At 71.5% G+C, this 55,333-nt stretch carries 53 protein-coding genes and 1 tRNA gene (2 of these 54 only partly in view); 26 read left to right on the top strand and 28 right to left on the bottom strand.

Features of this window, described 5'->3' with window-relative positions; genetic code table 11:
• On the bottom strand, positions 1-19 hold the beginning of the coding sequence (locus ACIRS4_RS24430) for a zinc-binding dehydrogenase (RefSeq protein WP_404199643.1). The gene continues 986 nt to the left of window position 1, outside the view; only the first 19 of its 1,005 coding nucleotides appear in the window; it begins with the start codon at positions 17-19; its stop codon lies off the left edge, out of view.
• Complete coding sequence (locus ACIRS4_RS24435; RefSeq protein WP_404199646.1) at positions 16-1,176, bottom strand: mandelate racemase/muconate lactonizing enzyme family protein; 1,161 nt, start codon at positions 1,174-1,176, stop codon at positions 16-18. The genes ACIRS4_RS24430 and ACIRS4_RS24435 overlap by 4 nt, the downstream gene beginning before the upstream one ends.
• Positions 1,177-1,421: 245 nt before the next feature.
• On the opposite strand from ACIRS4_RS24435, the gene ACIRS4_RS24440 reads away from it, so the two are divergent.
• Positions 1,422-2,303, top strand: a complete 882-nt coding sequence (locus ACIRS4_RS24440) for a hypothetical protein (protein ID WP_404199649.1) — start codon at positions 1,422-1,424, stop codon at positions 2,301-2,303.
• 286 nt (positions 2,304-2,589) lie between these two features.
• On the opposite strand, the gene ACIRS4_RS24445 is transcribed toward ACIRS4_RS24440, so the two are convergent.
• Positions 2,590-3,027 (bottom strand): MarR family winged helix-turn-helix transcriptional regulator, encoded by a 438-nt coding sequence (locus ACIRS4_RS24445; RefSeq protein WP_404199652.1) that lies wholly within the window; start codon positions 3,025-3,027, stop codon positions 2,590-2,592.
• A 99-nt stretch (positions 3,028-3,126) separates the two neighbouring features.
• Between ACIRS4_RS24445 and ACIRS4_RS24450 the strand changes: the two genes are divergently transcribed.
• Entirely contained in the window at positions 3,127-4,149 is a 1,023-nt protein-coding gene (locus ACIRS4_RS24450) for an NADP-dependent oxidoreductase (protein WP_404199655.1), read from the top strand.
• Positions 4,150-4,243: 94 nt separating this feature from the next.
• Here the strand turns inward: ACIRS4_RS24450 and ACIRS4_RS24455 are convergent, their stop codons facing one another.
• Positions 4,244-5,398 carry a serine hydrolase domain-containing protein gene (locus ACIRS4_RS24455; protein ID WP_404199658.1) on the bottom strand — a complete coding sequence of 385 codons (1,155 nt, stop codon included), beginning with the start codon at positions 5,396-5,398 and terminating at the stop codon, positions 4,244-4,246.
• Between the two features lie 218 nt (positions 5,399-5,616).
• Here ACIRS4_RS24455 and ACIRS4_RS24460 point away from each other — a divergent pair, with 218 nt between their 5' ends.
• Complete coding sequence (locus ACIRS4_RS24460) at positions 5,617-6,414, top strand: EI24 domain-containing protein (RefSeq protein ID WP_404199660.1); 798 nt, start codon at positions 5,617-5,619, stop codon at positions 6,412-6,414.
• Positions 6,415-6,577: 163 nt separating this feature from the next.
• Here the strand turns inward: ACIRS4_RS24460 and ACIRS4_RS24465 are convergent, their stop codons facing one another.
• Both ACIRS4_RS24465 and ACIRS4_RS24470 read right to left on the bottom strand, forming a co-directional pair.
• Positions 6,578-7,549 (bottom strand): aldose epimerase family protein, encoded by a 972-nt coding sequence (locus tag ACIRS4_RS24465; RefSeq protein WP_404199663.1) that lies wholly within the window; start codon positions 7,547-7,549, stop codon positions 6,578-6,580.
• Between the two features lie 15 nt (positions 7,550-7,564).
• On the bottom strand, positions 7,565-8,464 hold the full coding sequence (locus ACIRS4_RS24470) for an SGNH/GDSL hydrolase family protein (RefSeq protein ID WP_404199665.1): 900 nt from the start codon (positions 8,462-8,464) through the stop codon (positions 7,565-7,567).
• 282 nt (positions 8,465-8,746) lie between these two features.
• Here ACIRS4_RS24470 and ACIRS4_RS24475 point away from each other — a divergent pair, with 282 nt between their 5' ends.
• Positions 8,747-9,241 (top strand): DUF3145 domain-containing protein, encoded by a 495-nt coding sequence (locus ACIRS4_RS24475; RefSeq protein WP_404199667.1) that lies wholly within the window; start codon positions 8,747-8,749, stop codon positions 9,239-9,241.
• Between the two features lie 70 nt (positions 9,242-9,311).
• Here ACIRS4_RS24475 and fabF read toward each other — a convergent pair whose 3' ends face one another.
• The 5 genes from fabF to ACIRS4_RS24500 all read right to left on the bottom strand — a co-directional run bounded on the left by fabF (position 9,312) and on the right by ACIRS4_RS24500 (position 14,276).
• The gene (gene fabF / locus ACIRS4_RS24480; protein ID WP_404199670.1) at positions 9,312-10,592 is read right to left on the bottom strand and encodes a beta-ketoacyl-ACP synthase II; all 1,281 of its coding nucleotides are present in this window, start codon (positions 10,590-10,592) and stop codon (positions 9,312-9,314) included.
• An 86-nt stretch (positions 10,593-10,678) separates the two neighbouring features.
• Positions 10,679-10,927, bottom strand: coding sequence for an acyl carrier protein (locus ACIRS4_RS24485; RefSeq protein ID WP_030341284.1), 249 nt, complete (start codon positions 10,925-10,927; stop codon positions 10,679-10,681).
• 101 nt (positions 10,928-11,028) lie between these two features.
• Positions 11,029-12,030, bottom strand: coding sequence for a ketoacyl-ACP synthase III (locus ACIRS4_RS24490; protein WP_404199672.1), 1,002 nt, complete (start codon positions 12,028-12,030; stop codon positions 11,029-11,031).
• A 9-nt stretch (positions 12,031-12,039) separates the two neighbouring features.
• Positions 12,040-12,978, bottom strand: coding sequence for an ACP S-malonyltransferase (locus tag ACIRS4_RS24495; protein ID WP_404199675.1), 939 nt, complete (start codon positions 12,976-12,978; stop codon positions 12,040-12,042).
• A gap of 89 nt (positions 12,979-13,067) precedes the next feature.
• Positions 13,068-14,276, bottom strand: a complete 1,209-nt coding sequence (locus ACIRS4_RS24500) for a PucR family transcriptional regulator (protein WP_404199677.1) — start codon at positions 14,274-14,276, stop codon at positions 13,068-13,070.
• A 106-nt stretch (positions 14,277-14,382) separates the two neighbouring features.
• Between ACIRS4_RS24500 and ACIRS4_RS24505 the strand changes: the two genes are divergently transcribed.
• Positions 14,383-15,045 carry a pirin family protein gene (locus ACIRS4_RS24505; RefSeq protein WP_404200120.1) on the top strand — a complete coding sequence of 221 codons (663 nt, stop codon included), beginning with the start codon at positions 14,383-14,385 and terminating at the stop codon, positions 15,043-15,045.
• Positions 15,046-15,059: 14 nt separating this feature from the next.
• Here ACIRS4_RS24505 and ACIRS4_RS24510 read toward each other — a convergent pair whose 3' ends face one another.
• Positions 15,060-15,884 (bottom strand): serine hydrolase domain-containing protein, encoded by an 825-nt coding sequence (locus tag ACIRS4_RS24510; protein ID WP_404199680.1) that lies wholly within the window; start codon positions 15,882-15,884, stop codon positions 15,060-15,062.
• 17 nt (positions 15,885-15,901) lie between these two features.
• Positions 15,902-16,372, bottom strand: coding sequence for a GNAT family N-acetyltransferase (locus ACIRS4_RS24515; RefSeq protein ID WP_404199683.1), 471 nt, complete (start codon positions 16,370-16,372; stop codon positions 15,902-15,904).
• A 94-nt stretch (positions 16,373-16,466) separates the two neighbouring features.
• Here ACIRS4_RS24515 and ACIRS4_RS24520 point away from each other — a divergent pair, with 94 nt between their 5' ends.
• Positions 16,467-16,925, top strand: a complete 459-nt coding sequence (locus tag ACIRS4_RS24520) for a MerR family transcriptional regulator (protein ID WP_404199686.1) — start codon at positions 16,467-16,469, stop codon at positions 16,923-16,925.
• A 10-nt stretch (positions 16,926-16,935) separates the two neighbouring features.
• Here ACIRS4_RS24520 and ACIRS4_RS24525 read toward each other — a convergent pair whose 3' ends face one another.
• The 3 genes from ACIRS4_RS24525 to ACIRS4_RS24535 all read right to left on the bottom strand — a co-directional run bounded on the left by ACIRS4_RS24525 (position 16,936) and on the right by ACIRS4_RS24535 (position 19,798).
• Complete coding sequence (locus tag ACIRS4_RS24525; protein WP_404199688.1) at positions 16,936-17,805, bottom strand: DUF4429 domain-containing protein; 870 nt, start codon at positions 17,803-17,805, stop codon at positions 16,936-16,938.
• A gap of 56 nt (positions 17,806-17,861) precedes the next feature.
• Complete coding sequence (locus tag ACIRS4_RS24530) at positions 17,862-19,079, bottom strand: alpha/beta hydrolase (protein WP_404199691.1); 1,218 nt, start codon at positions 19,077-19,079, stop codon at positions 17,862-17,864.
• 92 nt (positions 19,080-19,171) lie between these two features.
• Positions 19,172-19,798 carry a TetR family transcriptional regulator gene (locus tag ACIRS4_RS24535; RefSeq protein WP_404199693.1) on the bottom strand — a complete coding sequence of 209 codons (627 nt, stop codon included), beginning with the start codon at positions 19,796-19,798 and terminating at the stop codon, positions 19,172-19,174.
• Between the two features lie 66 nt (positions 19,799-19,864).
• Here ACIRS4_RS24535 and ACIRS4_RS24540 point away from each other — a divergent pair, with 66 nt between their 5' ends.
• Positions 19,865-21,484 (top strand): MFS transporter, encoded by a 1,620-nt coding sequence (locus ACIRS4_RS24540; RefSeq protein ID WP_404199695.1) that lies wholly within the window; start codon positions 19,865-19,867, stop codon positions 21,482-21,484.
• A gap of 64 nt (positions 21,485-21,548) precedes the next feature.
• Here ACIRS4_RS24540 and ACIRS4_RS24545 read toward each other — a convergent pair whose 3' ends face one another.
• Both ACIRS4_RS24545 and aceE read right to left on the bottom strand, forming a co-directional pair.
• Positions 21,549-22,286 carry a potassium channel family protein gene (locus ACIRS4_RS24545; RefSeq protein ID WP_404199698.1) on the bottom strand — a complete coding sequence of 246 codons (738 nt, stop codon included), beginning with the start codon at positions 22,284-22,286 and terminating at the stop codon, positions 21,549-21,551.
• A 75-nt stretch (positions 22,287-22,361) separates the two neighbouring features.
• Positions 22,362-25,109 (bottom strand): pyruvate dehydrogenase (acetyl-transferring), homodimeric type, encoded by a 2,748-nt coding sequence (aceE, locus tag ACIRS4_RS24550; RefSeq protein WP_404199701.1) that lies wholly within the window; start codon positions 25,107-25,109, stop codon positions 22,362-22,364.
• A 396-nt stretch (positions 25,110-25,505) separates the two neighbouring features.
• Between aceE and ACIRS4_RS24555 the strand changes: the two genes are divergently transcribed.
• The 6 genes from ACIRS4_RS24555 to ACIRS4_RS24580 all read left to right on the top strand — a co-directional run bounded on the left by ACIRS4_RS24555 (position 25,506) and on the right by ACIRS4_RS24580 (position 29,930).
• Complete coding sequence (locus ACIRS4_RS24555; RefSeq protein WP_358794039.1) at positions 25,506-25,943, top strand: DUF3052 domain-containing protein; 438 nt, start codon at positions 25,506-25,508, stop codon at positions 25,941-25,943.
• Positions 25,944-26,057: 114 nt separating this feature from the next.
• Complete coding sequence (locus ACIRS4_RS24560) at positions 26,058-26,516, top strand: peroxiredoxin (RefSeq protein WP_130436974.1); 459 nt, start codon at positions 26,058-26,060, stop codon at positions 26,514-26,516.
• A 114-nt stretch (positions 26,517-26,630) separates the two neighbouring features.
• Positions 26,631-27,206, top strand: a complete 576-nt coding sequence (locus ACIRS4_RS24565; RefSeq protein ID WP_130436975.1) for a TerD family protein — start codon at positions 26,631-26,633, stop codon at positions 27,204-27,206.
• A gap of 122 nt (positions 27,207-27,328) precedes the next feature.
• Positions 27,329-27,904 carry a TerD family protein gene (locus ACIRS4_RS24570; RefSeq protein ID WP_130436976.1) on the top strand — a complete coding sequence of 192 codons (576 nt, stop codon included), beginning with the start codon at positions 27,329-27,331 and terminating at the stop codon, positions 27,902-27,904.
• A 48-nt stretch (positions 27,905-27,952) separates the two neighbouring features.
• Positions 27,953-29,095: a DUF475 domain-containing protein gene (locus ACIRS4_RS24575; RefSeq protein WP_404199706.1), complete on the top strand. Its 1,143-nt coding sequence runs from the start codon at positions 27,953-27,955 to the stop codon at positions 29,093-29,095.
• A 100-nt stretch (positions 29,096-29,195) separates the two neighbouring features.
• Positions 29,196-29,930: a Tellurium resistance gene (locus tag ACIRS4_RS24580; protein WP_402154668.1), complete on the top strand. Its 735-nt coding sequence runs from the start codon at positions 29,196-29,198 to the stop codon at positions 29,928-29,930.
• Positions 29,931-29,951: 21 nt separating this feature from the next.
• Here the strand turns inward: ACIRS4_RS24580 and ACIRS4_RS24585 are convergent, their stop codons facing one another.
• Positions 29,952-30,743, bottom strand: coding sequence for a TerD family protein (locus ACIRS4_RS24585; protein WP_404199709.1), 792 nt, complete (start codon positions 30,741-30,743; stop codon positions 29,952-29,954).
• A gap of 170 nt (positions 30,744-30,913) precedes the next feature.
• Between ACIRS4_RS24585 and ACIRS4_RS24590 the strand changes: the two genes are divergently transcribed.
• From ACIRS4_RS24590 to ACIRS4_RS24600, 3 genes are all read left to right on the top strand, one after another.
• Positions 30,914-32,080, top strand: a complete 1,167-nt coding sequence (locus ACIRS4_RS24590; protein WP_404199712.1) for an HpcH/HpaI aldolase/citrate lyase family protein — start codon at positions 30,914-30,916, stop codon at positions 32,078-32,080.
• A 74-nt stretch (positions 32,081-32,154) separates the two neighbouring features.
• Entirely contained in the window at positions 32,155-34,647 is a 2,493-nt protein-coding gene (locus ACIRS4_RS24595; RefSeq protein WP_404199715.1) for a phosphoribosyltransferase, read from the top strand.
• Entirely contained in the window at positions 34,647-35,456 is an 810-nt protein-coding gene (locus tag ACIRS4_RS24600) for an HAD family hydrolase (RefSeq protein WP_404199718.1), read from the top strand. Before ACIRS4_RS24595 ends, ACIRS4_RS24600 begins: the two co-directional genes overlap by 1 nt.
• 52 nt (positions 35,457-35,508) lie before the next feature.
• On the opposite strand, the gene ACIRS4_RS24605 is transcribed toward ACIRS4_RS24600, so the two are convergent.
• Positions 35,509-35,730 (bottom strand): zinc ribbon domain-containing protein, encoded by a 222-nt coding sequence (locus tag ACIRS4_RS24605; protein WP_130436983.1) that lies wholly within the window; start codon positions 35,728-35,730, stop codon positions 35,509-35,511.
• Between the two features lie 187 nt (positions 35,731-35,917).
• On the opposite strand from ACIRS4_RS24605, the gene ACIRS4_RS24610 reads away from it, so the two are divergent.
• From ACIRS4_RS24610 to ACIRS4_RS24625, 4 genes are all read left to right on the top strand, one after another.
• Positions 35,918-38,224: a peptidoglycan recognition protein gene (locus ACIRS4_RS24610; RefSeq protein WP_404199721.1), complete on the top strand. Its 2,307-nt coding sequence runs from the start codon at positions 35,918-35,920 to the stop codon at positions 38,222-38,224.
• Positions 38,225-38,621: 397 nt separating this feature from the next.
• Positions 38,622-40,787, top strand: coding sequence for a transglycosylase domain-containing protein (locus tag ACIRS4_RS24615; protein ID WP_404200123.1), 2,166 nt, complete (start codon positions 38,622-38,624; stop codon positions 40,785-40,787).
• Positions 40,788-40,835: 48 nt separating this feature from the next.
• On the top strand, positions 40,836-42,116 hold the full coding sequence (locus tag ACIRS4_RS24620) for a hypothetical protein (protein ID WP_404199724.1): 1,281 nt from the start codon (positions 40,836-40,838) through the stop codon (positions 42,114-42,116).
• A gap of 169 nt (positions 42,117-42,285) precedes the next feature.
• Positions 42,286-43,461, top strand: coding sequence for an amidase domain-containing protein (locus tag ACIRS4_RS24625; protein ID WP_404199727.1), 1,176 nt, complete (start codon positions 42,286-42,288; stop codon positions 43,459-43,461).
• Positions 43,462-43,495: 34 nt separating this feature from the next.
• Here the strand turns inward: ACIRS4_RS24625 and ACIRS4_RS24630 are convergent, their stop codons facing one another.
• Together ACIRS4_RS24630 and ACIRS4_RS24635 are read right to left on the bottom strand one after the other, a co-directional pair.
• Positions 43,496-44,047 (bottom strand): DUF4383 domain-containing protein, encoded by a 552-nt coding sequence (locus ACIRS4_RS24630; RefSeq protein ID WP_404199730.1) that lies wholly within the window; start codon positions 44,045-44,047, stop codon positions 43,496-43,498.
• A gap of 175 nt (positions 44,048-44,222) precedes the next feature.
• Positions 44,223-45,641: a hypothetical protein gene (locus ACIRS4_RS24635; protein ID WP_404199733.1), complete on the bottom strand. Its 1,419-nt coding sequence runs from the start codon at positions 45,639-45,641 to the stop codon at positions 44,223-44,225.
• Positions 45,642-45,812: 171 nt separating this feature from the next.
• On the opposite strand from ACIRS4_RS24635, the gene ACIRS4_RS24640 reads away from it, so the two are divergent.
• Positions 45,813-45,887: transfer RNA gene (locus tag ACIRS4_RS24640), tRNA-Val, on the top strand.
• Positions 45,888-45,951: 64 nt separating this feature from the next.
• Here the strand turns inward: ACIRS4_RS24640 and ACIRS4_RS24645 are convergent.
• Positions 45,952-46,329, bottom strand: a complete 378-nt coding sequence (locus ACIRS4_RS24645; protein ID WP_404199736.1) for a hypothetical protein — start codon at positions 46,327-46,329, stop codon at positions 45,952-45,954.
• A gap of 106 nt (positions 46,330-46,435) precedes the next feature.
• Here ACIRS4_RS24645 and ACIRS4_RS24650 point away from each other — a divergent pair, with 106 nt between their 5' ends.
• Together ACIRS4_RS24650 and ACIRS4_RS24655 are read left to right on the top strand one after the other, a co-directional pair.
• Positions 46,436-46,999, top strand: a complete 564-nt coding sequence (locus tag ACIRS4_RS24650; protein WP_404200126.1) for a GNAT family N-acetyltransferase — start codon at positions 46,436-46,438, stop codon at positions 46,997-46,999.
• A 4-nt stretch (positions 47,000-47,003) separates the two neighbouring features.
• A complete protein-coding gene (locus tag ACIRS4_RS24655; protein ID WP_404199739.1) occupies positions 47,004-47,231 on the top strand; it encodes a DUF2277 domain-containing protein in 228 nt (75 codons plus the stop codon).
• An 81-nt stretch (positions 47,232-47,312) separates the two neighbouring features.
• Here ACIRS4_RS24655 and ACIRS4_RS24660 read toward each other — a convergent pair whose 3' ends face one another.
• From ACIRS4_RS24660 to ACIRS4_RS24675, 4 genes are all read right to left on the bottom strand, one after another.
• Positions 47,313-47,930, bottom strand: a complete 618-nt coding sequence (locus ACIRS4_RS24660; RefSeq protein WP_130436992.1) for a DedA family protein — start codon at positions 47,928-47,930, stop codon at positions 47,313-47,315.
• 307 nt (positions 47,931-48,237) lie between these two features.
• Complete coding sequence (locus ACIRS4_RS24665; protein WP_404199742.1) at positions 48,238-48,699, bottom strand: DoxX family protein; 462 nt, start codon at positions 48,697-48,699, stop codon at positions 48,238-48,240.
• Between the two features lie 325 nt (positions 48,700-49,024).
• Complete coding sequence (locus tag ACIRS4_RS24670) at positions 49,025-50,674, bottom strand: alkaline phosphatase D family protein (RefSeq protein ID WP_404199745.1); 1,650 nt, start codon at positions 50,672-50,674, stop codon at positions 49,025-49,027.
• An 88-nt stretch (positions 50,675-50,762) separates the two neighbouring features.
• The gene (locus tag ACIRS4_RS24675; protein ID WP_404199748.1) at positions 50,763-51,416 is read right to left on the bottom strand and encodes an HNH endonuclease family protein; all 654 of its coding nucleotides are present in this window, start codon (positions 51,414-51,416) and stop codon (positions 50,763-50,765) included.
• 454 nt (positions 51,417-51,870) lie between these two features.
• Here ACIRS4_RS24675 and ACIRS4_RS24680 point away from each other — a divergent pair, with 454 nt between their 5' ends.
• Both ACIRS4_RS24680 and ACIRS4_RS24685 read left to right on the top strand, forming a co-directional pair.
• Positions 51,871-52,452 (top strand): TMEM165/GDT1 family protein, encoded by a 582-nt coding sequence (locus tag ACIRS4_RS24680; RefSeq protein ID WP_404199751.1) that lies wholly within the window; start codon positions 51,871-51,873, stop codon positions 52,450-52,452.
• 415 nt (positions 52,453-52,867) lie between these two features.
• A complete protein-coding gene (locus ACIRS4_RS24685) occupies positions 52,868-53,536 on the top strand; it encodes an HAD-IA family hydrolase (RefSeq protein WP_404199754.1) in 669 nt (222 codons plus the stop codon).
• Positions 53,537-53,638: 102 nt separating this feature from the next.
• Here ACIRS4_RS24685 and ACIRS4_RS24690 read toward each other — a convergent pair whose 3' ends face one another.
• A complete protein-coding gene (locus ACIRS4_RS24690; RefSeq protein ID WP_404199757.1) occupies positions 53,639-54,745 on the bottom strand; it encodes a peptidoglycan-binding protein in 1,107 nt (368 codons plus the stop codon).
• 192 nt (positions 54,746-54,937) lie between these two features.
• On the opposite strand from ACIRS4_RS24690, the gene ACIRS4_RS24695 reads away from it, so the two are divergent.
• A protein-coding gene (locus tag ACIRS4_RS24695; RefSeq protein ID WP_404199760.1) for a DHA2 family efflux MFS transporter permease subunit crosses the window boundary here: on the top strand, positions 54,938-55,333 show its 5' end (the start). It continues 1,644 nt past the right edge of the window; the window shows 396 of its 2,040 coding nt (coding positions 1-396); it begins with the start codon at positions 54,938-54,940; its stop codon lies beyond the right edge, outside the window.

Below are 55,333 nucleotides of genomic sequence, written 5' to 3' on the forward strand. Positions count from 1 at the left end.
CGACGACGGCGGTGCTCACTTCCGGGGGCCCTTCGGCCGGCGCTGCTCCCAGCCCTCGGCCCACAGGTCGAAGCGGGCCTGCTGCTGCGGGAACTCGGCGGCGGCGTCCACGTCCAGCTCGACGCCTAGGCCCGGCGCGTCGGAGAGGTGGAAGCAGCCGTCGATCACCTCGGGGGCGCCCTTGACCACCTTCTTGATCTCCGCGTCCGCGAAGTCGTTGAAGTGTTCGAGGACCTTGAAGTTGGGGGTGGTGAAGCCGACCTGGAGGGAAGCGGCGGTCAGCACCGGCCCGCCCACGTTGTGCGGGGCGACGAGCACGTAGTGCGTCTCGGCGGTCGCCGCGAGCTTGCGGGTCTCCCAGATGCCGCCGATGTGGCCGACGTCCGGCTGGATGATGTCGACGGCCTGGGACTCGAACAGCTCGCGGAACTCGATCCGGTCGTGGATGCGCTCACCGGTCGCCACGGGGACGTCCACCTTGGCGGCGATCTTCTCCAGGGCCTTCAGGTTCTCCGGCGGGCAGGGCTCCTCCAGCCAGGCCGGCTTGAAGGGGGCGAGCTCCTTGGCCAGGCGGACGGCGGTGGCGGGGGAGAAGCGGCCGTGCATCTCCAGCATCAGCTCGGCGTCCGGGCCGATGGCGTCCCGCACGGCCTCGATCAGGGAGACGGCGTAGAGGGTGTTCTCGTGGTCCAGCTCGAAGTGGCCGGTGCCGAAGGGGTCGATCTTGAGCGCCTTGTAACCGCGCTCCATGACCTGCTGGGCCGCCTTGTGGTACGCCTCCGGGGTGCGCTCGGTGGTGTACCAGCCGTTGGCGTACGCCTTGACCTTGTCGGTGACCTTGCCGCCGAGCAGCTGCCACACGGGTACGCCGAGGGCCTTGCCCTTGATGTCCCAGCAGGCCATCTCGACGACGGCGATCCCGGACATCACGATCTCACCCGCACGGCCGTAGTCGCCGTACTTCATCCGGCGCACCAGGTCCTCGACAGCGAAGGGGTCGGAGCCGAGAATGTGGTTGGCCTCGGCCTCCTTCAGGTAGCCGATCAGCGCGTCGGTGTGGCCCAGCATACGGGTCTCACCGACGCCGGTGACGCCCTCGTCGGTGTGCACCTGGACGTAGGTCAGGTTGCGCCAGGGCGTCCCGACCACGTGTGTGCTGATTCCGGTGATGCGCACGGAAGTCGCCCCTCAGCTGTTCGAGATTTCGTCGCACGTTCGAAATGTTGGCGTGACAGTAAGGACGGCGTGAGGGGAGTGTCAATGGGTCAAACAGATAACGGTTTCGATAGTTTCGGGTGATCTTTCGCCCGTCGGGGATCGTTTTCGGCGCAGATCCGCTCCTGACGGGCGTTGGTTTCCCACACAACTTTCACAGTGAGACCTAGGAACAGCACGTCCCGGGAACCTAGTCTTCCCGCGTCATGGACTACTGCCACCCGTGCCGACGGCACCTCAACGGCGCCCTCGCCTGCCCGGGGTGCGGCGCACCCGCTGGATCGCAGGGCGCGTACGCGCCGGAGGCGTACGGGCGGGAGACGTACCCCCCGAACGCGTACGAGCCGGACCCGTACGGGCCGCAGCCGTACGAGCGGCGGTCCTATGAGCAGCAGTCGTACGAGGGGCAGTCGCCTGCTCAGGAGCCCGGCGACGCCGACCGCGCGGAGGCTGCCGGGGCGGTGGCCGACGACGCCGCGCCGGCCGAAGGCGCCGCCGTGCAGGGGCGTGCCGCTCGCCGGCGGGAGCAGGGGCGCGGCGGCCGGGGCCCGGACGCGGGGCACGGACCGGCCGGCGACAACGATGCGAGTCGTCGCGATCGCAAAGCCGCCGTCCATCGAAGACGTCGCCGCCGGACCCTGCTGATCGCCGCCGGCTTCGTCCTGGCGGCCGGCGGGCTGAGTCTCGCCGAGCTCGGCGCCGACGGACCCGGATCCCCCGAGCCGAACCCCGCGGCCGCCGGCGGGGAGTCCTCGCCGCTCGAGGACGACCCGTCCACCGCCGGCGCCACAGCCGGCGCCGTGGAGGCCCGTGAGGCCTCCGCCCCCGCCGCCTCGACCCGCCCGTCGGCCTCCTCGTCCGCCTCCTCCTCGGCCTCGGCGTCACCCTCGCCCAGCGCGTCGGACGCGGCGTCCCCCACCCGCGAGGCCTCCACGGCGCCCTCGGCCTCCAGTGCGCCCTCCGCGCCCGCGCAGGACCCCCGGACGGTTCCCACCCGCACCCCCGGCGCCACGCCGACGACCTCCCGCCCGGCTCCGCAGCCGTCACCTTCGGAAACGTGCAACCGTTTCCTCTGGTGGTGCACCTGAGGCTGCGCGTCCAGGGGGTGTTTCGAAAGTCCCTCCCCCACGGCCTTGAGGGCGTGGGAGGTGCCCCCAGGCTCGCGACGTCCGGCGCGCGCTCGCCGCGTTGTCGGGGTCGCCCTCGTACACCCGGTACGAGGGCGACACCCTCCGCCTTTGCGATCGCACGCGCCGCCACGCTCGAACCGAGCTCGCGCGGGAGGTGCCCCCATCGCCGCCGCGAGCCCCGCCCTCCGGGCGGACGACGCCGCTTTCGAAACCCGCCCTGGCCGACTGTGCGCCTGGCCGGGCGTCAGTGGTTCAGCATGCGGCGCAGCAGGCGCCGTAGGGACTCTCGTTCGTCGTCCGCCAGGCTCGCCAGGGGTTCGCTGGCGAAGCGGAGCGACTCGCGCAGCTCCTGGGCCACCCGGTGGCCCTCCGTCGTCGCCGCCGCCAGTTTCACGCGGCGGTCGGACGGGTCGGGGCGGCGCTCCACCAGGCCCCGGGTCTCCAGCCGGTCGACGATGCCGGTCACGTTGGACGGCTCGCACTTCAGCCGGTTCGCCAGCTTCCGCATGGGCAGCGGCTCCAGGCAGAGCAGGCCGAGCAGCCTCGCCTGCGCGCCGGTGAGCGAGTGCACGGCCGCGGCGTCCTCGTAGTCCGCGTGGTAGCGGGCCACCACCTCGCCGATGAGCTCGACGACCTCCAGGGTGGGATCGTCGGAACGGCGGGTCTGCTGGGGTGTGGACATGAGATCCAGGGTACCCGCTTATTTGACATCCTGAAATATTCAGGAGCATGGTTGTTTCAGGTAGTGAAATGAACGAGCTCAGCACGTAAGGAAGGCTCCATGTCCGAGACCCCCACGCTTCCCTCCACCGGCCGCGAGTGGCGTCTGCTCAGCCGCCCCGTCGGCTGGCCGAAGCCCGAGGACTTCGAGCTGGCCGAGGCGGAGATCCGGCGGCCCGGCCCCGGTGAGGTGCTCGTCCGCAACGAGTACCTCTCCGTCGACCCCTACATGCGCGGCCGCATGAGCGCCGCCAAGTCCTACGTCGCTCCCTTCGAGCTGGGCAAGGCCATGCAGGGCGGCGCCGTGGGCGAGGTCATCGCCTCCGAGGCCGAGGGCGTCGCCGTCGGCGACCACGTCCTGCACTTCGGCGGCTGGCGCGAGTACGCCACCTTCGACGCCAAGCAGGCCGTCAAGGTCGACCCCGACACCGCGCCCCTGTCCACCTACCTCGGCGTCCTCGGCATGACCGGCCTCACCGCCTACGCGGGCCTGCTGCGCACCGCCTCCTTCAAGGAGGGCGACTCGGTGTTCGTGTCCGGCGCGGCCGGCGCCGTCGGCAGCCAGGTCGGGCAGATCGCCAAGCTCAAGGGCGCCTCCCGGGTCATCGGCTCGGCCGGCTCCGACGAGAAGGTCAAGCTGCTGGTGGAGGAGTACGGCTTCGACGCCGCCTTCAACTACAAGAACGGCCCCGTGGCGGAGCAGCTGCAGGAGGCCGCCCCCGACGGCGTCGACGTCTACTTCGACAACGTCGGCGGCGACCACCTGGAGGCCGCGATCGGCGCGCTCAACGAGCACGGCCGCATCGCGATCTGCGGCATGATCTCCGTCTACAACAACACCGAGCCCGCGCCCGGCCCGAAGAACCTCACCCGCCTCATCCAGACCCGGGGCCACATCCAGGGCTTCCTGGTCGCCGACCACTACGACCTGCAGCCGCAGTTCGTCCAGGAGGTCGGCGCCTGGGTCCGCTCCGGCGAGCTGAAGTACCGCGAGACGGTCGTCGAGGGCATCGAGAACAACCTCGAGGCGTTCCTCGGCGTGCTGCGCGGCGACAACACCGGCAAGATGATCGTGAAGCTCTGAGCGGCACCCGCACCCGTACGGCGAAGGCCGCGCCCCCGGACATGGGGCGCGGCCTTCGCCGTACCGGCGCCGGGGCACGGACGGCGCCCGCGCCTCAGCCGGCCGCCAGCGCAGCCCCGTGCACCGCCGCCACCAGCCGGGCGTTCTCCGGCGCCGCCCCGCCGGGGAAGGCGAACCGGCGCCGGGTGTAGCCGTAGGCCAGCCCGCTGCGCGGGTCGGCGAACGCCTGCGAGCCGGCGGCCCCGCTGTGCCCGAAGGCCCCTACGCCGAGGAACGGGTACCAGGTGTCCGCGGTCGCCTGGAACCCCAGCCCGAACGACTTGTGCGCCCGTGACACCAGGTCGTAGCCGACCGAGTGGAACTGCGCGAACTCCGCCGCCGTGTCCTCCTTCAGCAGCGGCGCCTTCCCGTCGACCTCGCTGATCGCCGCCGCGTACATCCCGGCGAGCCCCCGCGCCGACGCCACCCCGCCCACCGAGGCCGGACCCTTGGCACGGACCAGGGGGTCGTTCGGCAGCAGTTCGAGATCGGTCGGCTCGGCGGCGTGGCGGTTGAAGGCGATGGCCGACAGCGAGTGCGGCCCGCCGGCCAGCCGGTCGAGCAGGGCCCGCTGCTCCGGCGTCGGCGCCATCGGCTGCGTGCTGCGGAACCGCGGCTCGTGCCGCGCCGGCAGCCCCATGAAGAAGTCCAGCCCGTAGGGGGCGCGCACCCGCTCCTCGTACACGTCCTGCAGCGTCCGGCCCGTCGCGCGCCGCACGACCTCGCCGACGAGCGCGCCGATGACCAGCCCGTGGTAGCCGAAGGCGGTCCCCGGACGCCAGAACGGCCGCTGGTCGGCGAGCCGTTCGGCGAGCTGCCGGTCGTCGGCCAGCTCCTGCCGCGTGAACCCGGTGTCCGTGCCGACCACGCCCGCGCGGTGGGCGAGCAGCTCACGCAGGGTCAGCGCGCCCTTGCCCTCGCTGCCGAACTCCGGCCAGTAGTAGGTGACCTTGCGGTCCAGCTCCAGGGTGCCGTCCTGCACGAGAAGCGCGGCCACCAGATGCGCGGCGCCCTTCGTGGACGAGAACACGCCGTAGAGGGAGTCCACGCCCGCCCCGTCCCCGGTCCAGAGGTCGACGACCCGGCGGCCGTGCACGTACGCGCACATCTGGCCCTCGTAACCCGGCCGCTCCTGCGCGACGAACGCGGCGAACTCCTCCCGCGCCGCCTCGAAACCGTCCGCGACGGTGCCGTGGATCTCCTGCGTCATCCGTTCTCCTCAACCAGACCGCTGCTTGCGTGTTCCATCGTGATCAAAGCCTGCCCGACCTGGGGGTACTCGCGTGCTTCGTGGATCGGTACGGCGAGGTCTACCCGATCGACTCAACTGTGTGACACGGGGCTCGGTGTCTGCGATGCCCCGGATGGCCTACACACCCCCTCCATGACGCCCGCGGCTGATGTGAGCACGACCGATAGAGTGCGGCCATGCGAGAACTCGGGGCCGGTTTCAAGTACCTCATGGAAGGCCAGCGATGGGTGGCCCGGCACGGCAGGCAATACGGGTTCGCACTGGTGCCTGGACTGATCACGCTCGTCCTCTACCTGGGCGCGCTGGTGGCGCTCGCGGTGTGGGGCGACGACTTCACGGCCTGGGCGACGCCCTTCGCCGACGACTGGTCGAGCCCCTGGCAGGGCCTGTTCCGCGGCTTCCTCACCGTCGTGCTGTTCGCCCTCGGACTGCTGCTGTCCGTCCTGACCTTCACGGCGGTCACGCTGCTCATCGGGGAGCCCTTCTACGAGAGCCTCTCCGAGCGCGTCGACCGTGACGTCTCGCCTGACGGCACCGCCCCTTCCTCCGGCCTGCCGCTCTGGCGCGAGCTGTGGATCTCCGCCCGCGACAGCCTGCGCATTCTGGTCCGGGCGCTGCTGTGGGCGGTGCTGCTGTTCGCCCTCGGCTTCATCCCCTTCCTCGGGCAGACGGTCGTCCCGGTGATCGGCTTCTTCGTCACCGGCTTCTTCCTCACCGAGCAGCTCACCGCCGTCGCCCTCCAGCGCAGGAACGTCGACCTGCGCGCCCGCCTCGCCCTGCTCCGCTCGCGCAAGCGCCTGGTGTGGGGCTTCGGCACGCCGCTGGGCCTGGTCTTCCTGGTGCCGCTCGTGGCGGTCTTCCTGATGCCGGGCGCGGTCGCGGGCGCGACCCTCATGGCACGGGAGATGCTGGGCGAGGAGAGCGCGGGCGACGCGGACCGCGAGGAGACGGACACCGCGCCCCAGCCCCTGTGATCCCCACCCTTTGTGAAGGGTTCGTACGAAACCCGGGTGGGTAGGTCGAGGCGGGATCGCGGGATCACCGCGACGGCTAACGTCGGACGCGGCACTCCTCGCCCGAGAACAGCCCCGGTCCGGGACCTGACCCCTGGACCGGGGTTCGCGCGTTGTGCGGGCCCTATCGCGCCGAGAAGCCGTACACCGTCTCCGAGCGGTACACCTCGCCCGGGCGCAGGACGGTGCTCGGGAAGTCCGGGCGGTGGGGTGAGTCGGGGAAGTGCTGGGTCTCCAGGGCGACGCCCGCGCCGGGGGCGAAGGGTTCGCCGAGGTGGTCCGCGGTGTACACCTGGATGCCCGGCTCGGTCGTCGACACCGTCATCACCCGCCCGGACGCGGGGTCGTGCAGCTCGGCCACCTCCACCGGCGTGTCGGTGACGCCCTTGTCGAGCACGAAGTTGTGGTCGTAGCCGTCGCCCACCTTGCGGGCCGTACGGAAGTCGAAACGGGTGCCCTCGACCTTCGCCGGCGCGCCCTCGGGGATCAGGTCCGCGTCGACCGGGGTGAACCGGGAGGCGGCCAGGCGCAGTTCGTGCCCGCCCGCGGGCCCGGATCCGGCGAGGTTGAAGTAGCTGTGGTTGGTCAGGTTGACCACCGTCGGCGCGTCGGTGACCGCCTCGTAGGAGATCCGCAGCGCGCCCGACGCGTCGAGGGCGTACGTCGCCGAGACCTCGAGGCGGCCCGGGAAGCCCTCCTCGCCGTGCGGGCTGACCCGGCTCAGCCGCACCCCGTGCCCGACCGGCTCCGCCTGCCACACCCGCTTGTCGAAGCCGCGTTCGCCGCCGTGCAGGGAGTTCGGCGCGTTGTTCGGCGCGAGGGCGTACGTCCGCCCGTCCAGCGGGAAGCCGGCGTGCGCGATCCGGTTCGCGTACCGGCCGACCAGGGCGCCCAGATAGGGCTCCGGATGCGCGAGGTACCCGTCCAGATCGGCGAACCCCAGCACCACGTCCGCCGTCCGCCCCTCCCGGTCCGGGACCTCCGCCGACTGCACGATCCCGCCGTACGTCAGGACCCGCACTCGCACGCCCGAGCGCTCCAGGGTCCAGCGATGCACCGGTGTGCCGTCGGAAAGTGTTCCGAAGTGTTCGCTCATGAGCGAGACCTTAAGTCACGGCGCCGCGCCCGTGACCTTCCGGTAGGCGATCTCGGCGAGGCGCGCCTGGCCGTTCACGCTCGGGTGGAACCAGTCCCAGTGGCTCAGCTGGTCGGTGCCGAAGCGGTAGTCGTACACCGCGCCGCCGTCGAAACGGCACCGCAGGTCCTTCGCGCAGACCTCCTCGAGCACCGTGTTGTAGTCCTCCACCCGCTTGTGCACCGTGTCCCGCCGCAGCGTCGCCGCCGCGTCCAGCGCGTCCGCGTCGCCCAGCATCGACGGGCAGATCCCCAGCTTCCACACCTGCTTGCCCAGCGCGCTGGTCCGCCCCTGCGACCACAGTCGCTTCAGGTCCGGCACGCTCGCCACGTACACCTGCGTCTTCGGCGCGGCACGGCGCAGGGTGCGCATCGCGTCCTCGAACGACGCGCGGAAGTCGGCCACCGGCGTCATCGCCGCCGCCGTCGCCCGGCAGGCGTCGTTCGCCCCCACCATCACCGTCACCAACTGCGGCCTGTCAGCCGCTGCCCGCGCCATCTGGCCGGGCAGGTCCGCCATCCGCGCCCCGGTGACCGCGTGGTTCCAGCTGTGCGTCGCCGCGTCGCGCGGGCCCAGCAGACGCACCGCCAGACTGTTCACCTCCGTGTTGCCGCCCGTCGCCCACGACACCTCCGGGCAGTCCGTCAGGATCGCGCAGGCGTCGAAGCCCCGGGTGATGGAGTCGCCCACCGCGGCGATCGACGCCGGGCTGCGGTCCCACACGAAGGACGGCGACGGCGTCGGCGTGGGCTTGCGCTCCCGCGCGCCCGGCGCCTCGGGGCCGCCCCCGCCCATGGCGTCGCAGCCGGCCAGGCCCAGCACGGCCGCCGTCGTCACCGCGAGCACCGCCCGCGCGCGCCGGATTCCCTTCCGCATCCCCTGGCGACCCCCTCGCTCCTCGTCCGGCTCCCGTGCGACCCGCCGCACCCGGTCCCTCTCCCATGACAACGTCCGGGAGTTCCCGAGGGCGACCGGAAGCGACCGATCGCACCCGCACAGGCGTCCTGCCGGGTGAATGGCACACGTTTCACGACATCGGGACCGACGGTACGTCACACTCCTTGCGCCGCCGCACGGTAGCCTCGCCCTCAACGCGGCTGCCCTGCCGCCGCCGCCACGCCAGCCTGCAAGACTGTCCCGCTCTGCCCGGAGGTCCCGGTGACGACACGTGGAGTTCTGTACGTGCACTCCGCGCCGCGCGCGATGTGCCCGCACGTCGAGTGGGCCGTCGCCGGGGTGCTCGGCACGCGCGTCAACCTCGACTGGATCCGGCAGCCCGCCGCGCCCGGCACCTGGCGCTCGGAGTTCTCCTGGCAGGGCCAGGCAGGCACCGCCTCCAAACTGGCCTCCGCGCTGCGCGGCTGGCACCTGCTGCGCTTCGAGGTCACCGCCGAGCCCTGCGCCGGCGCCGAGGGCGAGCGCTACAGCTGCACCCCCGACCTGGGCATCTTCCACGCCGTCACCGGCATCCACGGCGACATCCTGATCCCGGAGGACCGCCTGCGCGCGGCCCTGCTGCGCAGCCGGCGCGAGGAGACCGACCTGGAGGCCGAGGTGTCCAAGCTGCTCGGCAAGCCGTGGGACGACGAACTGGAGCCGTTCAGATACGCGGGCGAGGGAGCCCCGGTCCGCTGGCTGCACCAGGTCGTATAGGGGCCGACGAGACGACGAGTGGCCCGAACCCCACCCCGGGGTCCGGGCCACTCACCGTCAAAAAGACTTCTCAGACCGTCCGGAACGCCAGCACCACGTTGTGCCCGCCGAACCCGAACGAGTCGTTGAGCGCCGCGATACGGCCCTCGACGGGCAGCTTGCGCGCCTCGCCCCGTACGACGTCCGCGTTGGCCTCCGCCTCCGGGTCGAGGTTCTCGACGTTGATGGTCGGCGGAGCGATCCGGTGGTACAGCGCGAGGACCGTCGCGACCGACTCCACGCCGCCCGCGCCGCCCAGCAGGTGACCGGTCATCGACTTGGTCGCCGAGACGGCCATGTGGTCGGCGTCGTCGCCGAAGACCTTGCGCAGCGCCTTCAGTTCGGCGATGTCACCGGCCGGGGTCGACGTCGCGTGCGCGTTGACGTGCACGATCTCCGCCGGGTTCAGGTCGGTGCGCTCCAGCAGGTTCTGCAGGGCGTGCGAGATGCCGCGGCCCTCCGGCTCGGGCTGCACGATGTCGTGGGCGTCGGCGGAGATGCCCTGGCCGACGGCCTCGGCGTACACCCGCGCACCGCGCTTGGCGGCGTGCTCGGCCGACTCCAGGACGATCACACCGGCGCCCTCGCCCAGGACGAAGCCGTCGCGGGCGACGTCGTAGGGACGCGACGCGCCCTGCGGGTCGTCGTTGTTCTTGGACATCGCCATCATGTTGCCGAACGCGGCGATGGGCAGCGGGTGGATCGCCGCCTCCGTGCCGCCCGCGACGACGACGTCGGCGCGACCGGTGCGGATCATCTCGATGGCGTAGCCGATGGCCTCGGCGCCCGACGCGCAGGCGGAGACCGGGGTGTGCACGCCCGCACGGGCGCCCACGAGCAGACCGACGTTGGCGGACGGGCTGTTCGGCATCAGCATGGGCACGGTGTGCGGCGAGACCCGGCGTACGCCCTTGTCCCGCAGCACGTCGTACTGGTCCAGCAGGGTCGTCACGCCGCCGATGCCGGAGGCGATGACCGCGCCCAGCCGGTCGGGGTCGACCGAGGCGCCGTCGGTGGACTCACCGGCCTTGCCTTCGAAGCCGGCGTCCTTCCACGCCTCCTGAGCCGCGATCAGCGCGAACTGCGCCGAGCGGTCCAGCTTGCGGGCCTGGGGCCGCGGGATGACCTCGGTGGGCTCCACGGCGACCGGGGCCGCGATGCGGACGGCCTGGTCGGCCGCCCACTCCTGCTCCAGGGGCTTGACGCCGGACTTGCCGGCGATCAGGCCCTCCCAGGTAGAGGCTGCGTCGCCACCCAGCGGTGTGGTTGCGCCGATACCGGTGACGACCACGGTGCGATTGGTCGGGCTCACGGATTCCTTCTCCAACGTTTGCGAGGATTCAGCGGCGCCACCGCCGGGTGGCGGGGCGGGCCGGAGCGTCCGGCCCAAGCAGTGGCTCAGGCCTGGTGCTTGAGGATGTAGTCGGTCGCGTCGCCGACGGTCTTGAGGTTCTTGACGTCCTCGTCCGGGATCTTGACGTCGAAGCGCTCTTCAGCGGCGACGACGACCTCGACCATGGACAGGGAGTCGACGTCAAGGTCGTCGGTGAAGGACTTGTCCAGCTGGACGTCCTCAACCGGGATCCCGGCGATCTCGTTCACGATCTCCGCGAGACCGGCGACGATCTCTTCCTGAGTGGCGGCCATGTCGGCGCTCCTTCGTTGGTGTTCTTCAGGGTGTGGCGCCCGCCGCGGCAGCGGCAGGTGGTGCGTTCCCGTACCGGACCGCATGATCCGGCACGGAGTGCCTAGGGGAGGGTAACGACCGTCGCGGCGTAGACGAGACCCGCCCCGAATCCGATGACGAGCGCGGTGTCGCCGCTCTTCGCCTCGCCGGTCGCCAGGAGCCGCTCCATCGCGAGCGGGATCGAGGCGGCCGAGGTGTTGCCGGTGGTGCGCACGTCACGGGCGACCGTGACGGACTCCGGGAGCTTCAGGGTCTTCACCATCGAGTCGATGATCCGCTCGTTGGCCTGGTGCGGGATGAAGACGTCCAGCTCGTCGGAGCCGATGCCGGCCGCTTCCAGCGCCTGCTGGGCGACCTTCGCCATCTCGAAGACGGCCCAGCGGAACACCGCCTGGCCCTCCTGCGTGATGGCGGGGAACTTGGCGACCTCGCCGGTGCGGTAGTCCGTCCACGGCACGGTCTGCTTGATGGTCTCCGACTTGTCGCCCTCGGAGCCCCAGACCGTCGGGCCGATCGCCGGCTCCTGCGAGGGGCCGACCACGACCGCGCCCGCGCCGTCGCCGAACAGGAAGGCGGTGGCCCGGTCCTCCAGGTCGGTCAGGTCGGACAGCCGCTCCACGCCGATGACGAGGACGTACTCCGCGGAGCCCTCGACGATCATGCCCTTGGCGAGGGTCAGGCCGTAGCCGAAGCCCGCGCAGCCCGCCGAGATGTCGAACGCGGCGGCCTTGGCGGTGCCCAGCTTGTCGGCGATCTCCGTGGCGACGGCCGGGGTCTGCTTGAAGTGCGAGACCGTCGAGACGACCACGGCGCCGATCTGCTCGGCGGTGATCCCCGCGTCGGCGACCGCCTTGCCGGCGGCCTCCACCGACATGGCGGCGACGGTCTCCTCGTCGCTCGCCCAGTGCCGGGTCTGGATGCCGGAGCGCGAGCGGATCCACTCGTCGGAGGAGTCGATCGTCTCCAGGATGACCTCGTTGGGCACCACCCGGGTGGGCCGGTAACCGCCCACGCCGAGGATGCGCGCGTACGGGGCGCCCTTGCTGGGCTTGATCTTCGCCATCAGGGCTCCTCACGCACCCGCCGCGTCGGCGGCGGGCGTCACGGTCTCGGAGATGATCTCGCGGGCCGCGTCCAGGTCGTCGGGGGACTTCAGCGCCAGCGTCCGCACGCCGGGCAGCGCGCGCTTGGCCAGACCGACCAGGGTCCCGCCGGGGGACACCTCGACGATCGCGGTGACGCCCAGCTCCTTGAAGGTCTCCATGCACAGGTCCCAGCGGACCGGGTTGGCGACCTGGCCGACGAGCCGGTCGAGGATCTCCGCGCCGGACGCCACGGTCCGCCCGTCCTTGTTGGAGACGTAGGCGACCGTCGGGTCGGCGGGGGTGACCTCCTTGGCGGCGGTCGCGAGCGTCTCGACCGCGGGGGCCATGTGGTGCGTGTGGAAGGCGCCGGCGACCTGGAGCGCGACGACCTTGCGGACGCCCTCGGGCTTGTCCTCGCTCAGCGCGGCGAGCTGCTCCCGCGTGCCCGCGGCCACGATCTGGCCCGCGCCGTTGATGTTCGCCGGGGTCAGGCCCAGCTTCTGCAGATGCGCGACGGAGACCTCCGGGTCGCCGCCGAGCAGCGCCGACATGCCGGTCTCGGTGATCGCGGCGGCCTCGGCCATGGCCAGACCGCGCTTGCGTACGAGGGTCAGCGCCGCGGTGTCGTCGAGGACTCCGGCGAACGCGGCGGCGGTGAACTCGCCGACGCTGTGGCCCGCTACGGCGCCCGGGGTCACGGCACCGAGTGCCGTGGCGGAGAGGATTCCGGCGGCGACGAGCAGCGGCTGCGCCACCGCGGTGTCGCGGATGGCGTCCGCGTCGGCCTGTGTGCCGTAATGGGCGAGGTCCAGTCCGATGGCGTCGGACCACGCGGCGACGCGGTCGGCGGCGCCGGGCAGTTCGAGCCAGGGGGTCAGGAAGCCGGGCGTCTGGGCGCCCTGGCCGGGAGCGACGAGTACGAGCACTCTCACACTCTCTCTTGAGGGCGGCCACGGCCGCCCGTGGGGACAAGGACGAAGAACGGCAGGGGGTTTTGTGGGCCCCCGACAAAAGCCTAGGTCTGGGGATCTCCATCGACCAGACGCCCCAGGATCAGTGCGATGCGCAAGGTGAACGCCGAGCGTACATCCGAAGGCGACCAGCCGGTGACGTCAGTCACACGTCGAAGCCGGTAGCGCACGGTGTTGGGATGGACGAACAGCATCCGGGCCGCACCCTCCAGACTGGACGCCTGTTCGAGATAGACGGAGAGCGTCTCCAGCAGCGCGGACCCCGCCTCCTCCAGCGGTCTGTAGATCTCCTCCACCAACTGCTCACGGGCCCCGGGGTCGCCCGCTATCGCCCGCTCCGGCAGCAGATCGTCCGCCAGGACCGGACGCGGGGCGTCCTGCCAGGCGGAACACGCCTTCAGTCCCGCCGCGGCGGCCTGCGCGGACCGGGTCGCGGCCAGCAGGTCGGGCACCACGGGCCCGGCCACGACCGGGCCCGCCGCGTACGGGCCGATGAGCGACCTGGCCACGGCCAGCGGATTGTCGCTGCCGCCCGCGATGACGACGAGCCGTGAGCCGAGCACCCCGGTGAGCACCTGGAGCTTGGCGTGCCGGGCGGCCCGCCGGATCGCCTCCACGGTCAGCTCCGAGTCGCCGTCCGGGGCGGTGCCCAGCACGACGCACACGTTCTCCGGCGCGTTCCACCCGAGCGCGGCGGCCCGGCTGACGGCCCCCTCGTCGGCCTCCCCGCTGAGCACGGCGTTGACGACGAGGGACTCCAGCCGGGCGTCCCACGCGCCGCGCGCCTCGGCCGCCTGGGCGTACACCTGGGCGGTGGCGAAGGCGATCTCACGGGCGTACACGAGGAGCGCCTCGCGCAGCACGCCCTCGTCGCCCGGAGCGGCGACCTCGTCGATCGCGGACTCCATGACCTCGATGGTGGTGCGCACCATCTCCACGGTCTGCCGGAGCGTGATCGCCCGGGTCAGTTCCCTCGGGGCGGTCCCGAACACGTCCGTGGAGATCGCCTGCGGGGCGTCCGGGCGCCGGAACCACTCCGTGAAGGCGGCGATGCCCGCCTGGGCGACGAGCCCGATCCAGGAACGGTTCTCCGGGGGCATCGCCCGGTACCACGGCAGGGTCTCGTCCATCCGCGCGATCGCCTGGGCGGCGAGACTTCCGGAGGACTTCTCCAGCCGCTTCAGGGTCGCGGAGTGCGGGTGCGCTGCCGCTCGGCGGTGGCGGGCTTCGGGTTCGGAGTGGGGTTCGGGCACGGGACAAGACTGCCTTATCGGGACGGCGGGCCGCGCCGGTGGGTGCGGGCCCCGCCCCGGGCGCCGCCCGCCCCGGGAGAACCGGCTGGGCTACGGTGGTGCCGTGATGGATGTACGGCGCGCCGACGAGCGCTACCGCGGCGGTGATCCCGACGCCGGGATCGACACCCGGCACGCCTTCTCCTTCGGCTCCCACTACGACCCCGGCAACCTTCGCTTCGGCGCGCTGATCGCCTGCAACGAGGAGCGGCTCGCGCCCGGCACCGGCTTCGGCGAGCACCCCCACAGCCACACGGAGATCGTGACCTGGGTGGTCGAGGGCGAGCTGACCCACCGCGACTCCGAGGGCAACGAGGTGACCGTCCGCCCCGGTGACGTGCAGCGGCTCAGCGCGGCGGCCGGGGTGCGCCACACCGAGCGCAACGACGCCGACGTCCCCCTGACCTTCGTTCAGATGTGGCTGACCCCGCTGGAGCCCGGCGGCGACCCGTCCTACGAGATCGTCCGGAGCGTCGCCGACTCCACCCCGTACGCCCTCCCGCGGGCCGGCGCCACGCTGCACGTACGGCGGCTGACGGAGGGGGAGCGGACGGCGGCGCCGACGGGGTCGCACGGGTACGTGCACGTCGTACGCGGCGAAGTGAGCGTGAACGGCGAGCGGTTGGGCCCCGGCGACGCGGCCCGCGTCGCGGACGCCGGCGACGCGCGGGTGCTGGCGCTGACCGCGGCCGAGCTCCTGGTCTGGGAGATGCGCGCCGGCACCCCCTGAGGGAGGGCCGGGGCTCAGCCGTCGCGCAGCTCCGTCAGCAGCGCGTCCGTGAACGCCGGCCAGGCCTCGACCGCCCAGGGCCCGAAGGCGCGGTCCGTGAGCGCCACGGCGGCCAGCCGCGCGTCGGGGTCGATCCACACAAACGTACCGGACTGCCCGAAGTGGCCGAACGTGCGCGGTGAGGAGGAACCGCCGGTCCAGTGCGGGGACTTGGAGTCGCGGATCTCGAAGCCGAGGCCCCAGTCGTTGGGGTTCTGGTGGCCGTAGCCGGGCAGGACGCCCTTGGTGCCCGGGTACTGCACGCTCATCGCCTCGGCGACCGTCCGCGGGTCCAGCAGCCGGGGAGCCTGCACCTCGGCCGCGAACCGCAGCAGGTCCTCGACGGTCGAGACACCGTCCTTGGCGGGCGACCCCTCCAGCGACGTGGACGCCATCCCCAGCGGCTCCAGCACGGCCTGCCGCAGGTACTCCCCGAAGCCGATGTCCGTCGCCTTGGCGATGTGGTCGCCGAGCTGCTCGAAACCGGCGTTGGAGTACAGCCTCCGCTCCCCGGGCGCGGCGGTCGTCCGGTGTTCGTCGAAGGCGAGCCCCGAGGTGTGCGCGAGCAGATGGCGGACCGTCGCCCCGGGCGGCCCGGCCGGCTCGTCCAGCTCGATCGCCCCCTCCTCGTACGCGACCAGCGCGGCGTAGGCGGCGAGCGGCTTGGTGACCGAGGCCAGCGGGAAGCGCCGCCCGGCCGGGCCGTGCGTCCCGAGGACCGTCCCGTCGGCCCGTACGACACCCGCCGCGGCGGAGGGGACGGGCCAGTTCTCGATCAGCGCGAGGCTCTGCGACGACATGCCCCGAGCCTATGCGGCTACAGCAGCAGTTCCATCAAGGGGTCGGGCTTGGGCTTGAAGCCGAGCGAGGCGTACAACGGCTCGGCCTCGGGGGACGCCGTGAGGTGGACCTGGCGCACCCCTCGCGCACGGAACCAGCCGAGCAGCGCGTCCATGCACGCGCGCGCGTGCCCCTGGCGCCGGGCCGACGGGTCCGTCGCGACGCTGAAGACGAACCCGACGCTCCCGTGCGGATTGCCGGCCCGTCCGATCCGGTACTCGACCGTGCCGACCACCAGCGCGGCCAGTTTCCCGGGCCGCTCGGGGCAGTCCACGACGAATGCGCCGAAGTCCCCGTCCGGTTCGGCCAGCCGGCGCCGCAGCCCGGGCAGGGACTCGGCGTGCCAGTCGGCGGATCCGGCGCTCGGAGCGAGGGAGTCGATCATCACCTGGCGCAGCCTCAGCACTTCGGCGGCGTCCTCGGGCAGGGCCCGGCGTACGGGATTCATGTCCGCAAGCCAACCAGCAGGATCCGGCCGCGTCTTCCCGATTCTTACCGTCCCCGCTTGCCTGGAGCGCACTTGAAGGTCATAGCGTGGGGCCATGACGGTGTTGCAGACCACGCCCGTGACCACCGAGCGCAGCCAGAGCCCCGCAGACGTCTGCTCCGGACCGCCGCCGGGCCATCCGCGCCCGGAGGGGCAGGACCACTACACGATCAGCGAGGTGGTCGCCTTCACCGGCCTGACGGCGCACACCCTGCGCTGGTACGAGCGGATCGGGCTGATGGCCCACGTCGACCGCTCGCACACCGGTCAGCGCCGCTACCGCAACCGCGACCTGGACTGGCTCGACCTCGTCGGCAAGCTGCGGCTGACCGGCATGCCGGTCGCCGACATGGTGCGGTACGCCGAGCTGGTGCGCGAGGGCGAGTGCACGTACGAGCAGCGACGCGAACTGCTGGAGGAGACCCGGCGCGACGTCCAGGCCAGGATCGCCGAACTCCAGGACACGCTCGCGGTGCTCGACCGCAAGATCACGCACTACTCCCGGGGCGTGTGAGCGGCAAGGCCTACAGCTCGGCCAGCAGGTCCGCCTTCTTCGCGGAGAACTCCTCGTCGGTGACCAGCCCGGCCTGGTGCAGCTCGCCGAGGTGGCGGATCCGGTCGGCGACGTCCGCGGGGTCCCGGCGACGGTCGCCCGCGGCGGGGGCGGCGGCCGCCGGGGCGGCCGGCGCGCTCCCGCGCGTGCGGACGGCCGCCAGCACCGCCGCGGCCAGCGGCAGCGACTCGTGCACCGCCCCGTATCCGAGCCCGAACACCACCGTCGCGGGGTCCTGGTCGGTCCCCGCGGGCGCGTGCTCGCCGCGGTGCAGCCGCAGGAAGCCCTCCAGGACCTCCGGCGACCGCCACTCCACGCCGCTCAGCTCGGACACCGGGAAGCTCTGGTCGCCCGCCTTCCACTTCGCCGACGACGCGCCCGTCCAGAACCACCGGAACCGCACGGTCCGCCCGTCGAAGGACGCCTTCGCGTCGTACGCCTTGAACGACAGCGGCGCCTCGGGGGGCGCCACCAGGAACCGGTCGGCCGGCCCCGCCTCGGTGAGCCGCTCCCGCAGCTCGTCGGCGTAGTACTCCGCGAGCGCGTCCCGCTCGCCCGACAGCACCAGCCGGTACGGGTCGCAGGCCTCCTTCAGCTGCCCCGCAGCGGCCTCGATCAGCGGGTCCGCGCCCTCGCGCGGCCGGATGCGCAGCACCACGGTCCCGCGTCTGCCGGGCTCCAGCGTCACGCCCTCGATCGCCGCCAGCGGGACCCGGCGCTCCCCGAGCGCCGACAGCAGCTTCGGTGTGCGGATCCCCCGTTCGTAGCGGATGAGGACGGAGTCGGACTCGAACTCCCAGGCGGCATGAAATCCGGCCAGTACGTCACCCATGCGGCTCATCGTATGCGGCACCCGCTTCTCCGTCCCTCCTCGCGCACACCGCGATTCCTGCGCCTCTACGCGCGTCCCGCCGTCGTTGTGCCGGACAGATCCTCCCGGCAGCCGTCATCGTCCGCGGCGCAGCGCACCGAGTCGTACACGCCGGCGCCGATGCCGGCGAAGTTGCGCAGGCTGTCCGTGCCGGGCTCGAAGTAGCCCGCGTGGCCCTTGGCCTCCCGTGCGGACAGCACCCGCGCGCCGAACCCGGACGCCACCGGGTCCGCGCCGTGCCCGAGGCCGCCGAGCTCCAGGTAGGGCACGTCCTGCACCCAGTCGTCGGCGTCCCGCATCGCCCACACCCGGGCGGAGGTGCGCAGCTGGGCCGCGCTCTCCACCCGCATGCCGGGGCTGCCGGCCACCGCGATGTCGCTCACCCGCTCCGGCAGCGTGTGCGCGGCGACCCCGCACACCACGGAGCCGTAGCTGTGGCAGAACAGCGAGACGGGCGAGACGCCGGGCAGGGCGCGCACCAGGGCGTTCAGCCGGATCGCGCCGGACTCGGCGCGCATCGCGGTCGCGGAGTCGATGCCGAGGCCGGCGGGGGAGGTGTAGTCGGCCCAGGCGATCACGGCGGTCCGCGTCTTCGGGCTCGCCTCCCGCTCGGCCGCGTACAGCGCCTGGGCCATGCCGACGGGCGCCGAGTACTTGCGGTAGGTGCGCTGGAAGGTGAGCAGCGCGGTGTCGACGCCGGGGACGACGACGGAGATCCGCTGGGCGCTGTCGAGGTCGCCGAAGACCTCGGCGGCGCGGCCGGCGCCGTCCGGGTCGAAGGCGAGGATCTTGCGGTCGCCGTCGCTCATCGACTCGTAGCGCTGCATGCGCCGCCCGGCCTCGTGCTGGCCGGCTGGGGAGAGCCGGGCGTCGCGCATCCGGGCGCGCTCGATGCGCACCTGCTCCCGCAGCGCGATGCGGTTGGCGCGGTAGCGCAGCTCGGCCGGGGCGCCGTTCATGTTGCCCACGGCGAGCGGATAGCGGTGGGCGAGCGTGCCGCGCTGGGCCGAGGTGAGGGTGGCGAAGAACCGGGAGAGCCGGCCGGGGGCCGCGGACGGGTCCGGCAGCGCGCGTCCGTCCACGCGGCCCTCTTCCCAGGCGGTGAGCGACGCGCGCAACGCGGTGCTCTCCCGCTGGTGGCGTACGGCGGTCCAGCCGGTGGTCGCCAGCATCACGAAGACCACGGCAAGGGCGAGCAGCAGCCGCCCGACGTTGAGCGGGGGAGTGGAGTCGAAGGAAGTCACTGGGAGGACACACTAGGAGAACGAGATGGTCTCGGGAGGCCTGAGTGACAGGGATCACGTTTCGATGACCGTGACGATGGTCATGAGATCCCTCAGGCCGCGCGCCAGCTTCCCATGAGCGCGGGTCCCAACTGGTCGAGGTAGCCGGACGCGAGCGCGCGCATCTCCTCCAGAGTCACGTTCTCGCCGCTGCTCCAATGTCGCTCGGTGAGCCGCATCACCCCGCCGAAGGCCGCCACCGCCAGCCGTGGCCGCGGGTCGGCCTCCACGTCGAGCCCCTCGCGGTCCGCGAGCACCCGGGCGATCGTCTCCTCCGTCTCGACCGAGTGTCGCAGATACGCGGCGAGCAGCACCGGCGTCGACTCGATCACCCGGCACATGCGCAGGTACAGCTCCACCGGCACGACCTGTTCGACGATCTCGTGCACCGAGTTCCAGCCGTCCAGGACGGCCTGGCGCAATGCCTCCAGGGGCGCCTCGTGCGGCGGGCGCTCGCGCACCGCCTCGACGAAGCGCGCCACCGTCATGTCGGCGACCGCGAGGGCCGCCTCCTCCTTGCCGGCGAAGTACCGGAAGAAGGTGCGCTGTGAGACGTCGACGGCCCGGGCGATCTCGTCGACGGTCGTCCGCTCGTATCCCCGGGTGGTGAACAGTTCCAGCGCGGCGCGCAGCAGCGCGTCCCGGGTGCGCTGTTTCTTGCGCTCACGCAGAGTTTCCATAGATGTCAGTTACCGACTTGTGAATTGGTTTGTCAATTGTCAGCGACTGTCACTAGCCTCCCCTGTATGACTAGTCAGACCACCGTCGACACGACGGGGCCGGGGGACAAGGCGCCCCACGACCCGTCGGACCAGCCTCCGGCCCAGGGGCTGCGCGGCCACCCGTGGTTCACGCTCATCACCGTCGCCGTCGGCGTCATGATGGTGGCCCTGGACGGCACCATCGTCGCCATCGCCAACCCCGCGATCGCCAGCGACCTGGGCGCCACCTTCGCCGAGGTGCAGTGGATCACCAACGCCTACTTCCTCGCCCTCGCGGTCTCCCTGATCACCGCCGGCAAGCTCGGTGACCGCTTCGGGCACCGCCAGACCTTCCTGATAGGCGTCGTCGGCTTCGCCGCCGCCTCCGGCGCGATCGGCCTGTCCGACAGCATCGCGCTGGTCGTCACCTTCCGCGTCTTCCAGGGACTGTTCGGCGCGCTCCTGATGCCGGCCGCCCTCGGACTGCTGCGCGCGACCTTCCCGGCCGAGAAGCTGAACATGGCCATCGGCATCTGGGGCATGGTCATCGGCGCCTCCACCGCCGGCGGTCCCATCCTCGGCGGCGTCCTCGTCGAGCACGTCAACTGGCAGTCGGTGTTCTTCATCAACGTGCCGGTCGGCGTCCTCGCCCTGGTGCTGGGCGTCCTCATCCTGCTCGACCACCGTGCCGAGAACGCCCCGCGCTCCTTCGACCTGCTGGGCATCGCCCTGCTGTCGGCGGCGATGTTCTGCCTCGTCTGGGCGCTCATCAAGGCCCCCGAGTGGGGCTGGGGTGACGGCAAGACCTGGGCGTTCGTCCTCGCCTCCCTCGCGGGCTTCGCGCTCTTCGCCTACTGGGAGACCAGGGTGGCGGAGCCGCTGATCCCGCTGGCGCTGTTCCGCTCGGTCCCGCTGTCCGCGGGCGTGGTCCTCATGGTCCTGATGGCGATCGCCTTCATGGGTGGTCTGTTCTTCGTGACGTTCTACCTCCAGAACGTGCACGGGATGAGCCCCATCGACGCGGGTCTGCACCTGCTGCCGCTCACCGGCATGATGATCGTCGGCTCGCCGCTCGCCGGCGCGATGATCACCAAGTGGGGGCCGCGCATCCCGCTGGCCGGCGGCATGGCGGCCACCGCGATCGCCATGTACGGCATGTCCACGCTGGAGACGGACACGAGCAGCGGTGTCATGTCCGTGTGGTTCGCGCTGCTCGGCCTCGGTCTCGCGCCCGTCATGGTCGGCGCCACCGAGGTCATCGTCGGCAACGCGCCGCTGGAGCTGTCCGGGGTGGCCGGCGGTCTGCAGCAGGCCGCGATGCAGATCGGCGGCAGCCTCGGCACCGCGGTGCTGGGCGCGGTGATGGCCTCCAAGGTGGACAGCGACCTGCCCGTCAACTGGAAGGAGGCGGGGCTGCCGGAGCTGACGCCCGAGCAGCTCGGCAAGGCCTCCGAGGCGGTCCAGGTCGGCGTGCCGCCGGTGGCGCCGGGCACGCCGGCGGCGATCGCCGCCAAGATCGCGGACGTCGCGCACGACACGTTCATCTCCGGCATGAGCCTCGCGTCGCTGGTCGCGGCGGGCGTGGCGGCGGTCGCCGTACTGGTCGCGCTGCTGACAAAGCGCGGGGCCAACGCCGACGCGGGAGCGGGAGTGGGCCACATCTGACGCAGGCTCCCCCGAGCGCGGCCCGGGGGCTCCGCCACCGACTGACCCCGGCCTTCGCCCGGGGTCAGTCCGCGTTCGAGTGGGACTTCAGGGCCGCCACCTCCGTGCGCAGGGCCCTGACCTCCTCCGTCAGGGCCCGGATCGCCTCCGTCTGCCGGCGTTCCTCCACGTCGTCCTTCTCGAAGCGCTCGATGAACCACGCGGCGATGTTCGCGGTCACGACACCCAGCAGGGCGATCCCGGACAGCATCAGACCGACCGCGATCACCCGCCCCAGCCCCGTCGTCGGCGCGTGGTCCCCGTAGCCCACGGTCGTCATCGTCGTGAAGGACCACCACAGGGCGTCCCCCAGGGTGCGGATGTTCCCGTTCGGCGCGTCCCGTTCGACCGACAGCACGGCCAGCGACCCGAACATCAGCAGTCCGACGACCGACCCCGCGACGTACGTCGTCACCTGTATCTGCGAGGCCATCCGCGCCCGCTGCCCCACCAGCAGCAGCGTCGACACCAGCCGCAGCAGCTTCAGCGGCTGTATCACCGGCACCACCACCGCGGCCAGGTCCAGCCAGCGCGTGCGGACGAACTGGCGGCGGTCGCGGGCCAGCACCAGCCGTACCGCGTAGTCCGCGGCGAACGCCGCCCACACAGCCCACTCGACCGCCGCGCACACGACGGTCAGTGACGCGCCGGCCGAGGTGGCGACGATCGGCAGGGCGTACGCCACGGCGAACACCACGGCGAGCGCCAGCAAGGGCCGCTGCGTCCGCTCTTCCCACCGTGCCTGGGCCGTTTCTTCCCGCATGCCCCGCATCGTAAGGAACGTGTGAACGCCGAGGGGCGGCGAGGTTGGATCTCACCGCCCCTCAGCGCCTCCGGGTCAGGCGTCGCCGCCCGCCGCTCCCGGGTCCGCCGCCGCGACGTCCAGCAGCTGGTACCGGTCGACGGCCTGCTTCAGCGCCGAACGGTCGATCTTGCCCTCCTTGGCCAGCTCGGTCAGGACCGCCACCACGATCGACTGCGCGTCGATGTGGAAGTACCGCCGGGCCGCGCCCCGCGTGTCCGCGAAGCCGAAGCCGTCCGCGCCCAGCGACTGGTAGGTCCCCGGCACCCAGCGCGCGATCTGGTCCGGCACCGAGCGCATCCAGTCGGAGACCGCCACGAACGGCCCCTCGGCCCCGGCGAGCTTGCGGGTCACGTACGGAACGCGCTGCTCCTCCTCGGGGTGCAGCAGGTTGTGCCGCTCGACCTCGACGGCCTCGCGCCGCAGCTCGTTCCAGGAGGTCGCCGACCAGACGTCGGCCTTCACGTTCCACTCCTCGGCGAGGATCTTCTGCGCCTCGACCGCCCACGGCACGGCGACGCCGGAGGCGAGGATCTGCGCCGGGATGGAGCCCGAGACGCCCTCGCTGAAGCGGTGGACGCCCTTGAGGATGCCCTCGACGTCGACGTTCTCCGGCTCGGCGGGGTGCTGGATGGGCTCGTTGTAGACGGTGAGGTAGTAGAAGACGTCCTCGCCCGGCTTGCCGTCCGCGCTCTCGCCGTACATCCGGCGCAGGCCGTCCTTGACGATGTGCGCGATCTCGAAGCCGAACGCGGGGTCGTACGCCACACAGCCCGGGTTGGTGGAGGCGAGCAGCTGGGAGTGGCCGTCCGCGTGCTGAAGGCCCTCGCCGGTCAGGGTCGTACGGCCCGCGGTCGCACCGAGGACGAAACCGCGCGCCAACTGGTCGGCCATCTGCCAGAACTGGTCGCCGGTGCGCTGGAAACCGAACATCGAGTAGAAGACGTAGACCGGGATGAGCGGCTCGCCGTGCGTGGCGTAGGCCGAGCCTGCCGCGATCAGCGAGGCCGTGCAGCCGGCCTCGGAGATGCCGTCGTGCAGCATCTGACCCGTGGGCGACTCCTTGTACGCGAGCAGCAGCTCCCGGTCCACCGACTCGTACTGCTGGCCGAGCGGGTTGTAGATCTTCGCACTCGGGAAGAACGAGTCCATGCCGAAGGTGCGGTACTCGTCCGGCGCGATCAGCACGAACCGCTTGCCGAGCTCCTTGTCCCGCATGAGGTCCTTCAGCAGCCTGACGAACGCCATGGTCGTGGCGATCGACTGCTGACCGGAGCCCTTCTTCACGGTCGCGTACGTCTTGTCGTCCGGCAGTGCGAGCGGCTTGGCGCGCACGACACGCGTCGGGACGTACCCGCCGAGCCCCTTGCGCCGGTCGTGCATGTACTGGAGCTCCTCGGAGTCGCGCCCCGGGTGGTAGTACGGCGGGACCCCGCCCTCCAGCTCCTTGTCGGAGATCGGCAGGTGCAGTCGGTCGCGGAAGCCCTTGAGGTCGGCGACCGTCAGCTTCTTCATCTGGTGCGTGGCGTTGCGGCCCTCGAAGTTCGGGCCGAGCGTCCAGCCCTTGACCGTCTTGGCGAGGATGACCGTCGGCTGGCCGGTGTGCTCCACGGCCGCCTTGAACGCCGCGTAGATCTTCCGGTGGTCGTGGCCGCCGCGCCCCAGGTGCAGGATCTGGTCGTCGGTCATGCCCTCGACCATCGCGCGCAGCCGCTGGTCGTCGCCGAAGAAGTGCTCGCGGATGTACGCGCCGGACTCGGTGGCGTACGTCTGGAACTGACCGTCCGGCGTGGTGTTCATCCTGTTGACGAGGAGGCCGTCGCGGTCCTGCGCCAGCAGCGGGTCCCAGGACCGGTCCCAGATCAGCTTGATCACGTTCCAGCCGGCGCCCCGGAAGACCGACTCCAGTTCCTGGATGACCTTGCCGTTGCCGCGCACCGGGCCGTCGAGGCGCTGGAGGTTGCAGTTGACGACGAAGGTCAGGTTGTCCAGGCCCTCACGGGCGGCGATGGACAGCTGGCCGAGCGACTCGGGCTCGTCCATCTCGCCGTCCCCGAGGAAGGCCCACACGTGCGACTTGGAGGTGTCGGCGATCCCGCGCGCGTGCATGTAGCGGTTCATCCGCGCCTGGTAGATCGCCCCGATCGGGCCCAGGCCCATCGACACGGTCGGGAACTCCCAGAAGTCCGGCATCAGCCGGGGGTGCGGGTACGAGGAGAGCCCGTGCGGCGTCTTGGACTTCTCCTGGCGGAAGGCGTCCAGGTTCTGCTCGCTGAGCCGGTCCAGCAGGTACGCGCGCGCGTAGATGCCCGGCGAGGCGTGCCCCTGGAAGAAGACCTGGTCGCCGCCGTCGCCCTCGTCCTTGCCGCGGAAGAAGTGGTTGAAGCCGACGTCGTACAGCGACGCGGAGGAGGCGAACGTGGCGATGTGGCCGCCCACGCCGATGCCCGGGCGCTGGGCGCGCGAGACCATCACGGCCGCGTTCCAGCGGGTCGCGTTGAGGATCTTCCGCTCGATCTCCTCATTGCCCGGGAAGAACGGCTCGGCCCTGGTGGGGATGGTGTTGACGTAGTCCGTGCTGCGCATCTCGGGCACGGCCACGCGCTTCTCGCGGGCCCGCTCGATCAGGCGCAGCATCAGATAGCGGGCCCGCTCACGGCCGCGCTCGTCGATCGCGGCGTCGAGGGAGTCGAGCCACTCCTGGGTCTCCTCGGGATCGAAGTCAGGAACCTGACTCGGAAGGCCGCCAATGATGATCGGGTTGCGATCGGATCCGGAAGCCACGCTGTTCCTTACCTGTCGGAGGGCTGAATGTCCGCTGTGCCGCTGTGTTCGCCGGCCGCGCTGCACGCCCCGGGTCTGCAGTGCCTGCACCGCCCCCATCGTGTACCTCGGGGCCGCAAACGTCATCTCTACCCAGAGGTAACCGGTACCTGTTCGAAACTCGTACCCGTGGATGGTTCTCAAACGCGCATTCAGGGCACACAGGTGTGGTGTGTGTCACCCATCGGCCCGGGTGGTGTGCCTGAAGTTGCGGCGACACGGCCCGGATCGTCACCGTTTCGGCGGTCTGAACCGCCGGGTACTTGCGCGATCCGTCCCGCCCGTGTGGACTACGGCCAATGCTTCGCGCACGCGCGTGGCTGAGTTATTTCCCGAAACATGATCAGGAGGCAACCCGTGAGCGCGACCGCGGACCACGCGGAGGAGCGGACCAGCCCTGCCGTCAGGCTGGGTTTCCAGCCCGAGCAGGTGGTCCAGGAGATCGGCTACGACGACGACGTCGACCAGGAGCTCCGCGAGTCCATCGAGGAAGTCATCGGCAGCGACCTGGTGGACGAGGACTACGACGACGTTGCCGACGCCGTGGTGCTGTGGTTCCGCGACGAGGACGGCGACCTGACGGATGCGCTGGTGGACGCCACCACGTACATCGAAGAAGGCGGCTCCATCCTCCTCCTCACGCCGAAGACCGGCCGAACGGGGTACGTCGAGCCCAGCGACATCTCCGAAGCCTCGACGACGGCGGGTCTGTCGGCCAGCAAGAGCGTCAGCGTGGGCAAGGACTGGAGCGGCAGCCGGCTGGTGACGCCCAAGGCCGCCAAGACCAAGAAGTGACGAACTGAAGGTCCGGACGGGCCGGGCGCAGGCCCGGCCCGTCCGGCCGCCCGCCGTGATCGCTGCGTAGGCTGGGGCTCACCCAGACAGCCCCATGAAGGGACGTCCCCCGCGATGGCGATCCAGGTCGGCGACAAGGCCCCCGACTTCGAGCTCAAGGACAACCACGGCAGGACCGTGCGTCTGTCCGACTTCCGCGGCGAGCGGAACGTCGTGCTGATCTTCTACCCGTTCGCTTTCACCGGCGTGTGCACGGGCGAGCTGTGCGAGGTGCGGGACAACCTGCCGCGGTTCGCCGACCGCGACACCCAGGTGCTCGCCGTCTCCAACGACTCCATCCACACCCTGCGCGTCTTCGCCGAGCAGGAGAGCCTGGAGTACCCGCTGCTCAGCGACTTCTGGCCGCACGGCGAGGTGTCCCGGGCCTACGGCGTCTTCGCCGAGGACAAGGGCTGCGCGGTGCGCGGCACCTTCGTCATCGACAAGGAGGGCGTGGTGCGCTGGACCGTCGTGAACGGGCTGCCGGACGCCCGCGATCTCGGCCAGTACGTCTCGGCTCTCGACACCCTGTGATTGACGGGCCCCAGAGCCTGTGGGGCCCGGGAACCCGTCACTAGGATCGACTCGTTGATCCGATATCCGACGCACGACGGGGCTCCCCGGCCCCTGACACCAATGGAGGACTTCGTGGGAGTCAGCCTCAGCAAGGGCGGCAACGTTTCGCTGACCAAGGAGGCCCCGGGCCTGACCGCGGTCATCGTCGGTCTGGGGTGGGACGTGCGCACCACGACCGGCACCGACTTCGACCTGGACGCGAGCGCGCTGCTGCTGAACAACGCGGGCAAGGTCGCCAGCGACGCCAACTTCGTCTTCTTCAACAACCTCAAGAGCCCGGACGGCTCGGTCGAGCACACCGGCGACAACCTCACCGGTGAGGGCGAGGGCGACGACGAGGCGATCAAGGTCAACCTCGCCGCCGTCCCGGCCGACGTGGAGAAGATCGTCTTCCCGGTCTCCATCTACGACGCCGAGAACCGCCAGCAGTCCTTCGGCCAGGTCCGCAACGCCTTCATCCGCGTCGTGAACCAGGCCGGCGGCACCGAGATCGCCCGCTACGACCTGAGCGAGGACGCCTCGACGGAGACCGCGATGGTCTTCGGCGAGCTCTACCGGCACGGCGCGGAGTGGAAGTTCCGCGCCATCGGCCAGGGCTACGCGTCGGGTCTGCGCGGCATCGCGCAGGACTTCGGCGTCAACGTCTGAGCTCCGACTCGCCCACTGTCCGGCGCCGCACCGTTTAGGGGCGGCGCCGGACGTGCAGGACAACCGAAGAAGACCGGGCTCCGGCCCTGCTCGCCGGACAGGCCCCAGGGGAGGATCAGCACATGGGTGTCACGCTCGCCAAGGGAGGCAATGTCTCCCTGTCCAAGGTCGCGCCCAATCTCACGCGAGTGATGGTCGGCCTCGGCTGGGACGCGCGCTCGACCACCGGAGCACCCTTCGACCTCGACGCCAGCGCACTGCTGTGCGCCGGCCAGCGGGTCATGGGCGACGAGTGGTTCGTCTTCTACAACCAGCTGACCAGCCCCGACGGCTCCGTGGAGCACACCGGTGACAACCTCACCGGTGAGGGCGACGGCGACGACGAGTCGCTGCTCGTGGACCTCGCCAAGGTGCCGGCCCAGTGCGACAAGATCGTCTTCCCGGTCTCGATCCATATGGCCGACGAGCGCGGCCAGACCTTCGGGCAGGTCAGCAACGCGTTCATCCGGGTCGTCAACCAGGCCGACGGCCAGGAACTCGCGCGCTACGACCTGAGCGAGGACGCTTCCACCGAAACCGCCATGATCTTCGGCGAGCTCTATCGCTACCAGGGCGAATGGAAGTTCCGTGCGGTCGGGCAGGGGTACGCGTCAGGGTTGCGGGGCATCGCTCTAGACTTCGGGGTCAACGTTTCGTAAAACCGCGTACGGCGCGGGGGAGCCCCGTACACAAGGATTGGGTAGCCAGTGGTTCTGAAAACCTTCGGGTGGTCGTTCGCGGTGACCGCGCTCGGCCTCGTCGCGGCGGTGTTCTACGGGGGGTGGACCGCTTTCGGCGTCGTGGCGATCCTGTCCGTCCTCGAGATCTCGCTGTCCTTCGACAACGCAGTCGTCAACGCCGGGATCCTGAAGAAGATGAACGCCTTCTGGCAGCGCATCTTCCTCACCGTCGGCGTCCTCATCGCCGTCTTCGGCATGCGCCTCGTCTTCCCCGTCGTCATCGTCGCGATCAGCGCCCAGCTCGGGCCGATCGAGGCCGTCGACCTCGCGCTCACCGACAAGGACCGCTACCAGGAGCTCGTCACCGACGCGCACCCGGCGATCGCGGCCTTCGGCGGCATGTTCCTGCTGATGATCTTCCTCGACTTCATCTTCGAGGACCGGGACATCAAGTGGCTCGCCTGGCTGGAGCGCCCGCTCGCCAAGCTGGGCAAGGTCGACATGCTGTCGGTCTGCATCGCCCTGATCGTCCTGCTGATCACCGCGATGACCTTCGCCACCAACGCCCACCTGCACGCCGGGCACGCCGACAAGGCCGAAACGGTCCTGCTCTCCGGCGTCGCCGGCCTCATCACGTACCTCATCGTCGGCGGTCTCTCCAGCTACTTCGAGGACAAGCTGGAGGAAGAGGAGGAACGCGAGCACGAGGCCGAGGAAGAGGCCAAGCGCACCGGCAAGAAGCAGTCCGCCGTGCTCCTCGCGGGCAAGGCCGCCTTCTTCATGTTCCTCTACCTCGAAGTCCTGGACGCCTCGTTCTCCTTCGACGGCGTGATCGGCGCCTTCGCCATCACCAACGACATCGTCCTGATGGCCCTCGGCCTCGGCATCGGCGCCATGTACGTCCGGTCGCTCACCGTCTACCTGGTCCGCCAGGGCACCCTCGACGACTACGTCTACCTGGAGCACGGTGCCCACTACGCGATCGGCGCCCTGGCCGTCATCCTGCTGGTGACCATCCAGTACCAGATCTCCGAGATCATCACCGGCCTGGTCGGCGTCGTGCTGATCGCCTGGTCCTTCTGGTCCTCCGTCCGCCGCAACCGCGCCCTGGCGGCGGCCGAGGGGGGAGCCGGCTCGGACGAGAAGACTGAGGTCTCGTCCGGGGTGTGATCACCTTCCGGGTGAGGAACGCTCTGTGCGGGGCGGCCGTCGAGGACGAGTCCTCTGGCGGCCGCCCCGCCGGTCTTTCACAGATTTCCTGGGGGCGGGAATGGGATTCTTCGACGGACTCCGGCCCGGCCGGGCCGCCGACTTCGACTCGGGCAGCGCGGCGACCAACGCCATCGAGCTGACCAAACGGCACAGCCAGGTCTCGCTCACCAGGCAGGACGCCGCCACCGGCAACCTGCGCATCAACCTGACCTGGCGGATGCGCACCTCCGACATCGGCGGCGGCCGGGAGAGCCTGCTGCGCCACCCCCTCAAGGCGCTGCGCCCGCCGGAGGTCATGGGACACAGCCAGAGCATGGTCAACGTCGACCTCGACCTCGGCTGCCTGTACGAACTCGCCGACGGCACCAAGGGGGTCGTCCAGCCCCTGGGCGGGCTCCTCGGGGACGTCAACGCCCCGCCGTACGTGAAGCTCAGCGGGGACGACCGGTTCGGGTCGGCCTCCGGGGAGACGATCTACGTCAACCTCGACCACCGCGAGGCGATCAAGCGGCTGCTGGTGTTCGTCTACATCTACGACCAGACGCCGGCCTTCGACCGCACCCACGCGATCGTCACGCTCTACCCGAGCAACGGGCCCCGCATCGAGATCGGCCTCGACGAACGGCACCCCCAGGCCCGGTCCTGCGCGGTGGTGATGATCGAGAACGTGAAGGACGAGCTGGTGGTGCGACGCGAGGTGCGCTTCGTGTACGGCTTCCAGGCGGAGCTGGACCGGCTCTACGGGTGGGGACTGCAGTGGGGACGCGGCTACAAGGCCAAGGCGGAGAAGTGACCCCGCGTCCCTGAGCGAGCGCTACCGGCCGATGAACTGGGGGCCCTGGGGCGGCATCCGGAACTCCTGGGCCTGGGCGGCCGCCGGGGCCGGGGCCTGCTGAGGGGCGTCCGGGTAGCCGTAGCCGTACGTCGGGAGGTTCGGCGGGTAGCCGTAGGTGGCGGGGGGCTGCTGAGGGGTGGCCGTCGTCGGCTGCTCCGGGGGGAGCGGCTGGGACAGGCTCGGGGTCGGGTCCAGAGCCGCCCGGGGCAGGCCGTCGTCCTGCTGCTCCGCGGACTCGTCCACCGAGATGCCGTAGTCGGTCGCCAGTCCCTTGAGGCCCTCGGTGTAGCCCTCGCCCAGCGCGCGGAACTTCCAGCCCTCCCCACGGCGGTACAGCTCCCCGCAGATCAGCGCGGTCTCCTCGCCCGTCTCCGGACGGATGTCGAACGTGGCCAGCGGATCGCCGTCCTTGGCCGCGTCGTACAGCAGGATGCTGAGGGACCGTACGTGGTCGAAGGTGACGCCGTCCGCCGAAGCGACCAGGAGAATGCGGCCCACGTCGGGCTCGACACCGGCCAGGTCCGTCTGGATCGTGTCGGTGAGGCCCTCGGTCACCCGCTTCGCACCGAGCCGCCACACCTTCCCGGAGGGGTGCCGGGGCTGGTTGTAGAAGACGAAGTCCTCGTCGGAGCGCACACGGCCGTCGGGGCCGAGGAGCAGCGCGGAGGCGTCGACGGCCGGTACCCCCCGCCCGGGCGTCCAGCGCAGCACGGCGCGCACCGTGGTGGCCTTCAGCGGGACGTTCGACCCCTTCAGCATGGCGTGCGTCATGCGGTCATCCTGCCCTTTCGGTTCTGCTCACGACAACGCGGGGTACTCGGCGGTTCCGCGTCATCTGAAATTCACGGCCGCCGGGAACCCCGGACATCGGCCCTTACGTACTATTACCGGCCACCCTTCGCCGAAATCCACCGGCCTACCTTGTTCCACGGGGGAGATTCATGCGTCATTTCGGGCACCTCGCCGCCGAGGTGCGGCAGCGTCTCTTCCACCGTGAGCCGTGCGCGTTCGACGCCGACTCGCCGGGCCGGCTCCTTTCCGCCGCCCTGGGCGCCACGCTCTACAGCCCGGCCACCCGGCCCCGGCTCGCCGAGGACGTCGTCAAGCAGGCCGCACGCGGCGTGGTGTCGATGGTGCTGTGCCTGGAGGACTCCATCGGCGACGAGGACGTGGCCGAGGGCGAGGAGAACCTCGTCCGCCAGTTCGCCGAGCTCGCCGCCCGCCCCGCGGGCGAACTGCCGCTGCTGTTCATCCGGGTCCGCACACCCGAGCAGATCCCCGACCTGGTCCGGCGCCTCGGCCCGCAGGCGCGGCTGCTGAGCGGGTTCGTGTTCCCGAAGTTCACCGAGGAGCGCGGCATCCCCTTCCTGGAGGCGCTGACCGGCGCCGAGGTGGCCAGCGGGCGGCGGCTGTTCGGCATGCCCGTGCTGGAGACACCCGAGCTGATGTACCGGGAGTCGCGGGTGGAGGCCCTGGAGGGCATCGCCCGCGCCGTCGAGAAGTACCGCAGCCGGGTCCTGGCCCTGCGCCTCGGCGTGACCGACTTCTGCTCCTCCTACGGGCTGCGCCGGGCCCCCGACATGACCGCCTACGACGTGCAGATCGTCGCCTCCGTCATCGCGGACGTGGTGAACATGCTCGGCCGGGCCGATGGCTCCGGGTTCACGGTGACCGGACCGGTGTGGGAGTACTTCCGGGTGCCCGAGCGCATGTTCAAGCCGATGCTGCGGCACAGCCCCTTCCTGGAGGGACAGGCCGTGGAGCTGCGTGAGAAGCTGATCGAGCACGCGATGGACGGGCTGCTGCGCGAGATCTCGCTCGACCACGCCAACGGCCTGCTCGGCAAGACCTGCATCCACCCCTCGCACGTGCCGGCGGTCCACGCGCTGTCCGTCGTCAGCCACGAGGAGTACAGCGACGCGGCGGACATCCTGCGGCCGGAGCGCGGCGGCGGGGGAGTGCTGCGGTCGGCGTACACGAACAAGATGAACGAGGTGAAGCCGCACCGCGCCTGGGCGGAGCGGACCATGCTCCGGGCCGAGGTCTTCGGCGTGGCCAACGAGGACGTCAGCTTCGTCGACCTGCTCGCCGCGACCATCCCCGGCTGAGCCCCCTCAGCCGCACGGCTCGCCCCACCACCCGCCTCACTCTCGCTCCACCTGGCTTCACGACATAGGGACGCATGAACAACTCAGTGAACAACGCGGTCTGGTCCGGGACCTGGGTCGCCGAGCGGCTCGGGCTGGAACTCGTGGGCGACGACTCGCTCCGGGACCTGCTGGGGCTCGCCCTGCGCCGCAACCCCAAGCGGGCGCACCTGCTCGTCTCCAACGTGCTGGGCAAGCACGTCCCGCAGTCCCCGGCCGTCGTCCGCGGCCAGGGCGTCGCCCTCGGCCGCCGGGTGCGGGAACTGCTGGGCGCGGAGGCCGAGAACGCGGTCGTCCTCGGCTACGCGGAGACCGCGACGGGCCTCGGCCACAGCGTCGCCGACGGCATCGGGTCGGCCCCCTACCTGCACTCCACCCGCCGCCCGGTGCCCGGCGTCGCCCGGGCCGGCGGCTTCGAGGAGGCCCACTCCCACGCCACCTCCCACCTGCTGCTGCCGGAGGACCCCGCGCTGCTCGTCGGCGACGGCCCGCTGGTCCTGGTCGACGACGAGTTCTCCACCGGCAACACGGTCCTCAACACCATCCGCGACCTCCACGAACGCTATCCGCGCCGCCGGTACGTGGTGGTCGCCCTGGTCGACATGCGCTCGGCCGCGGACGCGGGGCGCCTGGACGACTTCGCCCACGAGATCGGCGCGCGAGTCGACCTGGTCGCGGCCGCCTGCGGCACGGTGCTCCTGCCGGAGGGGGTCCTGGAGAAGGGGCGGGAGCTGGTGGCGCGGTACGAGGTCGGCGGTGCCGCGAACGGTGATTCGTCGTCTGCCGCCGCGTCGGGGCCGGTCGCGCAGCCGGCACGCCACCTCACCCGCGTGGACCTGAACTGGCCAGAAGGCCTCCCCGACGGGGGCCGTCACGGCTTCACCCCGACCCACCGCGCACAACTCGACGCCGCCCTGCCCGACATGGCCGCCCGCCTGGCCGCCGCACTGCCGAAGGACGCGCACCGCGTGCACATCCTCGGCTTCGAGGAGCTGATGTACGCACCCCTGCGCCTCGCCTGCGAGCTGGAGCGCGGCGGCGACGTGGAGGTCACCTACTCCACCACCACCCGCTCCCCCGTCCTCGCGGTCGACGACCCCGGTTACGCGATACGCAGCCGCCTGGTCTTCCCCGCGCACGACGACCCCGCCGACGGCCCCGGCGAGCGCTACGCCTACAACGTCGCCGGCGCCGGGTTCGACGCCGTCGTCGCCGTCGTGGACTCCGAGGCCGACACGGCGCAGCTGCACGCCCCCGGCGGCCTCCTCGACCGGCTCGCCGCGCACACCCCGCACGTGGTCCTCGCGGTCGTACCGTCGTACGTGCCCGAGCCGCTGTACGCCGACGCCCTGCCCGAAAAGAGAGCCTCCATGCTGCCCGAGCCCCTCCGCGGCCCCGCCTTCTCCTCGTACGCGTCCGAGGAGGTCGGCTGGCTGCTCCAGGACCTCTCGGAGGTGACGCTGGAGGCGCCGACCGAGGAGCGCGAGGAGGCCATCCAGTCGGGCGGCGCGCACTACGCCGAGTCGCTGCCGGTGGAGTACCAGCCCAGCGAGCAGTACCAGGAGCTGTTCCACGCCGCCCTCGGGACCTCCGCGGCGCGCCTCGCGCAGGCGGTCGGCGCGGTCACGGAGCTGGTGATCGCCGAACGCTCCCCGCGCCCCGTCCTGGTCTCCCTCGCCCGCGCCGGCACCCCCGTCGGCGTGCTGATGCGCCGCTGGGCGGCCCACCGGCACGGTCTCGCACTGCCGCACTACGCCGTGTCGATCGTGCGCGGGCGCGGCATCGACGCCAACGCGCTGCGCTGGCTCGCCGAGCACCACGACCCGCGGGACGTCGTCTTCGTCGACGGCTGGACCGGCAAGGGCGCGATCACCCGCGAACTCGCGGCGGCCGTCGAGGAGTTCGAGGCGGCGGGCGGCGCGCCCGGCTTCGACCCGGAGATCGCGGTGCTCGCCGACCCGGGCCACTGCGTGCGCACCTACGGCACCCGCGAGGACTTCCTCATCCCCTCCGCCTGCCTCAACTCGACGGTGTCGGGCCTGATATCGCGGACGGTGCTGCGCGCCGACCTGGTCGGCCCGCACGACTTCCACGGCGCGAAGTTCTACCGTGAACTGGCCGGGGCGGACCTGTCCAACGCCTTCCTGGACGCCGTGTCCGCCCGCTTCCCCGACGTGGCCGACGCCGTCGACGGCACGGTGAAGGAGCTGCTCGCGAGCGACCGCACGCCCACCTGGGAAGGCTGGGCCGCGGTGGAGCGCATCAGCGAGGAGTACGGCATCCACGACGTGAACCTGGTCAAGCCCGGCGTGGGCGAGACCACCCGGGTGCTGTTGCGCCGGGTCCCGTGGAAGATCCTGGCCCGGTCCGGCGCGGGCGCCGATCTGGACCACGTCCGGCTGCTGGCCGGGCAGCGCGGGGTGCCGGTGGAGGAGGTCGGCGAACTTCCGTACACCTGCGTGGGGTTGATCCACCCGAAGTACACCCGGGGCGCGACCGGCGCCGACGGCCGGGCGGTGACGCTCTGATGCCGGTGCTGGTGGCGAGCGATCTCGACCGTACGCTCATCTACTCCGCGGCGGCCCTCGCGCTGACCATGCCGGACGCGCGGGCGCCCCGGCTGCTCTGCGTGGAGGTGCACGAGAGCCGGCCGCTGTCGTTCATGACGGAGACGTCGGCGCGGCTGCTCACCGATCTCGGGGACGCGGCGCTGTTCATGCCGACGACCACCCGGACGCGCAAGCAGTACCTGCGCATCAACCTGCCGGGCCCGCCGCCCAAGTACGCGATCTGCGCCAACGGCGGTCATCTCCTGGTCGACGGGGTGTCCGACCCGGACTGGCACGCGTCGGTGACCGCACGGCTCGCCGACGAGTGCGCGCCGCTCGCGGAGGTGGAGGCGCACCTGGCGGCCTTCTCCGACCCGCTCTGGCTGCGCAAGCAGCGCGTCGCGGAGGACCTGTTCGCCTACCTCGTGGTGGAGCGCGAGCTGCTGCCCGAGGAGTGGGTGAAGGAGCTCGCGGTCTGGGCGGAGAACCGCGGCTGGACGGTGTCCCTCCAGGGCCGCAAGATCTACGCCGTGCCCAAGCCGCTCACCAAGAGCGCGGCCGTGCGCGAGGTGGTCCGCCGTACGGGCGCGCAGCTCACGCTGGCCGCCGGCGACTCGCTCCTGGACGCCGACCTGCTCCTGGCGGCGGACCGGGGCTGGCGCCCCGGCCACGGCGAACTGGCCGACGAGGCCTGGACGGCGCCGCGGATCACGGCGCTGCCCGAGCGGGGCGTCCTCGCGGGGGAGCGGATCCTGCGGGAGTTCCTGCGGGGGGCGCACGAGGGATGACCTCCGCCGCGGCCCGTCCCTGACGCCGGCCACCGGGCCCGTGTCGCCGGCGTCAGCCGCAACAGCCCCCGCCGCAGCAGCCGCCGCCACCGCCCCCGCCGCCCGCTTTGGGCGCGGGGGCGGTCGTCGTGCCGCCCACGGCCACCGTGGAGAGCAGCTTGACCGTGTCGTCGTGACCGGCGGGGCAGTCCGCGGGGGCGGAGGACTCCGCCATCGGGCGGCTCAGTTCGAACGTGTCGCCGCACGTCCGGCAGCGGTACTCGTAGCGAGGCATGCGCCCAGGTTAGCCGCGCCGGCCGCCCCCGCCCCCGTAAGCCGACGGCTCGGCCCCTCCTGGCCGGAATCCGATCTTCATGGTATTTACATTTGTCCAATCTTGAAACAGTGCGGGCGGCCTGCCCCCCGGGGGAGGTCCGGGCAGGCCGCCGGTTCCGTGGCACGGGAAGGGTGTGCGGGTCTGAATGAGGCGTCGTTGGTGGGGGACGGGCGCGGTCGTCGCGGCGGGCGTGTGCGGGACGTTGTTGGCGGTGCAGACGGTGACCGGGGAGCCGTCCGGCGCAGGGGGGCGGGATGATCGCGGACCGGTCCGTGACGTGGTCCGGTCGGCCGCGCTGACGCCGAGCCCGGGTGGCGGATCGGCCACGCTGGGCCGGCGGCGGACCGAGCCCTTCAGCATGCTGGGCGTCACCTGGCGCGACCCCTCCGCCCTACTGGCCGGCACCGTCGAGGTGCGCACCAGGGCGGTCGGCCCGGGAACCTGGTCGGACTGGCTGACGCTGGAGCGCGACGCCGGCCGTGAGGAGAGCGGCGGTGTCCGGGGCGGCACCGAGCCCGCGTGGGTCGGGCCGTCCGACGGCGTCGAGGTACGGGTGAACGGGAAGGCGGCGCGCCGCCTGCCGCAGGGGCTGCGCCTGGACATGATCGCCGCCGGCGGGGGCGCCACCGCCGGCGGTGGCATCGAGCCCGCCGCGTTCGTCGCCGACGGGAGCGGTCCCACCGCCCCGGAGTCGACGCCGTCGGAAGCGACCCCGTCGACACCCCCGCCCGCGTCGGAGACGGCCACGGACGAGCCGTCCGCTTCCGAGCCGCCGGCCTCGGAGTCCGTGTCGCCCTCCGTCTCGTCCTCGGTCTCGCAGTCGGCGTCGCAGTCGGCGTCGCCCTCGGCGAGCGCTTCGGCCGGCGCATCGCCCTCCGCGTCCGCGTCGCCGTCGCCCTCGGGGCCGGGCACGCCCCCCGCGCCCCCGTCCACCGTGCCGCGGCCGCCGATCACGCCCCGCTCCGGATGGGACGCCGACGAGTCGCTCAGCCCGGAGGAGCCGGCCTATCTGCCCGACGGGAAGATCAAGGCCGTGGTGGTGCACCACACCGCCCAGAGCAACGACTACACCTGCGCCGAAGCACCGTCGATCATCAACGCCGTCTACACGTACGACGTGCGGACGCTCGGCTGGAAGGACCTCGGCTACAACTTCGTCGTCGACAGGTGCGGCACCGTCTACGAGGGCCGCAAGGGCGGCGTGGACCTGCCGGTGGTGGGCGCCCACGCCTACGGCTTCAACTCCCAGACCACCGGCATCGCGGTCCTGGGGACGTACACCGACTCCCCGCCCTCGCAGGCGGCGATGGTCTCGGTGGCCCGGCTCGCCGCGTGGAAGCTGGGTCAGTACGGCGTCGAGCCGGACTCGACGGTCGACCTGAACACCGCCGTCGAGGGCCGAACCCTCGCGGGCAAGTCCTGGGGCCCCGGGGAGACGCTCACCCTCCCCGCGATCCACGGGCACCGCGACGGCTACAACACCCTGTGCCCGGGCGACGCGTTCTACGCCCGCCTCGGCGAACTGCGCGGCCTCGCCGCCGGACCCGTGACGGGACTGACGCTCACCTCCGTCACCGGCACGACCACGGTCGGCCCGACCCGGTACGCCACCGGCCCCGTCACCCTGAACTGGGCGGCCGCGACCCCGGCCGCGCTCGTCTCCCGCTACGAGGTGCTGGTCGACGGGGAGCCGGCCGTCACCGCGGACGGGGCCGAGACCTCCGCCCGGGTGCCGCTGACCGACGGCGCGCACCAACTGCGGGTCAGGGCCGTCCACCTGTCCGGCCGGACCTCGGTCACCGAGCCTGTCGCCGTGACCTCGGACACCACCGCGCCCACCTTCCCCGTCGCTCCGGGCCTCGCCCTGCGCCAGGGTGTCGTGGACGGGGCCGCCGTACCGCTGACGCTCAGGTGGAACGCGGCCGACGCCGCCCTGAAGGAGGTGCGCCTGACGGCCCCGACGGCGGCGGCCTACGGACCGGCCGTCACCAGCGCCCCGTACAGCGCGCCCCTCGGCGCCACCACCACCTGGTCGCTGAACGCCTCCGACGTGGCCGGGAACACCGCCACGGCCTCGGTCGCGGGCACGCCGGAGGTCCTCCAGGAGACCGACGCCGTCCGGACCGGGACCTGGACGGCCCTGTCGTCCGGAGGATTCCTGGGCGGCGGTTCCCTCGGCAGCCGCTCCAAGGGCGCCTCGTTGACCTGGGACTTCACCGGCCGGTCGGTCGCCTGGGTGGTCGCGCGGTCCGCGCTCTCGGGCCGGGCGGACGTCTACGTGGACGGCGAGAAGGCGACGACCGTGGACCTCAGGTTGTCCACAGTCGGCTACCGGAACGCCATCTGGACCCGGACCTGGTCCGCAAGCGCCCCGCACACCGTTCGGATCGTGGTGGAAGGCACACCGAGGCGTCCCACCGTCCTCACCGACGGGATCGTGTATCTGAAGTAGCGAGGATTATTCGTATATACAAGGTCAATTCAGGACATTCGGCGAGGGTGTCACGCGCCGGCGCCCCCGTCGAATGCCCCGACCCACCCCCACTTGGGATGAAGAGACGGGAAAGTCTAGGATTGACCAGGAGTGTTCTGATGTATGCCCCACATCGTCGACTGTGTTTGCTTCTGTCGATTTCTTATGTGGAGAACTTGCGAAGAGCGCTGGTAATTTGAGAGCGCCGCGATGAACCGCGAGGTCGTGGGACTCAGGATCTGCAGCCGTCGGCACGGCAACCATGTCAGATCCTCGTACGTCTGTACGTCTGCCTGCGCGAGCAGCACCGAGTGCGGAGGGAGACAGTGTGACTCAGAGGGGGCAGGGGGAGGAGCCCCAGGAGCCCGACGCGACCATGCAGTTGAAGGTCCCGGCCTCTTTCAAAGCCGACGAGACCATGCAACTGCGCGTCCCGGACGGAGGGATACCGGGCAGCCCGGTGGTGCCGGCGGCGTCCGAGGACCCCGGGAACCGGCGCAAGAGCCGCAAAGCACCGCGCCCTTCCTTCTTCGCCCGGCTCCTGGCCCGAATATCCGCCCTGCTCGGCCCCCGGCTGGCTCCGCTTGTCGCCCGACTGAAGCCCTACGTCCGCCGGATGCGCCCGCAGTACCCGCGACCGGGCCGCGAGGGCTGGCAGCGGTGGGTGCCCTCCTGGCGGCAGTGGCTCGGCGGTTTCCTGGGCGCCATGGGCCTGAGCACCGTCTTCCTGGTCGCCGCCTACGCCGTCACGGACATACCGGACAACCTCAACACCTACGCCACCCAGCAGGACAACGTGTACTTCTGGGCCGACGGCACTCCCATGGCCCGCACCGGCTGGGTGCAGCGACAAGCGATGCCGCTCAAGGACATTCCCGAGGACGTCCGCTGGGCGGTGCTCGCCGCCGAGAACGCCAGCTTCTACAGCGACCCCGGCATCTCCTTCAAGGGCCTCAGCCGCGCCCTGTTCCGCACCATCGGCCAGGGCGACACCCAGGGCGGCTCGACGATCACGCAGCAGTACGTCAAGAACGTCTACCTGAACCAGAACCAGACGGTCAGCCGCAAGTTCACCGAGGCGATGATCGCGCTCAAGCTGGACAACCAGATGAGCAAGGACGACATCCTGGAGGGCTACCTCAACACCAGCTGGTTCGGCCGCGGCACCTACGGCATCCAGCGCGCCGCCCAGGCCTACTACGGCAAGGACGTCAGCGAGCTCAACGCGAGCGAGGCCGCGTTCCTCGCCTCCCTGCTCAAGGGCGCCGGCCTGTACGACCCGACGCTGAGCGCCTCCAACCGCGCCCGGGCCGTGGAACGCTGGTCCTGGACCCTCGACCGGATGGTCGAGATCGGCAAGCTGTCGAAGGCCGAGCGGGCCAAGTACGCCAAGTTCCCCGACCCGCTCAAGAGCAACCCGCTGTACGACACCGGTGAGCAGAGCGACTACCTCGTCGAACTCGCCGCCCAGTACGCGAAGAAGGCCGGGAAGATCTCCGACAAGGACTTCGACCTCGGCGGCTACCAGATCTACACGACCTTCGACAAGAAGCGTGAGGCGCAGCTCACCGACGCCGTCACCAAGGCCCGCGCCACGGCCGCCAAGGACGAACCCAAGGGCGCGAAGAACGCGCACTACGGCGCCGCCTCCGTGGACACCGGTGGACGGATCCTCGCCGTCTACGGCGGCCCGGACCACCGGACGCAGGGCTACAACGAGTCCAACGCCACCACCGTCCCGGCCGGTTCGGCCTTCCTGCCGTTCGTGTACGCGGCCGGACTGGAGCACGGCGTCCACAAGGAGCGCGACGGCGAGGCGACGGAGGTCACCGGCGACACCGTCTACGACGGCGACGACGACATACCGGTGACCACTCCGGAAGGGCCCTACTGGGACCGCAGCGGCCGCAAGGTGGCCGCCAGCAACGACGGTGACCGCTCCTACGGGAAGATCTCCCTGCGCAGGGCGCTGGAACTGTCGGTGAACACCCCGTTCATGCAGCTCGGCATGGACGCCGGCCTGGACAAGGTGCGCTCCACCGCCGAGGCCTCCGGACTGCTCGCCTCCAGCATCGGCGCCCAGGTCCCCGCCCTGTCCACGGGCAGCTCCACGCCCAGCGCCATCCGGATGGCCAGCGGCTACTCCACCTTCGCCGCCCAGGGCAAGCACACCGAGCCGTACTCGGTATGGAAGATCACGCACAACGGCACCAAGGTCGACCTGGACATCCCCGCGCCCCGCCGCGCCGTCGGCGCCGACGTTGCCCGTGAGGTCACCACGGCCCTCAAGGGCTCCTTCCGCGCCGCCCACCCCTCCGCCGCGTCCGCCGGCGCCGAGGTGGCGGGGAAGGCCGGCACCACCGAGGACGACACCGCCGCCTGGTACGTCGGCACCGACAAGTCGGTGTCCACGGCGATCGTCGTCTACCGCATCGACCTCACCAAGAGCCTCGAACCGCTGCCCCTGGAGGGCGTCGCCGGCGACACCGCCGACGGTGCCGCCTACGACATCTGGTCCAAGGCCATGAGCCCGCTCGGCTGACCACCGACGGACACCGCCGCCACCGACCGTCTGGAGAATGAGCCGCACATGAAGTCACCGTCGGGCCGCCGCCGCAAGGCCGCGGCACCGCGCCGCCCCGCCGCCGCTCGTCCCGGCTTCCTCAGCCTGGCGGCGTTCCTCGCCGTCGCCTCCCTGACGGCTGGCTACCTGGTGCTCAACCGCACGGACAACACCGCGCCGACCGCGTCCTCGGGGGAACAGCAGAGGAACGAGACGACCGCCAAGGAGCCGGAGTGGGACGGCAAGACCAAGGTCCTGGGGGACGGCTCCACCTCGTACACCGGCCCGCAGAAGGGCGGCCTGAAGGCCGAGCCCCTCAAACCCGGTGAGAAGCCGCCCCAGTTCGTCGTCTTCTCCTGGGACGGCGCGCTGGCCGGCGACGACGAGCTCTTCCAGCACTACCGGGAGCTCTCCAAGGAGTACAACGCGCACATGACCTTCTTCCTCACCGGCATCTACCTGCTGCCCAAGAGCAAGAAGGACCTCTACAGCCCGCCCCAGCACCCCAAGGGCTCGGCGGCGATCAGCTTCCCCACCGACGACCACATCCGCACCACGATCGAGCAGCTCGGCAAGGCGTGGGAGGAGGGGAACGAGATCGGCACCCACTTCAACGGCCACTTCTGCGGCGCGAAGGGCGGCGACGACTGGAGCGTCGCGGAATGGCGCAGCGAGATCGACCAGTTCTACGCCTTCGCCGAGAAGTGGAAGACCAACACCGGCTACACCGACATGAAGCCGCTGCCCTTCGACTTCAAGAAGGCCGTCGTCGGCGGCCGCGCCCCCTGCCTGGAGGGCCAGGCCAACCTGCTGAAGGCCGCGAAGAGTTACGGCTGGCGCTACGACGCGAGCTCCAAGGGCGACTTCCAGATCTGGCCGGCGAAGAAGAACGGCATCTGGGACTTCCCGCTGCAGATGCTCCCCTACGAGGGCGGCAAGTACCAGGGCCTGTCCATGGACTTCAACTTCCTCTACAACCAGTCCGACGGCCAGGTCCAGGGCGACCCGGCGAAGTACCCCGAGTGGGAGAAGGAGACCGCCGACACCTACATGGCGGGCTTCAACCGCGTCTACTACGGCAGCCGCGCCCCGCTGTTCATCGGCAACCACTTCGAGGAGTGGAACGGCGGCATCTACATGAAGGCCGTCGACGACACCGTCAAGAAGGTGTGCACCAAGAAGGACGTCAAGTGCGTGTCCTTCAAGGAGTTGGCCGACTGGATGGACGTGCAGAAGCCGGCGACGCTGGAGCGGCTGCGCACCCTCGATCCGGCGCAGAGCCCCAACTGGTCCACGGTCGTCCAGTAGGCCGTCCGGTGACGCCGCGGCCGCGCACTGACACGTGTCGCGGCCGCCCCATGACAGTCGTATAACTCCCTGGCTCCAGGGCCCGTACCCCTCTTCACAACAGCCACACATGGCGTGCGAAGATTCCGGTCCCGGCATCCCTCCCGCCGGGGCAGAGGGGAAACAACCAGTGAAGTCAAGGAAATTGAGCCGTACGCGGCGTCGAGCCGCGATACTCGGCGCTGCCGCCACCTCGGTCGTCGCCGGCGTGGCGCTGCTGCCCAACTGGAGCGCCGGCGCCGCGGTCGTCGACGACCCGACGGTGGACGCGAAGACGAAGGCCACCTTCCAGCGGCTGGCGGACGCGGTCTTCACCGACCGGACCGAGGCCCTGGTCGACGGCAAGCAGGGTGACCGCAAGAAGCCGCTGACCGACGGTTTCTCCGGCAAGGTGAAGCTGTCCTCCGGTCTGGCCCGCACCGAGGACTCCGCGCTGTCCTCGCTCGACCGGCGCAAGGCCACGCTCGCCAAGCTCGGCGAGAAGTACAGCAGCGGCAGCACCTCGGTCACCCTGAACGCCACCAACGTCAAGGGCCGCACCGCCAAGGTCGCGGTCACCGAGACCACCACGCTGACGTACGCGAAGGTCCGCGGCGGCGAGCCGCAGGCCACCGGCTTCCAGGCCCGTCACGAGCTGACGTTCACCGCCGACAAGCACGGCAACTGGCAGCTCACCGGCATCCGTGACACCGACGACGGCGTCGCCGTGAACCAGACGGACAGGCCCGCCGTCGCCCCCCGCGTCGGCACCACCGGCAGCACCACGCCGGCGGCGCCCAAGGCGTCCACCACGTACCCGGGCCCGGCCAACGCGAAGAACTTCAGCGCCAGCGGCCTGGACTACAACGCGATGGCCGCGTACGCGAAGAAGTACTGGTCCAGCTACAACCCGGCCTACCCCAACTTCAACGGCCACGGTGCGGGCGGCGACTGCACCAACTTCGTCAGCCAGTCGCTGAAGGCGGGCGGCTGGAAGCACGTCCCCGGCTACGTGTACGACTACACCAAGTGGTTCGGCAACAACGAGATCCAGTCGGACTCGTTCGTCGGCGTCAACGAGTGGTCCTGGTTCGCCCAGAACTCCAAGCGGACCACCAGCCTCGCCAACGTCTACCAGCTGGACGTCGGCGACGTGCTCCAGATGGACTTCGACCGTGACGGCTCGAAGGACCACACCATGATCGTCACCTCGAAGAGCCGTGGTGTGCCGTACCTGACGTACCACTCCACCAACACCTACAGCCGGTCGCTGCAGAGCATCCTCGCGTCGTACCCCACCGCGAACTACTACGCGTACCGCACCTGATCCGGTTCCGCGCCTGACCGGCCGTCGCGCGCGGTCAGGCCGGGAACTCCTCCCGGCGTTCGCGGTTGCGGTCCCGCTCGTCCGCGAGGCCGGGATGGCGCGCCCGGTAGTAGGGGTTGTCGTGCGGCAGGGCCGATCCGACCCTGCCGTACATCCCGAAGACCAGCAGCAGGATCCCGATCACAAAACTGAGCAGGCAGTTCTGGATCTGGAACGCCAGGAAGTTGTAGTCGGTCTCCAGCAGCGCCATGTTCAGGAAGCCGCTGAGGACGAACAGCACCCCCAGGGTCATGTTCAGCGTGGAAGCGAAGTTCCCGCCGATCACCATCCCCACCAGCAGCAGCAGCCCGACGGCTACCGACAGCCAGCTGAGCGCGCCGTTGGTGTTCAGCGACCAGACGGTGTCCCCGCCGGTGTCGAAGAAGCCGATCCGGTCCAGGATGCCGAAGATCCCGAACGTGAGCAGCCCGGCGCCCATGAGCCCGGCGCCGATCCGGTAGACCCTGTTCAGCCGGTGGTCGACGGGCAGATGATCGTCGAGCCGGATACGCCGCCGATGCTCCGAACGCGCCGCGTGTGTGGCCATCGCCGCCTCCCTGTGTCGCTCGCCGGGCCGACGGACCCTTGCGCGCACCTGCAGGCCCGCACCTGAAGCGCGTGTCTGAAGCGCCTGCCTGAAGCGCCTGCCTGAAGTGCGCACCTTCCAATATCCGCCCGCCGCGCCGACGCGGCAACGGCAGCCCGCGTGCCCCGGGCCCGGCTCAGTGGGCCGACGCCGCGCCGCGCTCGCCCCGGATGTGGGCCACCACGTCCGCGACCGTACGGCGGACCGCCTCCGTCTCGGTGAGGAAGTGCCAGTAGTCGGGGTGGTGGCCGTCCAGCACGGTGATCGCCCGCTCCAGACGGGCCACCGACTCGTCCAGCGGCCCGGCGTGCCGCGGATCCGGAGTGTTGCGGCCGGCCATGGCGAGCCGTTGGGCGTCGCGGATCGCGAACCGGGTGCGCTCTATCTCCTGCCGCGGGTCCTTCTGCACGGCGTTGAGCCGGGCCAGACGGTCCCCGGCGGCCGAGACGGCCTCGTCGGTGGCGTTCAGCAGCGCCCGCGCCGTGGACAGCAGCGCGGTGGCGTCCGGCCACCGCTGCGCCTCCCGCGCGGCCCGCGCCTCGGCGAGCCTCGCCTCGGCCTGCCGTACGTGCTCCACGGCCTGCTCCGGGACGTGCTGGAGATCCTGCCAGCAGGGCGCCGTGAACCGCCGGCGCAGCTCGCTCAGCACCGGCTGCACCTGCCCGGCGCGGGTCGTCAGCGCCTGCGCGCGGGTCCGCAGCGACACCAGACGGTGGTCGATCTCGGCGGCCCGCTCCGGCAGCCGCTCGGCCTCCGCCCGCACCGCCTCCGCCTCCCGGGAGACCCGTTCGGCCCGCTCCAGGGTCTGCGGCACGCCGTGCTGCCCGGCGCCCTGGTTGAGCCGGGTCAGCTCGGGCCCCAGCGCCGCCAGCCGGGCCGCCAGGTCGTCGGCGCGCAGCCCCGTGCCCCGCGCTGCGTCCAGCGCGTTCGACGCGGCCAGCAGCGCCTGCCGGGCCCGCTCCACGGCGGGCGCGACCCGGGCCAGCTGTGTCTCGGCCTTGCCCAGCAGCGGCCCCAGCCCGTCCGCGAACCGGTCCAGTTCCCCTTTGACCCGCTCCAACTCCTCCTTGGCGCGGGCCAGTTCACCCCGAGCTCGGGCGGCGGCCGAGGCTTCGAGGTCGTCGCGGTCCAGGTCATGGGCGTCGACGGCCTGGATGTACTGGTGGCTGGCCTCGTCGACGCGCCGGCCGATCGCCTCGAAGTCGGCGACGGCGCGCCGGGCCGCCGGTGAGTCGTCGACGGCGGTGATGGTCTCGATCGAGATCCGCAGGTCCCGCTGGGCGGTGTCGAGTTCGTAGAACGCGGCCGCCGCGGCGTCCTTCGCGGCCTGCGCCTCGGCCCGCTGCCCCTCCGCCCGCCCGCCGAACCAGCGCCGGGTGCCCCCGCCCGCGAACGCCGCGGGCAGTACGAGCGCGGCGACGAGCGGAAGCGCGGCGAGGACGAGCGCGTCCCGCAGCCCGGACGCCCGGCGGCCCGCGGTGGGTACCGGCTTGCGGCTGGGTCGGCGTGCGCGCGGCTCCGACGGCGAGTGCGGCTGCGCTGGTGTCGCCGTCACGATCCCTCTCCCCGTGGTGTGGTCCGCCCGTGCCCGGTGTCATTGTCCCACCGCCTGAGGACGAACACACGAGCCGGTCGGTTCACCTCCCCGCGGACATCTCGCTTCCGCACGACGGGATACGGGTTTGCGGGGCAGTGGCCGCGGCCATGTAGTCTGTCCACTCGTCCTGGGTGCGTAGCTCAGGGGTAGAGCGCCTGCCTTACAAGCAGGATGTCGGCGGTTCGAAACCGTCCGCGCCCACCAGGTGAGATGACGAGAGGGCCCCCGGAGAGTTCCGGGGGCCCTCTCGCATGTCCGGGCGCGTGCGCTACGCGTCCTGTGCGTCCTGGGCGCCGCCGTCGGACGCGTCTTGCGTCGGCGGGGCCGGCTGGGCGTGTTTGAGGCGCGTGCGGGCCTCCACGAGGTCCCCGGTGGCGACCTCGGTCCAGAAGCGGTGACAGCTGACGAACACGGCGAGTTCGTGCTCCCGCTGCCGGAGCTTCTCGACCTCGGCCTGTTCGTCGGCCGTCCAGCCGGGGGAGGCGGGGCGCTCCACCTTGCGCCAGCCGCCGTCGTCGCTGAAACCGTCCAACGGCTCGACGGACCAGGGAAGCCGCTTCAGCAGGGCCGACAGCTCGGCCCGCACCTGATGCAGCTCCTCCTGACCGGCGCGCAGATCGCTGGGGAAGTCAAAGGAACTCGCCACACGGCAATGGTACGCCTGTTCGAATTTGGGTGGCGAGCTCAGTTGAGGGGATCGTGTGTTCGAAGGAGCGGGGCGGATTGTCGGCGCCGTGTCCTACGGTGACGTCATGGAGGGCATCGGCGTGGGTGAGGGCACAGGTGGGGAGCGGGTACGGCTGGTCCCGTGGGCGGAGGGCGACTTCTGGCTGCTGCGGCGGACGAACAGCCCCGAGATGACGGCCCACCTGGGCGGACCGGAGCCGGAGGAGAAGCTCGCACAGCGGCACCGGCGGTACGTCGGGCTGGAGGCGGGGTGCATGTACCGGGTCGTGTCGGCGCAGAGCGAGGAGACCGTCGGCTCGATCGGCCACTGGGAGCGCGAGTGGAGGGGCGGGACGGTCTGGGAGACGGGGTGGGGCGTCCTGCCGGAGTTCCAGGGCAGAGGCCTCGCCGCGAGCGCGGCGCGGGCCCTGACCCAGGTCGTGCGCGCCCTGCGTCCGGCCGGCGGCCACGCCGCCCTGCACGCCTTCCCCGACGTCCGTCACGCCGCCTCCAACGCGGTCTGCCGCAAGGCGGGGTTCACGCTGCTCGGCCAGGCCAACTTCGAGTACCCAAAGGGCAACTGGATCACGTCGAACGACTGGTACGTCGATCTCGCCGGCGACGAGCGGACCGGAGCGGGGGGACACTGAGACCATGTGCCGAAGCATCAAGACGCTGCGTCCGCCCGCGCTGGCCGAGGAGGCCACGGACGACGAGATCAGGGCCGCCGCCCTGCAGTACGTGCGCAAGGTGTCGGGCTTCCGGGCGCCGGCCGCGCACAACCGGGAGGTGTTCGACGAAGCGGTGGACGCGGTCGCGGCAGCGACCGCGAAGCTGCTGGACGGTCTGGAGATCCGGGGCTCGGCCGCCGGAGGAGCGTAGGTCCGGCCCCGCCTTCGCGCCGGGGGCGGCGGCCGGGCTCCGTCCGGCGGTGGCAGCCCAGGCGGGAGCCGCCGCGGGCGGTCAGGCCGGCTGGCGGCGCATGACGTACGCCGCTCCCGCTCCCGCCCCGAACAGCGCCAGCACCGACACCGCCGTGGCCAGCCACGCCGTCCCCAGCCACTGGGTGCCGTAGTAGCCGAGCGCCGCGCTGTACGCCGCCCAGGACAGCCCCGCCAGCGCCGACCACGGGACGAAGTCACGCGGACGCCGGTGCGCCGCGCCCGCGACGAAGGAGACGACCGAGCGGCCGGCCGGCGCGAACCGGGCCAGCACGAACAGCGCCCCGCCGCCCCGCGCGAGCGCACCGCCGAGACGCGCCTGCGCCGTGGTGAGCCGCCGGGAGCGGGATATCGCGCGGTCCAGACGCGCACCCCCGCGCCAGGCGAGCCGGTACGCGGCCAGATCCCCCAGCACGGACGCGGTCGCCGCGGAGAGGATCAGGGCCAGGATGTCCGGGACCTGATGCGGCAGTCGTCCGGTCGCCGCCCCCGAGCCCGCGGCAGCCGCCGTCGCCGCGGCGATGACGAGCACCCCGCTCGGCAGCACCGGCAGGAACACGTCGAGCAGCACCGACAGCGCCACCAACACATAGATCCACGGGGCGCCGATCAGCGCCCACGCCCCCACACTCTCGAACACCCCGAACTCCCCGGTCTCCCCCGTAGCGGCCGGCCTCGCCGCGGTGTCGCGGGGGAGCGGCAGGTGCGGCCATGACAGCCATCCAGCGTACGCCGATGATGTGACAGAAGGGTCACAGGGTGCGCGTGTGTTCGGCAACGCATATAACCGAGAGCCGCCTCAACGACCGTGCGCCGAGCGGCAGAAGGGGCCCGCCGGGTCGACGACGGAAAGCGCCCTCTCCGTGTGAACGGAAGAGGGCGCCCCGGGGGCGACCGCGTGGGCCGGGCTGCGACGGGCCGGACGCCGGCGTCCGGCCCGTGACGGGTCAGGCCGTGACGGTCGCCTCGCGCGCCGCCGGCTCCTGCTCCCGCTCCTGCGTCGTGCGGCGGCTGAGCAGCCGGTCCAGCCCGAACGCGCCGGAGCCGGTGAAGACCAGCAGCAGGAAGGCCCAGCAGAACATCGCGGAGGCCTCGCCGCCGTTCTGCATCGGCCACAGCGCCTCGGGCTGGTGGACCTTGAAGTACGCGTACGCCATGGAGCCCGAGGCGACGAACGCGGCGGCGCGGGTGCCCAGGCCGAGCAACACGAGGGTTCCGCCGACCAGTTGGATGACGGCCGCGTACCAGCCGGGCCAGGTGCCGGCGCTGACGGTCCCTCCGTCGGTGCCGACGGCCCCGCCCAGGACGCCGAAGAGCGAGGCGGCGCCGTGGCAGGCGAAGAGCAGGCCTACGACGATGCGGAACAGGCCGAGCGCGTACGGCTGTGCGCTGTCGAGACGAGCGGACATGAGGGGGGTACTCCTTCGGTTTCGGTCAAGACGACCGGTCCTGGGGACGGACCGGCCGGTGGGGGTGGCGGTACCGAATGAGTGACCCACGGTAGGCGGATTCCGGTGATGCTTGCAAGTTCAACATTTGGCCACGGATTGGATTTCCCTTGCCGCTTTCCTGGTGACAGCGCAGCACTTAGAGCGCTTTCTATGCCCAATGAGCATGCCGAAAGCGTGACCGAATCCACACCCAGCGCGACTGAATCCGACTCACTAAGACCGAATTTGCCTCCCCGGCGACCGAATTCATGTCTACTGCGACCGGATCCTCGCCGTCGTCTCCTCAGGGCCCACTCAGCCGTGATTCCATGACCGTCTCCAGGCGAGACCGCTGACCGTTCTGCGCCGGCCTCACCTGCTCCAGCCGCAACCGGGCCGAACGCTCACGCAGCGTCAGCGTCATGAGCTGGTTGCCGAACCAGGGCCCGCCCTTCTTGCGCCAGCTGACGGGCGGTCGGGCGCAGCGCCCGTGCCGGCGGAACCGGCGTCCCAGCGCCCGCGCCACCGCGCTCCACCCGAAGCGGAAACCCACCCGCATCGACAGCGGGACGGAGTTGTGGACGGGCGAGCACGTCAGCTGCAACACCCGCGCGTCGGGCGAGCCGTCCCGCCATCGGGTCTCTGCCACGTACGCGTGGTGCACGTCCCCGGAGAGCACGAGCACCGTCGCCGGGGCCTGCGGGCCGGTGCCGATTTCCGCGAACAGGTCGGCCAGTTCGGCGAACGACGACGGGAACGCCGCCCAGTGCTCCAGGTCCGCCTTGCGCCGCAGCCACTCACCGAACCGCGCCCAGCGAGCGCCCCGTTCGCCCCGGCACAGGGCCGAGCTCCAGCCCTCGACGTCGTGCACCAGATGAGGCAGCAGCCAGGGCAGTGAGGTGCCGACGAGGAGGTGGTCGTAGGAGCCGGGCTCGTCCAGCACCTGGGCGCGCAGCCAGTCGGCTTCTCCCGGGTCGAGCATCGAGCGCTCGCTCTCCTCCAGCACGCGCGCCGCCCGCGAGTCCACCATCACCAGCCGCACCCGGCCGAAGTCCCGCCGGTAACTCCAGCGCGCGGACGCCGAGTCGGCGTCCGCGCGGCAGGCGAAGTCGCGCAGCGCGTCGGTGCCGTCGGGCGTGGCGCACACGGCCGCGTAGAGGGGGTCGGTGGCCAGCTCGGCGGGGGAGAGGTTGCCCAGGTGCTGGTACACCCAGTACGACATCAGCCCGCTCAGCAGCCGCTCGCGCCACCAGTGGGTGGCCCGCATGTCGGTCAGCCAGGACGCGGAGGTGTTCCAGTCGTCGATGACGTCGTGATCGTCGAAGATCATGCAACTGGGCACGGTGGACAGCAGCCAGCGGATCTCGGGGTCGAGCCAGGACTCGTAGTAGAGGTGGGTGTACTCCTCGTAGTCCGCGACCCCCGTCCCCGGCGGTTCGCCGGTGTCGCGGCGGGCGGCCAGCCAGCGCTGCGTCGCGTCGGAGGTCTCGTCGGCGTACACCTGGTCGCCGAGCAGCAGCAGGACGTCGGGCCGCTCGCCCCCGGGGTCGGCGGCGATGCGCGCGGCGAGGCTGTCCAGGGCGTCGGGGCCCACGGGGTCGTGCGCGTCGGCGGCGGGCGCCGCCCACCGGCAGGAGCCGAACGCCACGCGCACGTCGTCGCCGCCGGCCGGGGTGCGGATGACCGACGGCGGAAACGATGATGGTGCGTCCGGCGCCGGCCATACGCGTGTGCCGTCGAGGAACACCTCGTACGGCGTGTCGGTTCCCGGGGAGAGGCCGGTCACCGGGATCAGGGCGTAGTGGTGTCCGGCCACCTGGAAGGTGCGGGCGGCTCCGCCGGAGCCGTCCGCGCAGCGCACTTCGGCGGCGCACGGACGGCTCGCCTCGACCCATACGGTCGCGGACGTGCTGTCGGCGTATCTCAGCAGGGGTCCCAGCCGCAGTCCGGCCATGTGATCGCCTCCTCCGTCGCCCCGTACGGTACGGAACGACGGGGCGCGGTGGGGAGATCCCGGCGGCGAACGGCGTGCGGTCGCCGGATCAGCAGCTCGCCAGCTGGTTCGTGAGAGCGCTCTTCTCGGCGGAGTCGACCGACAGGCCGTAGTAGTACTTCACCTGCACCCAGGCGCGGACGTAGGTGCAGCGGTAGGACGAGACCGACGGCATCCACTCGGCCGGGTCCTGGTCGCCCTTGGCCTGGTTGACGTTGTCGGTGACGGCGATGAGCTGCGGGCGTGTCAGGTCGTTGGCGAAGTTCTGGCGCTTGGCGCTGGTCCAGCCGTCGGCGCCGGAGTCCCAGGCCTCGGCGAGCGGCACGACGTGGTCGATGTCCAGGTCGGCGGCGGCCGTCCAGGTGGCTCCGTCGTAGGGGGAGTACCAGCTGCCGCTGGTGGCGGTGCAGGCGGAGTTGACGACCACGTTGGACCCGTCCCGCTTGAGGACGGTCTCGCGGGTGTTGCAGGAGCCGCTGATGGTGATCCAGTGGTTGAACAGGTCGCGGTCGTAGCCGGTGCGGTCCTCGGCGGCCACCGTGAGCGAGGCGAGGTAGGTGCGGGCTGTGGCGGCGCTGACCGGGGTGGGGAGGGCGGCGGAGGCGCTCGGGCTGTTGAACAGCGCGGCGGAGGCTGTCAGTCCGGTGAGCGCCGCGAGTATGCTGAGCCGTCGACGCGCGTAGACAGAAGATCTGCGGGACATGCGAACTCCCTTGAGGGGTGAGGGCGTTGCGGTGCGAGCGGGGGAATGCTCGCGGGGCCGCGTTGCGGGGAGGTGTGCGCGCGGTTAGAAGCTAGTGACGTGCGCATGACACGACAAGACGTTCCGTGTGAAACTTTTTGACGGCGTGTGCGGATGTGACGGGCGTCACCGGCGGGCGAGGTCGATGCAGGTGTCACGTACCATGGACGGCGCAGAAGGGGAGTAGCTCTTCGCCGGACCGTCGACATACTGCTCGGCCCGTCCTCGTGACGGATGCCGGGCCGGCGCCCGGAGGCCGATCCGCCGTGCGGATCCGCCAGCGAGACCTTCGGCAAGCAGTGCACGCCCGTGCCTCCCGGTACGGGCGCCGTGTGCGCTGCCGTGCCGAGGCGTCTTCGCAGGGCCGACATGCCCCCCGCGCTCTCGGTGGGGCAGCCCGACCGATTGAGGAACCTTGATCAGCATCACCGTGACGGCGCTCGTCTTCGGCGTCGTCTTCCTCGCCGAACTGCCCGACAAGACCGCCCTCGCCGGCCTCGTCCTGGGCACCCGCTACCGCGCCTCCTACGTCTTCGCCGGCGTCGCCGCGGCCTTCGCGGTGCACGTCGCGCTCGCCGTCGCGGCGGGCAGCGTGCTGACGCTGCTGCCGCAGCAGATCGTGCACGCGCTGACCGGTGTGCTCTTCCTCGGCGGCGCGGCCGTGCTGCTGATGAAGAAGGACGACGGCGAGGACGAGGTCCGCACGCCCGAGAACCAGTCCTTCTGGAAGGTCTTCGGCGCGGGCTTCATGCTGATCCTCGTCGCCGAGTTCGGCGATCTGACCCAGATCATGACGGCGAACCTCGCCGCCCGCTACGACGATCCGCTCTCCGTCGGCCTCGGCGCGGTGCTGGCGCTGTGGGCCGTGGCCGGGCTGGGCATCGTCGGCGGGAAGGCCCTCATGAAGCGGGTGCCGCTGCGGCTGATCACGCGGATCGCGGCGGTGCTGATGCTGGCCCTGGGGGCGTGGAGCCTGTGGGAGGCGATCGCCGGGTGAGCCGGCGGGCTGGGCGAGCCTGCGGGCTGGGTGAGCGTGCGCGCCGGCCGAGCGTGCGCGCTGGGTGGCGGGGCGCCGGGTGGCGGGGGCGCCGGGTGAGACGTGCGCCGGGCGACCCGTGCGCCGGGTGAGACGTGCGCCGGGCGAGAAGTACGCCGAGTCAGGCGTGCGCCGGGCGACACCCACGCCGGGTGACACCCGCGCCGGATGAGACGGGGCTGGAGGGTGGCGTACACCCCCGGATGTTTTGTACCGTGGGGAAACAAAGTGGCTCCCGCCCGTTTTCCCTGACCGGCGGGCGGGGCCGCCTTGTTCCTCCCCGTGACTCCCCTCCTCTCCGCCTCTCCGCGTGTTTTCGTCCGTTCCGCGCGCGTTCCGCCCGCCGGGCGCGCGCCCGACCGTGCTGGAGTCTCCGATGCCGGCCCCCGTGTCCGCCCCCACCGTCCTGACCGCCCGCGCCCTCCTGCTCGACATGGACGGCACCCTGGTGAACTCCGACGCCGTCGTGGAGCGGATCTGGCGTCGCTGGGCCGCGGAGCACGGGCTCGACGGCGACGAGGTCATGCGGGTCGTCCACGGCCGCCAGGGACACGCCTCCATGGCGCTGCTGCTGCCCGACCGCCCCAGGGAGCTCAACCTCGAGGACAACGCACGGATGCTGGCCGAGGAGACCGCCGACATGGACGGCGTCGTCCCGGTCCCCGGGGCGCCCGAGTTCCTCGCCTCCCTGCGGGGCGTCCCGCACGCCCTGGTCACCTCGGCGGACGCTCCCCTGTCCACGGCGAGGATGGCGGCGGCGGGACTGGACCTGCCGCGGGTGCGCGTCACCGCGGAGTCGGTGGGCGCCTCCAAGCCGGACCCCGAGGGCTTCCTCAAGGGAGCGGCCGAGTTGGGCGTCGCCCCCGAGGAGTGCGTGGTCTTCGAGGACTCCGGCGCGGGCATCGCCGCCGGGCGTGCGGCCGGGATGCGGGTCGTGGGCGTCGGGGAACGCGCGGCGGCGCACGAACCGGACGTGGTGGTGCCGGATCTGCGGCGAGTGCGCGTGGAGACCGTCGCCGAGGGCGTACGCCTGCACGTGAGCTGAGGAGCGCCCCGCGGGCGTGGGTCAGCGCCCTGCCGCGTCAGAGGCGTCGGCGGAGGCGCCGGAGGTGCCGTCGGAGGCGTCGGCCGTCGGGACGCCGGCCCTTCAAGGCTCGTGCGTCTCCGACTCCAGGCGGGCCCGGGTCAGCTGCCCGTACACGCCCGGTTCGTCGCCCTGGATCCCCCGGGACCGCTGGTAGGCGCGCAGCGCCTCCTCCACCCGGCTGGTGAAGACGCCGTCGGGCTTGTCGCCGTAGAGGGACAACTGGCTCAGGCGGAGCTCGAGTTCCGTGACCTCGTCCCCTTGGTCGCCGGGCCGCAGGACGCTCGCCCCGGGGCTGGCCGGGTTCGCGTCGGCGGCCCCGTTGCCGGGCCTCGGGGGCGGCGCGGTGGTGCTCGGGCCGGCCGACGGGCTCGGGGAGGCCGACGGGGAGGCCGGCGGCGGAGCGCTCGACGGCGACGGCGAGGGGGCCGTCGACGGGCTCTCGTCCGCGGAAGACGACGGGGAGGCGCTGGGGGAGTCCGCCGGGGACCGGGGCGGGCTCGCGGACGGCGACTCGGAGGCGTCCGCGCTGGGCGAGGTCTCCGGCACGGCCGCCCGGACGTCCTGCGGGGCGGCGCCGTCGCGGGTGGGCTTGTCGTAGGTGAACAGCCCGCCGGCGAACCCCACCGCCGCGACGGCGGCCACGGCCCCGGCTGCTGCCGCGATGAGCAGGGTGCGACGGCCCCGGCCGCGCGGCGCCTCGTCGTCGGCGTACGCGTCGGTCGCGTCGGGTCCGCCGCCGGCCCTCAGGGCCTGTTCCGGGACAGGCCCTAAGGGGCTCGGGCCGGACATGGCGGGGAGCGCCGTCGTGGGCGCGTCCGCACCGGCCGGGCCCACGGCGCGCAGGGGCATGGTGGCGTCGGACGCCGCCGGGGGAACGGCCGGCAGCGACATGGTCGGGTCGCTCGCGGAGGCCCCGTCGGCGGGCGGGGCGTCCGCCGTGCCGGGAGCACCGCCCTCGCCGCCCAGTTCCACCCAGGGCCGTATGCGGAGCGGGTCGAAGTCCCCCGCCGCGGCCGCCTCCGCCTCGCGCGTGTCGCGCAGGGCCTCGGCCGCCCGCTGCGCGCAGGCGCAGGACGGGGTGTTGTCCGCCGCGCGGAGCGCCCCGCACTCGGCGCACGGAAGCCTGTGCTGTCCCGGTCGTCCCTGCCACGCCGTCGGCTCGTTCACCTGTTCGCCCTCCCCCTACGAACTCCAGAGACTACCCAGAACCTCCACACGGCCGCCCGCCGGACACCCGTACGACACCGGAAGTCCTCGAACACGGCTCCGGTCCGTCCACGGACCCGACAGGACTCAAGAGGCCATAACGGGCCACACCGATCACGATGGAGGTGTTCGCGACAGCCCCGGGAGGCATTCATGGCCCTGGACGCACATGCCAGGACGGGGGATCCGCGCCAGGAGCACGTTCCCGGCGGCGTCCTCGTCTCGATCGGCGCCCTGCTGCTCGGCATGCTGCTCGCCGCCCTCGACCAGACGATCGTGTCGACCGCGCTGCCCACCATCGTCAGCGACCTCGGCGGCATGGAGCACCTGTCCTGGGTGGTCACGGCGTACCTGCTGGCGTCGACCGCCGCGACGCCGCTGTGGGGCAAACTGGGCGACCAGTACGGGCGCAAGAGGCTGTTCCAGCTCGCGATCGTGATCTTCCTGGTGGGCTCGGCGCTGTGCGGCATGGCCCAGGACATGGCCCAGCTCATCGCCTTCAGGGCCGTGCAGGGCCTCGGCGGCGGCGGGCTGATGGTGCTGTCGATG

The sequence above is a fragment of the Streptomyces sp. NPDC101166 genome (assembly GCF_044768125.1).
Classification (GTDB): Bacteria; Actinomycetota; Actinomycetes; order Streptomycetales; family Streptomycetaceae; genus Streptomyces.

Excerpts from the sequence above, each read along its gene's own strand:
- ACIRS4_RS24600 (WP_404199718.1), top strand. The coding sequence starts at position 34,647 with ATGCCGGTGCTGGTGGCGAGCGATCTCGACCGTACGCTCATCTACTCC.
- ACIRS4_RS24570 (WP_130436976.1), top strand. The coding sequence starts at position 27,329 with ATGGGTGTCACGCTCGCCAAGGGAGGCAATGTCTCCCTGTCCAAGGTC.
- ACIRS4_RS24585 (WP_404199709.1), bottom strand. The coding sequence starts at position 30,743 with ATGACGCACGCCATGCTGAAGGGGTCGAACGTCCCGCTGAAGGCCACC.
- ACIRS4_RS24455 (WP_404199658.1), bottom strand. The coding sequence starts at position 5,398 with ATGACGCAGGAGATCCACGGCACCGTCGCGGACGGTTTCGAGGCGGCG.
- ACIRS4_RS24605 (WP_130436983.1), bottom strand. The coding sequence starts at position 35,730 with ATGCCTCGCTACGAGTACCGCTGCCGGACGTGCGGCGACACGTTCGAA.
- ACIRS4_RS24515 (WP_404199683.1), bottom strand. The coding sequence starts at position 16,372 with ATGAATCCCGTACGCCGGGCCCTGCCCGAGGACGCCGCCGAAGTGCTG.
- ACIRS4_RS24595 (WP_404199715.1), top strand. The coding sequence starts at position 32,155 with ATGAACAACTCAGTGAACAACGCGGTCTGGTCCGGGACCTGGGTCGCC.
- ACIRS4_RS24490 (WP_404199672.1), bottom strand. The coding sequence starts at position 12,030 with ATGGCGAAGATCAAGCCCAGCAAGGGCGCCCCGTACGCGCGCATCCTC.
- ACIRS4_RS24685 (WP_404199754.1), top strand. The coding sequence starts at position 52,868 with ATGCCGGCCCCCGTGTCCGCCCCCACCGTCCTGACCGCCCGCGCCCTC.
- ACIRS4_RS24545 (WP_404199698.1), bottom strand. The coding sequence starts at position 22,286 with ATGCGGGAAGAAACGGCCCAGGCACGGTGGGAAGAGCGGACGCAGCGG.
- ACIRS4_RS24485 (WP_030341284.1), bottom strand. The coding sequence starts at position 10,927 with ATGGCCGCCACTCAGGAAGAGATCGTCGCCGGTCTCGCGGAGATCGTG.
- ACIRS4_RS24445 (WP_404199652.1), bottom strand. The coding sequence starts at position 3,027 with ATGTCCACACCCCAGCAGACCCGCCGTTCCGACGATCCCACCCTGGAG.
- ACIRS4_RS24470 (WP_404199665.1), bottom strand. The coding sequence starts at position 8,464 with ATGCGGAAGGGAATCCGGCGCGCGCGGGCGGTGCTCGCGGTGACGACG.
- ACIRS4_RS24535 (WP_404199693.1), bottom strand. The coding sequence starts at position 19,798 with ATGGAAACTCTGCGTGAGCGCAAGAAACAGCGCACCCGGGACGCGCTG.
- ACIRS4_RS24465 (WP_404199663.1), bottom strand. The coding sequence starts at position 7,549 with ATGAGCGAACACTTCGGAACACTTTCCGACGGCACACCGGTGCATCGC.
- ACIRS4_RS24675 (WP_404199748.1), bottom strand. The coding sequence starts at position 51,416 with ATGTCCCGCAGATCTTCTGTCTACGCGCGTCGACGGCTCAGCATACTC.
- ACIRS4_RS24520 (WP_404199686.1), top strand. The coding sequence starts at position 16,467 with ATGACGGTGTTGCAGACCACGCCCGTGACCACCGAGCGCAGCCAGAGC.
- ACIRS4_RS24525 (WP_404199688.1), bottom strand. The coding sequence starts at position 17,805 with ATGAGCCGCATGGGTGACGTACTGGCCGGATTTCATGCCGCCTGGGAG.
- ACIRS4_RS24610 (WP_404199721.1), top strand. The coding sequence starts at position 35,918 with ATGAGGCGTCGTTGGTGGGGGACGGGCGCGGTCGTCGCGGCGGGCGTG.
- ACIRS4_RS24630 (WP_404199730.1), bottom strand. The coding sequence starts at position 44,047 with ATGGCCACACACGCGGCGCGTTCGGAGCATCGGCGGCGTATCCGGCTC.
- ACIRS4_RS24580 (WP_402154668.1), top strand. The coding sequence starts at position 29,196 with ATGGGATTCTTCGACGGACTCCGGCCCGGCCGGGCCGCCGACTTCGAC.
- ACIRS4_RS24650 (WP_404200126.1), top strand. The coding sequence starts at position 46,436 with ATGGAGGGCATCGGCGTGGGTGAGGGCACAGGTGGGGAGCGGGTACGG.
- ACIRS4_RS24440 (WP_404199649.1), top strand. The coding sequence starts at position 1,422 with ATGGACTACTGCCACCCGTGCCGACGGCACCTCAACGGCGCCCTCGCC.
- ACIRS4_RS24460 (WP_404199660.1), top strand. The coding sequence starts at position 5,617 with ATGCGAGAACTCGGGGCCGGTTTCAAGTACCTCATGGAAGGCCAGCGA.
- ACIRS4_RS24560 (WP_130436974.1), top strand. The coding sequence starts at position 26,058 with ATGGCGATCCAGGTCGGCGACAAGGCCCCCGACTTCGAGCTCAAGGAC.
- ACIRS4_RS24590 (WP_404199712.1), top strand. The coding sequence starts at position 30,914 with ATGCGTCATTTCGGGCACCTCGCCGCCGAGGTGCGGCAGCGTCTCTTC.
- ACIRS4_RS24615 (WP_404200123.1), top strand. The coding sequence starts at position 38,622 with ATGCAGTTGAAGGTCCCGGCCTCTTTCAAAGCCGACGAGACCATGCAA.
- ACIRS4_RS24540 (WP_404199695.1), top strand. The coding sequence starts at position 19,865 with ATGACTAGTCAGACCACCGTCGACACGACGGGGCCGGGGGACAAGGCG.
- ACIRS4_RS24670 (WP_404199745.1), bottom strand. The coding sequence starts at position 50,674 with ATGGCCGGACTGCGGCTGGGACCCCTGCTGAGATACGCCGACAGCACG.
- ACIRS4_RS24665 (WP_404199742.1), bottom strand. The coding sequence starts at position 48,699 with ATGTCCGCTCGTCTCGACAGCGCACAGCCGTACGCGCTCGGCCTGTTC.
- ACIRS4_RS24620 (WP_404199724.1), top strand. The coding sequence starts at position 40,836 with ATGAAGTCACCGTCGGGCCGCCGCCGCAAGGCCGCGGCACCGCGCCGC.
- ACIRS4_RS24505 (WP_404200120.1), top strand. The coding sequence starts at position 14,383 with ATGGATGTACGGCGCGCCGACGAGCGCTACCGCGGCGGTGATCCCGAC.
- ACIRS4_RS24510 (WP_404199680.1), bottom strand. The coding sequence starts at position 15,884 with ATGTCGTCGCAGAGCCTCGCGCTGATCGAGAACTGGCCCGTCCCCTCC.
- ACIRS4_RS24655 (WP_404199739.1), top strand. The coding sequence starts at position 47,004 with ATGTGCCGAAGCATCAAGACGCTGCGTCCGCCCGCGCTGGCCGAGGAG.
- ACIRS4_RS24450 (WP_404199655.1), top strand. The coding sequence starts at position 3,127 with ATGTCCGAGACCCCCACGCTTCCCTCCACCGGCCGCGAGTGGCGTCTG.